At 37.8% G+C, this 57,671-nt stretch carries 51 protein-coding genes, 2 pseudogenes and 1 riboswitch (2 of these 54 cut by a window edge); of the genes and pseudogenes, 16 read left to right on the plus strand and 37 right to left on the minus strand.

Annotated elements, in window-relative coordinates:
* The 6 genes and pseudogenes from G5W_RS0114280 to G5W_RS0114305 all read right to left on the minus strand — a co-directional run.
* A protein-coding gene (locus G5W_RS0114280; protein ID WP_010097703.1) for an ABC transporter ATP-binding protein crosses the window boundary here: on the minus strand, positions 1 to 173 show its start. The gene continues 805 nt to the left of window position 1, outside the view; the window shows 173 of its 978 coding nt (coding positions 1-173); it begins with the start codon at positions 171 to 173; the stop codon falls past the left edge of the window.
* Positions 166 to 1,193: pseudogene (locus G5W_RS22350) on the minus strand (ABC transporter ATP-binding protein). The gene G5W_RS0114280 and the pseudogene G5W_RS22350 overlap by 8 nt, the downstream one beginning before the upstream one ends.
* 16 nt (positions 1,194 to 1,209) lie before the next feature.
* Positions 1,210 to 2,133, minus strand: coding sequence for an ABC transporter permease (locus G5W_RS0114290; RefSeq protein WP_010097704.1), 924 nt, complete (start codon positions 2,131 to 2,133; stop codon positions 1,210 to 1,212).
* Entirely contained in the window at positions 2,133 to 3,068 is a 936-nt protein-coding gene (locus tag G5W_RS0114295) for an ABC transporter permease (protein WP_010097705.1), read from the minus strand. The genes G5W_RS0114290 and G5W_RS0114295 overlap by 1 nt, the downstream gene beginning before the upstream one ends.
* 336 nt (positions 3,069 to 3,404) lie before the next feature.
* Positions 3,405 to 5,078, minus strand: coding sequence for a peptide ABC transporter substrate-binding protein (locus tag G5W_RS0114300; protein WP_010097706.1), 1,674 nt, complete (start codon positions 5,076 to 5,078; stop codon positions 3,405 to 3,407).
* 290 nt (positions 5,079 to 5,368) lie between these two features.
* Entirely contained in the window at positions 5,369 to 6,277 is a 909-nt protein-coding gene (locus G5W_RS0114305; RefSeq protein ID WP_010097708.1) for a DUF1002 domain-containing protein, read from the minus strand.
* Between the two features lie 229 nt (positions 6,278 to 6,506).
* On the opposite strand from G5W_RS0114305, the gene G5W_RS0114310 reads away from it, so the two are divergent.
* The 3 genes from G5W_RS0114310 (at position 6,507) to G5W_RS0114320 (ending at position 9,486) form a co-directional block, all read left to right on the plus strand.
* On the plus strand, positions 6,507 to 7,700 hold the full coding sequence (locus tag G5W_RS0114310) for an MFS transporter (protein ID WP_033445705.1): 1,194 nt from the start codon (positions 6,507 to 6,509) through the stop codon (positions 7,698 to 7,700).
* 102 nt (positions 7,701 to 7,802) lie between these two features.
* Positions 7,803 to 9,167 carry an MATE family efflux transporter gene (locus G5W_RS0114315; RefSeq protein WP_010097712.1) on the plus strand — a complete coding sequence of 455 codons (1,365 nt, stop codon included), beginning with the start codon at positions 7,803 to 7,805 and terminating at the stop codon, positions 9,165 to 9,167.
* Between the two features lie 73 nt (positions 9,168 to 9,240).
* Entirely contained in the window at positions 9,241 to 9,486 is a 246-nt protein-coding gene (locus tag G5W_RS0114320; RefSeq protein ID WP_010097714.1) for a YuzB family protein, read from the plus strand.
* 310 nt (positions 9,487 to 9,796) lie between these two features.
* Here G5W_RS0114320 and G5W_RS0114325 read toward each other — a convergent pair whose 3' ends face one another.
* The 7 genes from G5W_RS0114325 to G5W_RS0114355 form a co-directional block, all read right to left on the minus strand.
* Complete coding sequence (locus tag G5W_RS0114325) at positions 9,797 to 10,969, minus strand: iron-containing alcohol dehydrogenase (protein WP_010097716.1); 1,173 nt, start codon at positions 10,967 to 10,969, stop codon at positions 9,797 to 9,799.
* A gap of 12 nt (positions 10,970 to 10,981) precedes the next feature.
* A complete protein-coding gene (locus G5W_RS0114330; protein WP_010097718.1) occupies positions 10,982 to 11,359 on the minus strand; it encodes a RidA family protein in 378 nt (125 codons plus the stop codon).
* A gap of 64 nt (positions 11,360 to 11,423) precedes the next feature.
* Entirely contained in the window at positions 11,424 to 12,023 is a 600-nt protein-coding gene (locus G5W_RS0114335; protein ID WP_010097719.1) for a lysozyme family protein, read from the minus strand.
* 126 nt (positions 12,024 to 12,149) lie between these two features.
* Positions 12,150 to 13,499 carry an MATE family efflux transporter gene (locus G5W_RS0114340; protein WP_010097721.1) on the minus strand — a complete coding sequence of 450 codons (1,350 nt, stop codon included), beginning with the start codon at positions 13,497 to 13,499 and terminating at the stop codon, positions 12,150 to 12,152.
* 150 nt (positions 13,500 to 13,649) lie between these two features.
* Positions 13,650 to 15,659, minus strand: coding sequence for a TRAP transporter permease (locus G5W_RS0114345; protein WP_010097723.1), 2,010 nt, complete (start codon positions 15,657 to 15,659; stop codon positions 13,650 to 13,652).
* Positions 15,652 to 16,044 carry a DUF1850 domain-containing protein gene (locus G5W_RS0114350; protein ID WP_010097724.1) on the minus strand — a complete coding sequence of 131 codons (393 nt, stop codon included), beginning with the start codon at positions 16,042 to 16,044 and terminating at the stop codon, positions 15,652 to 15,654. The genes G5W_RS0114345 and G5W_RS0114350 overlap by 8 nt, the downstream gene beginning before the upstream one ends.
* A gap of 235 nt (positions 16,045 to 16,279) precedes the next feature.
* Complete coding sequence (locus G5W_RS0114355; protein WP_010097726.1) at positions 16,280 to 17,227, minus strand: TAXI family TRAP transporter solute-binding subunit; 948 nt, start codon at positions 17,225 to 17,227, stop codon at positions 16,280 to 16,282.
* 209 nt (positions 17,228 to 17,436) lie between these two features.
* Between G5W_RS0114355 and G5W_RS0114360 the strand changes: the two genes are divergently transcribed.
* Positions 17,437 to 19,056 carry a long-chain fatty acid--CoA ligase gene (locus G5W_RS0114360; protein ID WP_010097727.1) on the plus strand — a complete coding sequence of 540 codons (1,620 nt, stop codon included), beginning with the start codon at positions 17,437 to 17,439 and terminating at the stop codon, positions 19,054 to 19,056.
* A 218-nt stretch (positions 19,057 to 19,274) separates the two neighbouring features.
* Positions 19,275 to 20,567, plus strand: coding sequence for a hypothetical protein (locus tag G5W_RS0114365; protein WP_010097728.1), 1,293 nt, complete (start codon positions 19,275 to 19,277; stop codon positions 20,565 to 20,567).
* A gap of 82 nt (positions 20,568 to 20,649) precedes the next feature.
* Here the strand turns inward: G5W_RS0114365 and G5W_RS0114370 are convergent, their stop codons facing one another.
* From G5W_RS0114370 to G5W_RS0114405, 8 genes are all read right to left on the minus strand, one after another.
* Entirely contained in the window at positions 20,650 to 23,820 is a 3,171-nt protein-coding gene (locus G5W_RS0114370; protein WP_010097729.1) for a DEAD/DEAH box helicase, read from the minus strand.
* Between the two features lie 147 nt (positions 23,821 to 23,967).
* Positions 23,968 to 25,167 (minus strand): MFS transporter, encoded by a 1,200-nt coding sequence (locus G5W_RS0114375; protein ID WP_010097730.1) that lies wholly within the window; start codon positions 25,165 to 25,167, stop codon positions 23,968 to 23,970.
* A 240-nt stretch (positions 25,168 to 25,407) separates the two neighbouring features.
* Positions 25,408 to 25,509, minus strand: coding sequence for a putative holin-like toxin (locus G5W_RS24530; RefSeq protein ID WP_337445672.1), 102 nt, complete (start codon positions 25,507 to 25,509; stop codon positions 25,408 to 25,410).
* 237 nt (positions 25,510 to 25,746) lie between these two features.
* Positions 25,747 to 27,147 (minus strand): GntP family permease, encoded by a 1,401-nt coding sequence (locus G5W_RS0114385; RefSeq protein WP_010097734.1) that lies wholly within the window; start codon positions 27,145 to 27,147, stop codon positions 25,747 to 25,749.
* A gap of 93 nt (positions 27,148 to 27,240) precedes the next feature.
* The gene (gene pdxA / locus G5W_RS0114390; RefSeq protein WP_010097736.1) at positions 27,241 to 28,257 is read right to left on the minus strand and encodes a 4-hydroxythreonine-4-phosphate dehydrogenase PdxA; all 1,017 of its coding nucleotides are present in this window, start codon (positions 28,255 to 28,257) and stop codon (positions 27,241 to 27,243) included.
* Positions 28,254 to 29,552, minus strand: a complete 1,299-nt coding sequence (locus tag G5W_RS0114395; RefSeq protein WP_010097737.1) for a four-carbon acid sugar kinase family protein — start codon at positions 29,550 to 29,552, stop codon at positions 28,254 to 28,256. The genes pdxA and G5W_RS0114395 overlap by 4 nt, the downstream gene beginning before the upstream one ends.
* Before the next feature lie 18 nt (positions 29,553 to 29,570).
* On the minus strand, positions 29,571 to 30,320 hold the full coding sequence (locus G5W_RS0114400) for a DeoR/GlpR family DNA-binding transcription regulator (protein WP_010097738.1): 750 nt from the start codon (positions 30,318 to 30,320) through the stop codon (positions 29,571 to 29,573).
* Positions 30,321 to 30,501: 181 nt separating this feature from the next.
* A complete protein-coding gene (locus tag G5W_RS0114405; RefSeq protein ID WP_010097739.1) occupies positions 30,502 to 31,104 on the minus strand; it encodes a superoxide dismutase family protein in 603 nt (200 codons plus the stop codon).
* Positions 31,105 to 31,209: 105 nt separating this feature from the next.
* Here G5W_RS0114405 and G5W_RS22355 point away from each other — a divergent pair.
* A pseudogene (locus G5W_RS22355) lies at positions 31,210 to 31,592 on the plus strand (PH domain-containing protein).
* Between the two features lie 49 nt (positions 31,593 to 31,641).
* Here G5W_RS22355 and G5W_RS0114415 read toward each other — a convergent pair.
* A complete protein-coding gene (locus G5W_RS0114415) occupies positions 31,642 to 32,148 on the minus strand; it encodes a DoxX family protein (RefSeq protein ID WP_010097741.1) in 507 nt (168 codons plus the stop codon).
* A 286-nt stretch (positions 32,149 to 32,434) separates the two neighbouring features.
* Between G5W_RS0114415 and G5W_RS0114420 the strand changes: the two genes are divergently transcribed.
* From G5W_RS0114420 to G5W_RS0114445, 6 genes are read left to right on the plus strand one after another with little or no spacing between them, the layout of a single operon-like run.
* Positions 32,435 to 33,163, plus strand: a complete 729-nt coding sequence (locus G5W_RS0114420) for a hypothetical protein (RefSeq protein ID WP_010097743.1) — start codon at positions 32,435 to 32,437, stop codon at positions 33,161 to 33,163.
* A 12-nt stretch (positions 33,164 to 33,175) separates the two neighbouring features.
* Positions 33,176 to 33,901 (plus strand): hypothetical protein, encoded by a 726-nt coding sequence (locus tag G5W_RS0114425; protein WP_010097747.1) that lies wholly within the window; start codon positions 33,176 to 33,178, stop codon positions 33,899 to 33,901.
* 17 nt (positions 33,902 to 33,918) lie between these two features.
* Positions 33,919 to 34,320: a GntR family transcriptional regulator gene (locus G5W_RS0114430; protein WP_010097749.1), complete on the plus strand. Its 402-nt coding sequence runs from the start codon at positions 33,919 to 33,921 to the stop codon at positions 34,318 to 34,320.
* Between the two features lies 1 nt (position 34,321).
* Positions 34,322 to 35,215, plus strand: a complete 894-nt coding sequence (locus G5W_RS0114435; protein ID WP_010097750.1) for an ABC transporter ATP-binding protein — start codon at positions 34,322 to 34,324, stop codon at positions 35,213 to 35,215.
* Positions 35,193 to 36,125, plus strand: a complete 933-nt coding sequence (locus G5W_RS0114440; protein WP_010097753.1) for an ABC transporter ATP-binding protein — start codon at positions 35,193 to 35,195, stop codon at positions 36,123 to 36,125. The genes G5W_RS0114435 and G5W_RS0114440 overlap by 23 nt, the downstream gene beginning before the upstream one ends.
* A complete protein-coding gene (locus G5W_RS0114445; protein WP_010097754.1) occupies positions 36,118 to 37,344 on the plus strand; it encodes an ABC transporter permease in 1,227 nt (408 codons plus the stop codon). The genes G5W_RS0114440 and G5W_RS0114445 overlap by 8 nt, the downstream gene beginning before the upstream one ends.
* 62 nt (positions 37,345 to 37,406) lie before the next feature.
* On the opposite strand, the gene G5W_RS0114450 is transcribed toward G5W_RS0114445, so the two are convergent.
* Positions 37,407 to 38,183 (minus strand): 3-hydroxybutyrate dehydrogenase, encoded by a 777-nt coding sequence (locus G5W_RS0114450; RefSeq protein WP_010097755.1) that lies wholly within the window; start codon positions 38,181 to 38,183, stop codon positions 37,407 to 37,409.
* Positions 38,184 to 38,357: 174 nt separating this feature from the next.
* Here G5W_RS0114450 and G5W_RS22890 point away from each other — a divergent pair, with 174 nt between their 5' ends.
* From G5W_RS22890 to G5W_RS0114470, 3 genes are all read left to right on the plus strand, one after another.
* Positions 38,358 to 39,200: an N-acetylmuramoyl-L-alanine amidase family protein gene (locus G5W_RS22890; RefSeq protein WP_010097756.1), complete on the plus strand. Its 843-nt coding sequence runs from the start codon at positions 38,358 to 38,360 to the stop codon at positions 39,198 to 39,200.
* Between the two features lie 317 nt (positions 39,201 to 39,517).
* The gene (locus G5W_RS0114460) at positions 39,518 to 40,771 is read left to right on the plus strand and encodes a hypothetical protein (protein WP_010097757.1); all 1,254 of its coding nucleotides are present in this window, start codon (positions 39,518 to 39,520) and stop codon (positions 40,769 to 40,771) included.
* A 375-nt stretch (positions 40,772 to 41,146) separates the two neighbouring features.
* Entirely contained in the window at positions 41,147 to 41,926 is a 780-nt protein-coding gene (locus G5W_RS0114470; RefSeq protein WP_010097761.1) for a TerC family protein, read from the plus strand.
* 52 nt (positions 41,927 to 41,978) lie between these two features.
* Here the strand turns inward: G5W_RS0114470 and G5W_RS0114475 are convergent, their stop codons facing one another.
* Genes G5W_RS0114475 through G5W_RS0114485 form a run of 3 tightly spaced genes read right to left on the minus strand, consistent with a single transcriptional unit; the run spans position 41,979 to position 45,644 of the window.
* Entirely contained in the window at positions 41,979 to 43,022 is a 1,044-nt protein-coding gene (locus tag G5W_RS0114475; RefSeq protein ID WP_010097763.1) for a ribonucleotide-diphosphate reductase subunit beta, read from the minus strand.
* Complete coding sequence (locus G5W_RS0114480) at positions 43,003 to 43,440, minus strand: flavodoxin (RefSeq protein ID WP_029191144.1); 438 nt, start codon at positions 43,438 to 43,440, stop codon at positions 43,003 to 43,005. The genes G5W_RS0114475 and G5W_RS0114480 overlap by 20 nt, the downstream gene beginning before the upstream one ends.
* Positions 43,425 to 45,644: a ribonucleoside-diphosphate reductase subunit alpha gene (locus G5W_RS0114485; protein WP_010097767.1), complete on the minus strand. Its 2,220-nt coding sequence runs from the start codon at positions 45,642 to 45,644 to the stop codon at positions 43,425 to 43,427. The genes G5W_RS0114480 and G5W_RS0114485 overlap by 16 nt, the downstream gene beginning before the upstream one ends.
* Positions 45,645 to 45,847: 203 nt before the next feature.
* A riboswitch (cobalamin riboswitch) is annotated at positions 45,848 to 46,032 on the minus strand.
* Between the two features lie 147 nt (positions 46,033 to 46,179).
* Between G5W_RS0114485 and G5W_RS0114490 the strand changes: the two genes are divergently transcribed.
* Complete coding sequence (locus G5W_RS0114490) at positions 46,180 to 46,911, plus strand: NAD-dependent protein deacylase (protein WP_010097769.1); 732 nt, start codon at positions 46,180 to 46,182, stop codon at positions 46,909 to 46,911.
* Positions 46,912 to 46,958: 47 nt separating this feature from the next.
* Here G5W_RS0114490 and G5W_RS0114495 read toward each other — a convergent pair whose 3' ends face one another.
* The 11 genes from G5W_RS0114495 to G5W_RS0114545 all read right to left on the minus strand — a co-directional run.
* Positions 46,959 to 48,272: an FtsW/RodA/SpoVE family cell cycle protein gene (locus G5W_RS0114495; RefSeq protein ID WP_010097771.1), complete on the minus strand. Its 1,314-nt coding sequence runs from the start codon at positions 48,270 to 48,272 to the stop codon at positions 46,959 to 46,961.
* Complete coding sequence (locus G5W_RS0114500; protein WP_010097773.1) at positions 48,269 to 48,697, minus strand: PadR family transcriptional regulator; 429 nt, start codon at positions 48,695 to 48,697, stop codon at positions 48,269 to 48,271. The genes G5W_RS0114495 and G5W_RS0114500 overlap by 4 nt, the downstream gene beginning before the upstream one ends.
* Before the next feature lie 3 nt (positions 48,698 to 48,700).
* Complete coding sequence (locus tag G5W_RS0114505) at positions 48,701 to 49,249, minus strand: sigma-70 family RNA polymerase sigma factor (RefSeq protein ID WP_010097775.1); 549 nt, start codon at positions 49,247 to 49,249, stop codon at positions 48,701 to 48,703.
* 288 nt (positions 49,250 to 49,537) lie between these two features.
* The gene (locus G5W_RS0114510) at positions 49,538 to 50,332 is read right to left on the minus strand and encodes an ABC transporter ATP-binding protein (RefSeq protein WP_010097777.1); all 795 of its coding nucleotides are present in this window, start codon (positions 50,330 to 50,332) and stop codon (positions 49,538 to 49,540) included.
* 1 nt (position 50,333) lies between these two features.
* A complete protein-coding gene (locus G5W_RS0114515; RefSeq protein WP_010097779.1) occupies positions 50,334 to 51,311 on the minus strand; it encodes an ABC transporter permease in 978 nt (325 codons plus the stop codon).
* A 111-nt stretch (positions 51,312 to 51,422) separates the two neighbouring features.
* Positions 51,423 to 52,430, minus strand: coding sequence for an ABC transporter substrate-binding protein (locus tag G5W_RS0114520; protein ID WP_010097780.1), 1,008 nt, complete (start codon positions 52,428 to 52,430; stop codon positions 51,423 to 51,425).
* 174 nt (positions 52,431 to 52,604) lie between these two features.
* Entirely contained in the window at positions 52,605 to 53,624 is a 1,020-nt protein-coding gene (locus G5W_RS0114525) for an alpha-ketoacid dehydrogenase subunit beta (protein WP_010097781.1), read from the minus strand.
* Between the two features lies 1 nt (position 53,625).
* Positions 53,626 to 54,681: a pyruvate dehydrogenase (acetyl-transferring) E1 component subunit alpha gene (gene pdhA, locus G5W_RS0114530; RefSeq protein ID WP_010097782.1), complete on the minus strand. Its 1,056-nt coding sequence runs from the start codon at positions 54,679 to 54,681 to the stop codon at positions 53,626 to 53,628.
* A 151-nt stretch (positions 54,682 to 54,832) separates the two neighbouring features.
* Entirely contained in the window at positions 54,833 to 55,801 is a 969-nt protein-coding gene (locus G5W_RS0114535; RefSeq protein WP_010097783.1) for an NAD(P)H-dependent flavin oxidoreductase, read from the minus strand.
* A gap of 15 nt (positions 55,802 to 55,816) precedes the next feature.
* Entirely contained in the window at positions 55,817 to 56,593 is a 777-nt protein-coding gene (locus G5W_RS0114540; RefSeq protein WP_010097784.1) for an enoyl-CoA hydratase-related protein, read from the minus strand.
* 51 nt (positions 56,594 to 56,644) lie between these two features.
* Positions 56,645 to 57,671 carry the 3' portion of an acetyl-CoA C-acyltransferase gene (locus G5W_RS0114545; protein ID WP_010097785.1) on the minus strand. It continues 173 nt past the right edge of the window, so the window shows 1,027 of its 1,200 coding nt (coding positions 174-1,200); its start codon lies off the right edge, out of view — the gene reads right to left on this strand; the stop codon is at positions 56,645 to 56,647.

Consider the following 57,671-nt stretch of genomic DNA (forward strand, 5'->3'; position numbering starts at 1 on the left):
GTCCTTCCTGCAGTTGATTTACCACAACCGGACTCACCTACAAGACCAAAGGTTTCTCCCTTATATATATCAAATGTCAGACCATCCACGGCTTTTAATACATTTTTTCGGTCAATCCTAAAATGCCTCTTTAAATCTTTAATTTCAAGTAATTTTTCTTTCGGTTTAGCCATTTACTTTCGAACCTCCTACATTAACAAATTCTGGTGGTTCTACTTTTGGTGCACGTTCATCTAATAACCAGCAAGCAGTTTTTTGCGTACTCGATAGTTCATAGTACTCAGGCATATGCGTTCCACATGCTTTCATTGCGTACGGGCAGCGAGCAGCAAAAGGACAGCCTTTTGGTGGATCTGCTAAATCTGGTGGTGAACCAGGGATAGCTTTTAACTCCTCATCATGACTATCAAGTTTTGGCATCGAACCTAATAACCCCCATGTGTATGGGTGTTTTGGATTATAGAAAATCTCATCAACTGAACCAGTTTCTACTATTTTACCACCATACATAACAGCAACTCGGTGTGCCGTATTTGCTACAACACCAAGGTCATGTGTAATCAAAATGATTGCAGTACCTGTTTCATGTTGTAATTCTTTCATTAGATCTAGAATTTGCGCTTGTATCGTTACATCAAGTGCCGTTGTCGGTTCATCGGCTATTAATATCTTCGGATTACACGCTAAGGCAATCGCGATCATCGCACGTTGCCGCATTCCTCCTGAGAACTCATGCGGATATTGATTGATCCGCTTTTCTGGATTTGGAATACCTACTTGCTTTAACAACTCCACTCCAAGTAGATGGGCTTCTTTTTATTCATATTTTGGTGCTTAATTAAACCTTCTGTAATCTGTTTACCAATCGTCATTGTCGGATTCAGGGACGTCATTGGGTCCTGGAATATCATTCCAATTTCCTTCCCGCGGATACTTTCCATTTGCTTCTCAGATTTCTGTATTAAATCTTCCTCATTGAAGATAATATTTCCACTAACAAATTTTCCAGGAGGCATTGGAATAAGTCGCATAATAGATTGGGCAGTTACACTTTTTCCAGATCCTGACTCCCCAACAATCGCTAATGTTTCTCTCTCATGTAAATCAAAGGAAACATCTCGTACAGCTTTTACTTCTGATTTATACGTATCAAAAGAAACAGAAAGGTTTTGAACACTAAGTATTTTTTTCATTTTGTATCTCCCCTCCCTATTTACGGTCTTTCGGATCTAATGCATCTCTTAGACCGTCACCAATAACGTTGAACGCCAGCATGGTTAAGCAGATAAAGAATGCTGGGAAGAATAATTGATACGGGAAGTACTGGAATGAACCTAGTGCTTCACTTGTCATAACTCCCCAACTAGAATCTGGCATTGGAACACCAAGTCCAAGGAAACTTAAAAATGCCTCTGTAAAGATAGCATTAGGTACTGTAAGCGTTAAGGTTACAAGAATTGGTCCAAGTGTATTGGGCACTAAATGCTTAAATAGCAATCTTGAATTACCCGCGCCTAATGATTTAGAGGCTAATACATATTCTTCCGACCGAAGTTGCATGACCTGTCCACGTACAATTCTGGCCATGTTTATCCAGCCGGTTATGACCATCGCGATAATCATTGTCCATATCCCTTGTCCCATGACAACCATTAACAGAATAACTACTAATAAATAAGGAAGACTGGATAAAATATCAGCGATCCGCATCATATATTCGTCGACTTTCCCTCCGAAGTAACCCGAAATCGCACCCCAAATTATCCCAATGATAAGATCTAAAAATGCTGCCGTTAATCCAATAAATAAGGATATTCTCGCACCATCCCATGTTCTAGCAAAAATATCTCTTCCTAAGTTATCAGTTCCAAACCAATGATCACTCGATGGAGCCTGGTTTGTTGACATCAGGTCATTATCACGGAAGTTCTCTCCAGAAATATCCGCTCCAAATGCCGCCATAAAACCAAGAAAAAGCAGTACTACAATACCTGTTAATGCTAACTTGTTTTTACGAAATCGTCTCCATGCATCTTTCCAATAGGAAGTACTCTTACCTACTATCTTCTCCGATTCTGCATGGTCAATATGAAGTGGTTCGAAATCTACATTTGTAAGCTGTTGTTGTGACATTACTTCCCACCACCTTTTGAATCTAGCTTAATTCTTGGATCAACTATTCCATAAATTAGGTCGACTATTAATACACAGAAAAGTAGAATGACACTATAGAAAACAGTAGTACCCATAATAACGGTATAATCCCGGTTTGTGATACTTGTTACGAATTCACTTCCAAGACCTGGAATACCAAATATCTTCTCAATGACAAAACTACCGGTTAAAATACCTGCAACTAATGGTCCCATATAGGAAATTACCGGTAGCAAAGCATTTCGTAAGCCATGTTTATACGTAACAATCCGCTGGCTCATCCCTTTTGATTTGGCTGTTTTGATGTAATCAGAGTTCAAGACATCTAGCATACTCGACCTCATCAAACGCGCAATAAAGGCGAGAGGGGTAGTAGCAAGGGCTAGGGCCGGTAAAATTGTGTCCGCGAACGATTCCATCCTCGCAACTGAGAAAATATCAAATTTTATAGCAAGGATATATTGTAATATTGTGGCCATAATAAAACTCGGCACAGAGATACCTAATACAGCGATAATCATCGCAGAGTAATCACCGAACTTATTGTGTTTTAAAGCAGCAAATACCCCCAATAAAACACCTAATCCAATTGCAATGAACACAGCCTCTAATCCAATTACTAATGAGTAAGGAAAACTTCGTAATATGATATCCATAACATCTTGTCCAACATATTTAAAAGATGGCCCAAAATCGAACGTTATCGCATTAACTAAATAATCGACATATTGTTCGTGGATTGGGTCATTTAACCCATAAGCCTCTTCCATTTGCGCTTCCATAGCAGGTGTCATTTTACGCTCTGAAGCAAACGGACTACCTGGAGCAGCCTGCATTAGGAAGAATGTTGCCGTGATAATTAATAGAAGTGAAACTAGTATATAAGCAATCCTTTTCATTACATACTTTGCCAATTTATACACCTCCAAGTTAAGTGGCACCTGTAAAAGTTCTTAACGTAAAAAAAGAGGTGAAACTTCCACCCCTTAAATCATCCCTTTTCCTCTCAAGAAAAAGAAATAATAATCTTGTAATATGCAAAGAAATACTCATAATCTGTATTTCTAAGAAGGCGTCAATTGTTTCTTTTTGCATGTTAATTTCTATTAAATTGTATTTTTTCAATTTCTTGAAAAGCCTTGTTTACACAAGTAACAAAAGGTATAAAATAATGGAAGCAACCAAGACGAAAAACATATTATACTATTTTTCATCTTGGTTATTGCTTCATCTCTTAATTTATCAAACTATTACTTTTCAATATAACCCCACTTGTATTGAACTCCACCAAGTCCTGATACATTGATATTCTTCACATAATCTTTAGCAACCCATGCGTTCGTATAGAAGTAAACCGGTGCAATTGGCATAGCATCCATGAAGATTGCTTCCGCTTCTCTAAGGATTTCCTTACGAGCTGCTGGGTCTGTTTCAGTTCTTGATTGTTTTAAAAGTTCTTGGTATTCAGCATCTTCCCAGTTCGTGTAGTTATTACCACCCACAGAATTGAAGATTTCAAGGAAGTTGATCGCATCGTTAAAGTCAGCAAGCCAACCCATACGACCTGTTTGGAAATTACCTGATCCCATTGAATCTAAGTATACATTCCACTCTTCATTATTAAGTGTAACCTCGACACCTAAGTTTTTCACCCACATATCTTGTACTGCCTGCGCAATTACAGCATGTGCTTCACTTGTGTTATAAGAAAGTTCGATCGGAGGTAGTTCCTCTAATCCAAGTTCCTCTAATCCAGCCTCTAAGTATTCTTTTGCCTTTTCAACATCATTATCAGCGAAGTAGCCTTCATTATTTTCTTCCCAAATTGAAGGTGGTACTAAAGCCATTGCAGGTAATTCTTCACGTTGTGTAACGTTTTCTACAATACCTTGACGGTTAATTGCATGTGCAAATGCTTTACGAATATTAGCATTATTAAACGGTTCTACTTCTGTGTTAAATGCATAGTAGTATACACCCGCAAGAGGAGTAATATTTAATGAACCCTCTTGTTTCAATGATGGAATAGCGGCTAATGGTACAGAGTCAGTTGGATCCCCTACCCAGTCAAGCTCTCCAGCATTGAACATTTCCAGTGCAGTATTTTCATCATCTACCATGAACATATTAATTGTTTCAAGTTTTACAGTTTCTGCATCCCAGTAGTCTGCATTTTTCTTCAGTACAACTTTATTTTTATGCTCCCATGTGTCCAGTACGAATGGACCATTTGTTACATAGTCTTCACCCTGGTTTAGTGCCCACTCAGGATTTGCCTCAGCAACAGCTTTGTTCACAGGGTAGTAAGTATAGAAAGCAGTTAGGTCTAAGAAGTACGGAGTAGGTTGTTCAAGTGTAACCTCTAGTGTCTTATCATCTAGAGCTTTCACGCCAACATCATCTAAAGAGCCACCTTCTTCTTTAGCTGCTTGTGCTCCTTTGATTATATATAATTGATACGCATAGTCCGTATCTGCATTTGCTGGGTCTAGTACCCACTTCCATGCAAATTCAAAATCGTGTGCCGTAACGGGGTCACCATTTGACCAAACCGCATCGTCACGAATTGTAAATGTATACGTTAACAAATCATCAGAAACCTCAGGCTCACTAGCTGCCATTGCAGGCTCAACAACGCCCTCTTGATTAATACGCATTAATCCTTCAAATACTTGGTCAAGTACAGCACCTGAAGTAGTATCTGATGCCGTACCAGGGTGTAATGATGGTGGTTCTGTTTTAATGTTTACATTTAATACTTGTTCAGCATCACTAGATTCGCCACCAGCGTTATCTCCTGATCCCTCTGATTGTTCCGATCCTGTATCTTTACCATTAGCTTCTTCATCATCGCCACAAGCAGCTAGAAATAAGCCCATAGCCAGTACAAGAACAAGTAGTAATGACCACTTCTTAAAATTCATGTCTTAAGACCCTCCTATTTAATAATTCTAACAATTCAAGACAGTCAAAATCTTGAGCTTGTTTTTCCATTATACAACCTATCCAAAAAAATTTCACCTAATTTTTTATAATTTTTATTTTATTGTTACTAATTTACTAATTCTAATATACTAGAATTATCTATTTAATCGTATAATCTGAAAATTCTCTTTGATTCTTATTAGTCTGTATTATATAGAAGAAAAAGGTTCTAAGGATACATTACACGAAAGTAATTTTTCCTTAGAACCTTAATTTTTACGTCATTATATTAGCCAAATAAATTCTTAAAAAAGTTTCCGATTGCTTCAAACAACTGCTTAAAAAAGTTCCCGATATTATCCCAGAATCCCTCATCGGCTAATAAATCTTCAATCTTATCTTGAACCTTTGTTGCGATATCATTTAATTGTTCCTTAACTTGACCAAAATCAATATCGAGATTTCTCATCTTATCAAATAAGTCGATTAATAGCTGACGATCTTCTTCACTTAAAGTTATTTCTAGTTTATCAAGTTGCTCTTTCACAATCTTTTCAATATCTTCTATAGATGCTGGATTTTGCTCTGCTATAGCCTGCTTAATTTGTGTAATGAGTTCACTAACCTGTTCAGATGTTAGTCCCGAATCCTTCACTAAATCAGTTGCTAATGTAAGTTCCTCATTTGCAAGCTCCATCCGCTCTTTATCAAGCTCTACCCCTTCAGCATCATATGCCTTGTAAATCCCCGTTAAGGCAGAGTGTCCAGTAACTTTCACAGGGGAAGCGACAATAACGGTTGCATTTTCAACTCCAGCAGTTAATAATGCATTTGCATACATCTCACTAGTTACTTCCGTGATATTTTCTGGTGTTACAATGGAGACATTTAATCCTTTCCCTTCCTCTTCCATTGTAATCTTTGCGGAAGAGAACATTCTTGATTTTGGATTCCCCCCAATATATTTATCTAAGTCCTCACCAGTTACGACGTATTCTTCTACCATGTCCGAATCTTTTACTTCCAATAATTCCTTTGTTTTTGCTTTTTGATCTTCTGTTAAGTTACCTCCATACACAACGATGGGTACACCTAATTTTTCATTTATTGCTTCATTAGCGCTGACTGGCATAACAAAAGCTACTAGTACACTAATAACCAACATGATATACACTGTCAATTTACTTAATCGATTCATTTAGAAGCCCCTTTTCTTCATTTTTCCAGAATACTTGTCTATTAAAATATTAGCTTATTAATTAGATTATAACCAATCTCGTAAAAATAACACTATTTAACTAGATAAAGATAAACACTTTCCATTTATTTCGGTTTCCGTTATATTTTGAGTATCGAAATAATTTTATAGAAAGTAGGTTAGAACAATTTGTAATGACGACTCCTTAGTTAAGCGTAATTTAGTGATTATGTGGTTTGCTAACTTCTTTATAGCCGGAAGTACAACCATGGTTATTCCGTTCCTATCATTATATATAGGATCGTTTGGAAACTATTCCGATGTCTATGTTCAAAATTGGGCTGGATGGGTGTTTCTCGTCACCTTCATTGCAGCTTTTATTTTTTCACCCATATGGGGAAGAGTTGGGGATAAATACGGAAGAAAAAAGCTATTGATCTTCTTTGCACTTGGAATTGGCGTGTCTGTTTTTTTAATGGGATTCGCCACCAACGTTTGGCAATTATTTATCCTACGACTTTTGATGGGCGTATTCACAGGCTTTATCCCGATGTCTCAGGCCCTCATCGCAACACAAACACCAAAAAATGTTGCTGGGAAAGTACTAGGTACACTTCAAACTGGTAGTATAACAGGGTCACTTATGGGACCTCTCCTCGGAGGAGCGCTTGCAGATATATTTGGTTTCTCAACTACATTTAAATGGGTTTCCATAACGATTATTCTTTCTGCACTTATTGTATTATTTGGTGTTCATGAGAGACGGTTTGAGTATGCTACAGACCAAGAACACAAAGCTTATACTCGTAAAGAAGTTCTAATGCATATTGTCAAACACCCTATTCTTCTCGTAGTCATGTTAGTATCTGCCCTTGTGCAAATAGCACATTTCAGTGTTCAGCCAATACTATCTTTATATGTTGGAGAAATTCACGGTACAGCGAATATTGCATTTTTCTCTGGTATCGCCTTTTCAGCAGCTGGTGTGGGAAATCTGCTCATGTCTCGAAAATGGGGAAAACTCGGGGATCAATATGGATACATCAAATTTCTAATCGTTTTATTATTTATGGCTGGTATTGTTTACTTGCCAGGAGCATTTGTTAACTCTATATGGCAGCTTGTTATCGTACGATTCCTTCTAGGAGTATCTATTGGAGGTATCATACCCTTACGTATCGCTTATATCCGACATGAGGCTCCATTATCCATGCAGGGAGAAGTACTAGGCTATAATACTAGTCTAAGATTTTTAGGGAATATCATTGGCCCAGCATTAGGTGGTTTAATTGCTGGTTTTTACGGAATTTCCACTGTCTTCTACTTTACTAGTGGTTTATTAATCCTTAGTGGGGCATTCTTATTACTTGCTTGGTATAAACATGAATATGCAGGAAACAAGGAACATACTTTGTCCTCTTGATAATCTTATAAAAATACTTAAATAATTTGAAAAAATGCTTTTTATTTTTGCTTTACCGTTGTAAACTATTCCTATTGCGTGACTAAAAAGGAAGTGTGCAGCTTGGGGAAAAACACGACAAAAGAATTAACGTTGTTTGCTATTACATGGCCGATATTTATTGAGTTATTACTCCATATGCTTATGGGTAACGCCGACACACTAATGCTAAGCCAGTATTCGGATAATGCTGTAGCCGCTGTTGGGGTTGCTAACCAAATCTTATCAGTTGTCATTGTAATGTTTGGTTTTGTTGCACAGGGTGCAGCAGTTTTAATAGCCCAAAATATCGGTGCAGATAATCAAAAGACAGCTGGTCAAATAGCATTAAATGCTTTAAGCATGAACCTTATTTTTTCAATTATACTTAGTTTAGTTTTATGGTTGTGGGCCGAACCAATCTTGAAGATGATGGATCTACCGAATGAGTTGATGCAAGAAGGTTTAGCATATATGCAAATCGTTGGTGGACTAATCTTTATTCAGGCTCTAATTATGACAATTGGTGCCATTCTTAGAAGTTATGGCCATACAAAAGATACGATGGTTGTAACAATTGGTATGAACATTCTGAATGTGATAGGAAACTACTTCGTAATCTTTGGTCCATTCGGATTTCCAGTTTTAGGAGTCGAAGGGGTTGCATTATCTACCGCTATCAGTAGATTAATTGGATTTATTGCACTCGTATTTTTACTCATAAAACGAAGTGAAGGAGAACTAGTATTTAAGAATCTCGTTTCATTTAATACGGACCATATAAAGAGTTTATTAAAGATTGGTATTCCATCTGCTGGTGAACAATTATCCTATAACGCCAGCCAAATGGTCATCACCTATTTTGTCGCTCAGCTCGGAACCGTAGCGATTACAACGAAAGTTTACACACAGAATATTATGATGTTTATCTTCCTATTTTCTGTTGCAATCGGGCAAGGGACTCAAATTTTAATTGGGCATATGATTGGTGCTGGAAAAATTGAAGATGCCTATGAACGCGCATTAAAGAGCTTGAAGATATCTATCCTATTATCCTTATCAACTGCAGGCATAGTCTATCTAGCAGCTAAACCGTTTTTAGGTATATTTACCGACAACCCATCAATTATTGAAGCTGGAACATTCCTATTATTATTAACCATTGTTCTAGAACCAGGACGCGCATTTAACCTAGTCATGATTAGCTCATTACGTGCAGCTGGTGATGTGAAATTCCCAGTTTATATTGGTATCATGGTTATGTGGGGTGTAAGTGTTACGTTTAGTTGGTTCTTTGGTATTTTCCTAGAACTAGGCTTAATTGGAATCTGGATTGGATTTATCGCAGACGAATGGTTACGAGGAGTTCTCATGTTAAGACGCTGGAAACAACGTAATTGGGTCTCCATGAGTTTTGTTCAAAAGAAAGAAGAAAAGTTAGAAGCATGAATATTGAACTAGCTAACTGGCAATGATATCATTCAATCATTCCCTATTCTTTATGGAAAGAAAGTGATATTAGATGGGTATCGTCGTGGTGGAAGTATGTGACGGTAATACAATCACTACTATAGATATAGAAGCGATTCTAGAAGAGGAATTCCCTGAAGTCGCTGTCTTAACAAGTGACTGTCTGTCTTTTTGCGGGTTGTGTAGAGTAAAGCCTTATGCAATTGTAAATAACAGACGGATTTTCGGAAAGTCTCCCGAAGAATGCTTGGATAAAATCCGAGAAGCAATAAGAGAAGAACTAGCTATTTACCAATAAGCTAGTTCTTCTTTTTTTCGACATAAATATTGCCTAGGAAATAATTTTGTCGGGAAATGCGATTGGGGGAGGTACAAAGGTCGTGCATACATGTGAAATTCACGACAATAACGCTTCGTATCATGACTTTTCACATTCTCTCGTTACTCGTATTTTATCGAGTCAGTTTTCGATATTGCGCGTAGATCATATTATTTATCGCGGAACTCTATGCTTTTCCTTCGTACTGTCTTCTCCCCATAGTCACTACCACTTCCAAATATTAAGTGGCACGATAATATTATCGTGCCACCACTTTTAAACATCTTCTTTATAAACTTGCTCTAAATATCTCTACAGAGTCAGCTTTATTTAATTTCTTAAAGTTCCCATATTCCGGTCTTGCTACTACGGTTTTTTCAGCCATTAATTCTACCGAACTTTCATCTATCCCGTAATCTGCTAGTTTAGACGGTGCACCAATGCTGTTCCAAAACTCACGAAGTTTTTCAATTCCCTCTAGAGCAACTTCACGATCCGTTTTCCCTTCTGTTTTCACACCAAATACACGTACAGCAAGTTGTGTAAATCGGGATACATTTTGATCATCTAGTACATGTTTCATCCAATTTGGGAACAGGATAGCGAGTCCCCCACCATGTGGTATATCATGAACAGCACTAACAGCATGCTCTAGGTTATGTGTAGCCCAGTCACCTTGATAGCCCATGTTTAACATATTATTTAATGCTAAGGTTCCACATAACATGATTGTCTCTCTCAATTCATAATTCTCCAGGTCATCTAAAAGCTTAGGAGCTGTTTCCATAACAGTAATCAAGACTGATTCACAAAAACGGTCCTGAACTGGAGTGTTAGAAGTCTGATGGAAGTAGTGCTCCAGTACATGAGACATCATATCAACAATTCCGTATATTGTTTGGTCCTTCGGCACTGTGAAAGTATGTACCGGATCTAATATAGAGAACTTAGGGTATGTATACGGAGCTGCACCCCAGCCGTGTTTTTCATTTGTCTCCCAGTTTGTGATAACCGATCCACTGTTCATTTCAGAACCTGTTGCAGAAAGAGTCAGCACCGTTCCAAATGGAAGTGCTTCTGTTGCGGTTACTTTTTTCGTAACGATATCCCACATATCGACATCGGTTTTAGCTCCGACAGCTATTGCTTTCGTACAATCAATTGTACTACCGCCACCAACCGCAAGAAGAAAGTCTATTCCTTCTGTTTTACATATCTCTACTCCCTTTCGAACGGTTGAGATTCTGGGATTTGGTTCCACTCCAGATAGTTCAAAAATTTCCGCATCTATTTCCTTTAATTTCGCTTTAACATTGTCATAGATGCCGTTACGTTTAATGCTACCTCCGCCATAAATCATCAATACCTTTGTCCCATATTGCTTCACTTCTTCTGGAAGAGCATCTAATTGACCTTTACCGAAAATCAATTTTGTTGGATTAAAGTATGTAAAATTATTCATATGTTTGCCTCCCTATTCTTTTACAACAATTGCATCAATTTCTACTAGAACATCTTTGGGTAATCGACTAACCTCGATAGTCGCTCGTGCGGGGTAAGGTTTCGTTAAATAGCCCCCGTATATCTCATTAATCGTTGCGAAATCATCCATAGAAGATAAATAGATAGTAAATTTAGCTACCTGACTGAAATCGGCACCTGCCTGATCGATAATATGCTTTAAGTTTTCCATTACCTGCTTCGTTTGTGCTTCTATTCCAGTTACTACTTCACCTGTTTCAGGATTAATCCCGATTTGGCCTGAAACAAATAGTAAATTTCCTACTTCAATTGCTTGTGAGTATGGACCGATTGCTGCTGGTGCTTTTTCTGTAAACACTTCTTTTACCATGAAAAATTCCTCCTTCTATAATGTTTCTTAATAAATCATACCTTTATTATACCCGGATATACAATTATTGAGGCTCTTCCAATCGTTCTGCATAACCCATAACAGATTGAACATAGTAGATATCGCCATAACACGCATTATACTGCTTTGCTTCTTTTCTCAAACAACTATAAATTGACTGATCTGGTGCATTTTCATACATTTCTCTAGAAAATGCTATTGCCGTTTCAAGAGAATACTGTCCGCTATGCGTCTTTACGTATGAAATAAACCCTTTTCCAAAGTTATAAGATTGAATTGCCAACTCGATATCATAATCCGAAGCTTTTAACGTTTCGGCGAAATAAGAAACCCCTTGTTTGATAGAGAGCTCTGGATTATCGATACAACCTATACTTCCACACAAGCTTTCTGATGCCTGCATCGGATCATTCCCTCTACCACCCGATTCTTGCATCATGATTGCAAGTAAGATATCCACATACCCTGCAATCTCATTTTCCTCTGCATATTTCTCCACGAGTGGTTGATATTGTAATACAGATTCGCTCCAATCCTGTTCCTCTGTTGGCGACGCTACGTATGAGATTACGACAAATAAGATGATTAAACCAAATACGACATATAATGCTTGTTTCCAAGCTTGTCTTGTTTGTTTTTTCATACCAATTCACTCTTTAACAAGTTATCCACAGAACTCACAAGAATTTTGTCAACATATTGTATTCATTGTCAAAAACAAATACTGAATATTGAGGTTATCCTCAAACAATCCACAATCTGTGTATAACTATTCATTTTTTTGTTGTCTAAATAATACCTTTTCGCGCCATTTGCCAAATTTGAAGTATGCAAATGCAAAAACACTGCTGATGATGAAGCTTACTCCCATACCAATCGCAATTCCCATGTCCCCAAACAAACTCGAGAATAGGAATGTTAATGGGTATCGAAGTACCCAAAACGATATGACATTTAAGATTAAAACCGCATACATCGCTCCTGCCGCCCGTACTACTCCATTTAAAATAAAGTTAATCCCCAAGAATGGGTAACATAAAGCGATAATTCGTAAGTAAGTTGCCCCAAACTCAACTGCTTCTTCCTCTTGAATAAATAAGCGGACTGCATGCTCTGCAAATAACACGACTAGAAGTCCAATCAGTGTCATAACAGCAAAATTATAGAGAACTCCATATTTCGCAATTTTGCCTACTCGCTCCCAATTTTTAATACCAATGTTCTGACCAGCCATACTTCCAACAGCTGTAGCAAGTGCATGTGCAGGTATCATGATGATGCTATCTAAACGTTGGGCTGCACCATATCCTCCAACAACTAAAGGACCAAACGATGTAACAACACTCATGATGGCTGCAGAACCCGCTGAAATCACTGACATTTGTAAACCAGAAGGAATTCCTAAATGAAGAATTAATCTAATCTCCTGCCAACTCGGTAATGTAGGAATTGTAAATGGTGCTAGCTTTTTTCTTAATACATAGACAATCCCATAAACAAAGGCAAAGCCTTGAGAAATAATGGTTGCATATGCTGCACCTTCTACTCCCATATCAAAAGTTGAGATGAAGATGGGGTCCAAGACCAAGTTTAACAGCACCGCGATTGTTACGAATCGAAGAGGTGTTTTGCTATCCCCTAATGATCGCAGCACTGTACTTATGAAGTTATAGCCAAATAGAAATAGCATCCCTAAAAAATTGATCTGTAGATAAGATGTGGATAAGTGGAGTATTTCCTCTGGTGTTCCTAGCAGGCGAAGAAAACTTTCTGCAAATATAAAACCTATTAACCCTAAGCTTATGGCCATAACGGAAAGGAGAACGACAAAAGCATTTAAATACCTTTTCAACCCATCCTTATTCTTCTGACCCTTTTGCTGAGAAAGAATTGTCAAGGCTGCATTATTAAGCCCGATAATAAATGATAGCACAGTAAATATGATGGTTCCTGAAACTGCTACAGCACCTAATGCATCTGCCCCAAGAAGGTTTCCAACCCATAGGCTATCGACTAATTGATATGATGTTTGAAGTAAATTCGCAAGCATGATCGGTCCGGAGAAAACCATTAAATGCCGCCATATATTCCCTTGCGTAAAGTCATGCTGACTCCTCATGAAAAAGACACCCTTCGTAGAATATAATATTTCTGTCATTATTTTAACACGAAAGGTAGAAAAATTCGCATTCCTTAATCGTAGGGCATTTCTTACAAAACAAATAAAAAAGGGTAGGCCTCCAATTTTTGAAAGCCCACTCCTTATTTATTATGCCCCTTCTACCTGAACCTTTTTCCCTTCATTTTTACCTTTTTTAATGAAAAACTGATAGGTAATCATCAATACAAACATGACTAAACCAATCATATCGGAGTATCCCTCTGGATACATGAGTAACAGTCCCGTGATAACCGATAGTACTCGTTCAAATTTATTTAACCCTTTATACCAATATCCTATTAAGCCCGCACTTACTGCTATCATCCCTGTAAACGCTGTGATTAATATCCAAATAATATTTAACCACGTTGCATCAATCATTAACATTTGCGGATTCAGTACGAACATATACGGGATAATAAATGCTGCTATGGCGAGCTTAGAGGCATTAATACCCGTTTTAATTGGTTCTCCACCGGAGATTCCCGAAGCAGCAAAGGCAGCTAGAGCAACTGGTGGCGTAATATCTGCTACAATACCAAAGTAAAATACAAACATATGAGCAGCTAATACCGGTATCGCAACATCCAACTGTGAGTTCAATGCTAAAATCGCCGGTAATGCGATGGTTGATGTAATGATATAATTAGCGGTTGTTGGTGAACCCATTCCTAAGATGATAGAAGCAATCATCGTAAAGAATAAAGTTAACAACAACTGAACATTAATAGAATCTGTTAATGCACCAGCGATATCTACTAATCCATTTCCAAGCTTAAGTCCTAATCCAGTCTTCGTTACAACCCCAACAATGATACCCGCACACGCAGTTGCTGCCGCTACACCTAATGCTGTTTTGGCACCTGATGTTAACGCGTCAACAAACTTTCTTGGAGTAATCCTTGTTTCTTTTAAGAATAAGCTTACAATAATCGCAGATAAGATACCAAGAAGTGCTGTTCTTTCGATACTATACCCTAAGAATAATAGGATAATAATAACAAATATAGGAATTAATAGATGAATCTTTTTTAATACTTCCTTTTTAGAAGGAATCTCTTCCTTTGGTAGACCATGTAATCCAGTCTTTTTCGCCTCTAAATGCGTCATAATCCAAATTCCGGAAAAATACAAGATTGCTGGAATGATAGCAGCTTTTGCGATTTCCCAATATGGTACACCCGCAAATTCAATCATTAAGAATGCAGCAGCCCCCATAATCGGTGGCATTATTTGACCACCGGTTGATGCAGCTGCTTCTACCGCACCAGCGAATTCTTTTTTATATCCTAATCGTTTCATTAAGGGAATGGTGTACGCACCAGTTGTTACTGTATTCGCAACCGAACTTCCAGATATCGTTCCATTTAAAGCACTAGAGAAAATTGCTACTTTTGCAGGTCCACCAGTTCTTCTACCTGCAATTGCAATTGCTAGATCATTAAAGTATGTTCCGACACCTGTTTTTACCAAGAAGGCACCGAATAATAGAAATAGGAAAATAAAGGTTGATGATACCTTTAGTGGTGTACCTAAAATACCTTCTGTTGTAAAGAACATCGAATTTGCTAATTGGTTAAGACTCAATCCTCTATGCGCTAGCATCCCCGGCATATACTGTCCAAACAAAGCATAAAGTAATGCCAAACCAGCTATGATTGTAATTGGTAATCCTACCGCACGTCTAGTTGCCTCTAAAACTAGTAGAATGGCAAGTATACCGATGACAACTTGAATCGTGCTTAACGCACCAATCTCTTGCACTATGGAGTCATAGAATACTGGCCAATATAAACAAACTACTAATGCTAATAGTGCTAGCCCGTAATCATACCAGGCAATTTTATTTCTATTATTGCCTCCCTTTTTTCTAGCAGGGAACAAAAGGAAAATTAATACTAAGGCAAATCCTAAGTGGATGGTACGTTGTAAATATGCCGTCAAAACTCCAAATGCACCTGTATAAAGCTGAAATACTGAGAAGGCAATTAAAAGAACAAATACAATAATCGCCGCAATTCCAGTGACATTACGATGATTAGATTCCACATCATATTTCTGCATTAATGCCTCTTGTTCTTCTAGTGATAGCTGCTCAGTTCTTTTATTTTCACTCATGAATCTTCACTCCTTTCAATAATTGCCATAGAGAGAGTTTATCCATCTTGATTGTTAAGCGAGCGCCTGGTTCAAAGTAATCCTTAAACCAGACCATATACTCATTATGGCCTCCCCAAATTAAACGATGTCTAGGGACCACCTTACCATTCCTCAAATTGATATACGGGAAGACCCGGTTCATATTTTTGATATGTTTTTTTCCATCTTTGATTACTAGATTTTCACCTTCCAAAGCATCGGAAGGCATTCCGATTCCATACTCTTCAAAGACTATTTCAGTTTGTCTAATGGATCCATCCGATAAGATATCATATACTTCGACTACGTCGGTTAGGTGAATAGAATGTGTAAATATAATTTGAAATGAGTTTCCTTCTTGCATAGGAAGGTAAGCCTCTATATGATTAGTATTTTGTTTATAAAATACTAAGGCCGTTCGGAAAGGAAAAAACAGTACGATTGATAGGGTTAATAATAAGAGAGAAACAATTGTGTATCGTTTCGATAAGGACTTCAGCAAAAAATCACAACCTAGAAATGGATAAGCCGGCTATATAGCCTGTAAGGCAGTAAGCCGGCGTTTTCCACCATACTCTATTCTATATTCACGTAGTAAATTATTCTAATAAACCTTGTTCTTTGAAATATTTTTCTGCTCCTGGATGTAAGTCAATTCCTATACCGTCAAGAGCTTTTTCTTTTGAAATTAGTTTACCCTTTGCATGTGAAATGTCACCAGTATTTTCATAGATTGCTTTTGTCATTTCATAGACATCATCTTCCGATAGACTATCAGTAACCGCTAACATTGCAAGTACAGCAACTGTTGTTACATCTTCATCAATACCAGTATAAGTACCCGCAGTGATTGTATCAGCTGCATAATAAGGGAATTCCGCTATAAGTGCATCTATTTTATCTTGAGCAATTGGAACAATCGTAATATCAGTTGTTGCACTTAGTCCTTCCACACTACCAGTTGGAGTCCCAGCAGTGATGAATGCAGCGTCAATATTACCATCTTGAATTCCACCAGTGGATTCATCAAAGTCTAAGTTTTGAGCTTGAATATCAGCTTCAATATCCAGTCCATGTGCTTCTAAGATTTGTTGTGCATTTACATACGTACCAGAACCTGGCGCTCCTACAGATACCTTTTTACCTGCAAGGTCCTCAACAGAGGTAATACCAGAATCAACTGACGTAACAATTTGAATAGTTTCCGGATATAAAGAACCGATTGCTAATACATTATCTACAGGCTCTTTGAAAGAATTAATTCCTTCTACAGCATTTGCCATAACATCGGTTTGCGTGAATGCAATATCAGCTTCATCAGCTGCAAGATCAGCAATATTGTCTGCAGAGGCGTTAGAAGCAGACGCAGAAACTTCCATTTCTGTGTTATCTGAAATAATAGTGGCTAATTCCCCACCTAATGGGTAGTAAGTACCACCGGTACCACCAGTTAGCATTGTTAATTGCTTCCCTCCGCCACAAGCTGCTAGTGCTAATGAAAGTACTAGAAGGATTGCGGATGTAAGAAATAACTTTTTCTTTTTCATTATAATCTCCCCTTTTTATAGATTCCTAGATTTAATTCTACTGAAAGTTGCCCATTATTGTCAAACTATTGTTTAAACTGAAAGCGCTACACACCCTGTAATCCCTGGTATTGCAGGGATTTATCGTGAATATTAATTTTATTACAAATAATCAAAATAATGTGATATTATAAGATTAAATCTTGAATCATATTAAAGGAGGAGATATTATGATGCAGGTACCATTATCGGTTGGTTCCCTCTTGGAACACGCTGAAAAGTTTTTTCCAAAGAAAGAAATAATCTCACAGACTCATGACATTCTTCATAGGTTGAATTACAAGGAAATAGGACAACGCACGAGAAGGCTCATGAGTGCCATGGATGAACTCGGCATCAGAAATGGAGACCGGGTTGGAACACTTGCTTGGAACCATCACCGTCATTTAGAAATTTACTTTGCCGCTCCAGGTATGGGTTCTGTTCTACATACGATTAATATTCGACTGTCACCAGAAGATATTATTTATATCATCAATCATGCAGAAGACAAGATACTATTTATTGATGAAGATATCCTACCTCTAATCGAACATATTCACACACATTTAACCACCGTAGAAGCTTTTGTTGTAATGACAGATAAGGCTGAACTTCCCGAAACAACCATTCAACCACTCTACTCTTACGAAGAATTGCTCTCAGCAGGTGACCCAGCTTATGAGTTCGCGAAAGATATTGATGAAAATCAACCCGCGGGGATGTGTTATACATCTGCAACTACAGGCAAACCGAAGGGGGTTGTCTATACACATCGTGCGATTGTACTACACAGCTTTGCCCTCGGACTAGCTGATACAGCTGCTATTTCTGAATCTGACGTATCCATGCCAGTTGTACCACAATTTCATGTAAATGCATGGGGAACACCATTTGCATGCACTTGGTTTGGATCGACACAAGTTATGCCAGGGCCGCGTTTCACACCGAAGCGCTTAGCAGAATTTATTGAAAAGTTTAACGTAACCATTACCGCCGGAGTACCGACCATCTGGCTTGGACTGTTACGTGAATTAGACCAAGGAAATTATGATACATCTAGTTTAAGAGCGGTATTATGTGGCGGTTCTGCTGCACCATTAGGACTCATTAAAGCATTTGAAGAAAAATATAATATTCCATTTTATCATGCATATGGCGCAACCGAAACAACACCATTAGCAACTATTTCACGATTAAAGAGCTATCAACAGGATTTATCTAAAGAAGAAAGGTTCCAAGAACGGTCACGACAAGGTATTCTTGTACCCGGACTACAGATGAAGGTCGTTGGTGAAAAAGGAGAAGTAGAATGGAATGGCAAAGAAATGGGGGAATTATTACTAAAAGGTCCTTGGATTGCAGATGAGTACTATAGGGATACTCGTAGTAATGACGCTTTTATAGATGGATGGTTTCATACAGGTGATGTTGTCACAGTTGATGAAGAAGGTACAATAAAAATTGTAGATCGGACTAAGGACTTAATTAAAAGTGGTGGTGAATGGATCTCATCCGTCGAAATTGAAAACGCTATCATGGCGCATGATGCAGTTTTTGAAGCGTGTGTCGTAGCAATTCCGGATGACAAATGGCAAGAAAGACCAATTGCTTGTGTTGTATTACACGAAGGGATTGATACAACCATTACAAAAGAGACTATCTTAGAGTTTCTCTCCCCTCAATTTCCAAAGTGGTGGTTACCAGACGATATCCTATTCTTTGAAGATATTCCAAAATCTTCTGTTGGTAAGTTTTTAAAAAGAGAACTACGCGAACAAGTGAAAGCAAGGTATAGTCCACAGGAATAGAATATGCTGGCAGGAGTTGTGTTCAGCCCCAATTCCTGCTGGAAAGTTACCATAGCGCTTAAAATCATACAGTAACTTGACAATATTAAGAAAATTCATTAGACTGAGATAAATTTAACGTTGCCGTAATCGGTCGTTAAATATACATAAACTCTACTATTAATTATCGGAATTTTCCATAATTTATTTTATACATTGTTATTATAGGGGGGATATCGGTGAAAATCAAAATTGCCGTCTTTGGCAGGGATACCTTAGTCGAGCGATTTGAGCGATACATGAGACATCACCATGACATTGAGACAATTCCATTCATTTATCATAAAGCAAGTGAGGTAAATGAATTGATTGATAAAGCATTTATGTGTGATGTCTATTTATTTTTAGAGAGCCTATCTTATTTACATGCAAAAAGTAAAATCAAGAAAAAGCGTCTGCCTATTGTTCAGGTTGCGGTTGATGAATATATGATCCTAACTTCCTTTTACCATCTAAAGAATAAACATCAGAAACAATTAGATCGTCTATCCATCGATGCTCTAGACGATAACCATGTAAGTGAGGTTCTTGCGGAATTAGGCTTATCTGGTGACTGTATTTATACATACAGCTATAAGTCTGATAATGAAATCGATATAGAGAGGATAACAGCATATCATTATCAGTTATGGAATGAGGGGAAGATAGATTATGTCTTAACTTCATTACATGAAGTGGAGCGTAGCCTCATTACGAAAGGAGTTCCGACCTATAAAATGGTAACTCCAAAACGAAATCTAGACAAAGCTATTGAAGAATGTAGGTCTATTGCCGTTCTAAACATGAGTAAAAGTGCACAAATTGTTGCTGGATATGTTCGAATCAAGGATTTTGATGAACTACAGGCAAAAGAAGGCGAGAACAATACAAAGGAATTACAGACTAAGCTATACCAGATTTTACTTAAGTTCGGTCATAAAACCTACGCTTCCGTTTTAACAAATAATGAGAATCAATATGTTATTTTTGGTACAAGGGGAGTATTAGATCACATTACAAATCATTATAGAGACTTCCCTCTTATCAAGGAAATAGAAAATGCTTTGGAAAGCCCAATTGATATCGGATTTGGTTTAGGATTAACCGCTAAGCAAGCTGAAGATCATGCAAAACTTGCTTTAGATGCTTGTCAGCAGAATGATTATAGTAGTTGCTATATTGTAAATGATCGTCAGGAAACGATTGGTCCATTAGGTGTTAAAAAGCATTTCGATACATCTCGTCTATACCAAGCCCTTATTCACAAAGCAAAGTTAAATAATGAATTATCATACAACTTCATTGATTTTGTGCAGCTAAGAAATAATGAGCCCTTTTCATCAAACGATATCGCCAATTATTATCGGGTTACCAAAAGAAGTGCCGAGCGTACGGTCAATAAATTATTAACTGGTAATGTTATTAAAGTAGTTGGTGAAGAAAAACCTTATGTAAAAGGAAGACCGCGAAAGCTGTTTCAAATTAATATCTAATAAAGTTCAGAGTCATAAAAAGGTGCCACAGGGATGAGTCCATTATCGCTAGATAGCGGTCCTTCCGTTGGCACCTTTCTTCCTATATACTTAACAGTTCTCGAACATCTTCTTCACTGAGACTAGACAGCATTGTCTCACCTGGTTGTATTACTTTATCGATTAGTTCTCGTTTCTTCTGCTGTAATTCAAATATCTTCTCTTCGATTGTTCCTTCAGTGATTAGTCGAATCACCTGTACCACATTTTTTTGCCCAAAACGATGAGCACGGCCAGTTGCCTGATCTTCAACCGCTGGATTCCACCATAGGTCATACAATATGACTGTGTCAGCTCCAGTTAAATTCAAACCTGTTCCACCAGCTTTTAACGAGATGAGGAATACACTTTTTTCTCCATTGTTAAAGCGTTCACTCATTTCCACTCTTTCACTTGAAGGTGTTTGACCACTTAAGTAAAAGTAGTCTATACCAGCCTCCGCTAATTTTCCGATAATTAATTCATGCATGCTAGTAAACTGTGAAAAAATCAACATTCTCTTTCCATTTACCATTGCATTTTCAATGGTTTCCATCAGTAAATCTAGCTTTCCGGACTTACCTTCGTAGTTTTCAATAAACAAAGATGGATGACAACAGATTTGTCTTAACCTTGTTAAGCCAGCTAAGATTTTCATACGATTTTGCTGAAAGCCACTTTCCTTAATGGATTGTGCTGCTTCCTGTTGTAGTTGTCTTAAGTAACCGATATATAATTCTTTTTGGTGATTCGTTAGCTCTGCAACACTTACAGATTCAATCTTTTCTGGCAGCTCTTTTAGTACGTCCTTTTTTAGACGTCTTAAAATAAAGGGCTTGGTAATAGATGCAATCTTTTCATAAGACATCTGCTTAAATGTTTTTTGATTCGGCATTAACCCAGGTAATACCACCTGAAAAATAGCCCACAGCTCATCAATAGAATTTTCGATTGGTGTACCACTTAAAGCAAAGCGTCTACTAGCTCTAATTTCACGAATTGCTCTCGAAGTTTTTGTTGCGTAATTTTTAATGAATTGCGCTTCATCCAAGATTAACGTTTGAAAAGATAATTCACGATAAAGCTCGATATCTTGCCTTAAAGTCGCATAGGATGTAATCCATACATTCGCGTCCTTTTGAGTCGCAATTCTTTCTTGTCGTTCTTGAGGTGCTCCCGTCATAATGGCAACCTTTAGGAACGGAGTGAACTTCTCCAATTCATTTTTCCAGTTATAAACTACTGATGATGGGACAACAATTAAATGTGGATGCACCCCAAGTTCGGAGGCTAAGTAGGCAATGCTCTGTAATGTTTTACCTAGTCCCATATCATCTGCAAGAATACCGCCAAGATGATAATGGCTCAATGATTTAAACCATTGATAGCCCGTCATTTGATAAGACCTTAATGTCGCATTTAAATTTTCAGGAAGCTCGAAATGTTGTTCTTCTGGCTCCTTTAACCGATGTAATAATTCCTTAAATGCAGGGTCATAGCTTTTCTTCGTGTCTATCAATTCATCTATTTGTGATCCACGATAAACAGGCATTTGGATTTTACCATCTTGAACATCACTTTTTCTTATGTCCATATCTCGGAAGAAGTTTTGGATGGAAATGAACTCATCCCCCTCAAGGGAAAGCATTTCTCCACTTTGTAACCGATAATAACGCTTCTTCTCAATTACCGCATCCAGTATCTTAGCAACTTCCGTATCATCTACGCCTTCCATATCAAACCCGATTTCAAGTAAATTAGTAGAGTTCTCCATTCTAACACTAGTTCTCGGAATAGGTTCATTCTCTATAATGAAGCTACGGACTTCAGATGTTAAGAACAATTCGACATATTCATCAAGGATTGGTAATACTTTGTAAAGGAACTCATACAATTCATCCTCATCAGCATCAATAAATAAATCTCTTCCATTATAGTGGAAGTTAGCATGCTCGATGAGTTGCATAATTTGCTTCTCTTTATCAACATCCCTAATGATGATAACGTCATGTTCCTCTCGACCGCTAAATGGATTAATTTTATGCTCCCCGTAATGATACTCTAATCGGCCCGTTATCCAATCCTCTTTTGCTTCAAGATATAACTTCGCTCTTAATGGAAACTGGATAATCTCTGATGAAACCTTTTCAGAAATTTCTACTTCCCCAACCTTCTTCAGTGAAGGTAAAACTTCCGACAAAAATGCATCTGCTTGTTTTTTTGAAATAGGAAGCTCTTTTTCTAGCTTTCCAAATTGGCTAACAAGCTCTAATACTGGAATCTGTTCTTTGCGGGGAAAATAAAATATTCCATTATGAAATAGAATTTCATAGTTTTTAAAGTAAACACTATCTTCCACCTCATGCATGGTTAACAATAAATCATTCCGGTCATTCTTATTAAGTGCAAAGTGAAATGGTAGGTTCCCTTTTTCCATCACCGGATTGGAATAGGATTTGGAATTCCCTTCTACAGAAGTATCCCTGAGTATTAACTTTTCAATCAAGTTTTCTGCAACTAATGGTGGAATAATAATGGATCTTTTTTCATGAACATTTCCTCGATAATGGTATACGTGATATCCATCATAGATTTTCTCATTTTTTTGTATGGTTCCCAATATCTCAATGATTTCTTCATCCTCTGGCAATATATAATGCTGACTTGGCGAGTAAGAGAACAACTTCGTAAAAAAGTGTTCATTCCCTTCTATTACATCCTTCACAAACTGATGCGCATCTTTCACCACATAGTCTCGTTTGGTACCAGCTTTTAATTCAATTAGCAGATTCTTATCGTAAGACCATTTTATAATATATTCCACGTGTAATTGTTCTTTTTCTGGGAGAATGTCGGTAATATCTGACGGTTGTCCTATATTGCTAACTGCTCTGATAAACCGACTTGTCATCTCATAATCGTAATTAGCTACCGGCTTTGAGTCTGGTTTCTCTCGATTTACAATTCCGATAAGTGTAGCGACGATATGTTTACAGGAACTATAAGACGCAAAAGCTGGACAATCACAATACGTGTCAATTGATCCCTTTTCTAAATCTTTCATATTAATTTCAACAAAGTAATCTTCTGAACCTTGAACGGTTGCAGTCCACACATTGTAGTTTATGTCATATCCTAAATCTTTCACTTGCCCACGGTTATAATATTCCAAACCACGTTTATAAATTAAGGATGGGAAGAGCCTTTGGATATTTATATCACTTAATTTTTTCAAATCCTATTAACCTACCTTTAACAAAACACTTTTTCTTTATTGTATAAGAGATTCACTTAATTTTAAACCTTCGTGTCTACTAGGATTGGAAAATAATTGCTAGAATATACCTATTAAAAAAGAAGCAATCTAAATCGATTGCTTCTTTTAGCTTACAGCCGCCATCTTCTTTGCTCTAATGACTAAAAAGACGTAAATAATCATCGAAACCAAAATAGATGCAGCACCAACAGCATAAATCGTTCCATAATTAAATAGAAATGCAATTTGACCAAATAGTAGTGCACCGATACCAATACCTAAATCAAAAAAGGAAAAGAAGGTTGCGTTTGCCATTCCCTTTCGATTGGCAGCAGCACTTTCAACCGCCCATGCTTGTAATGCCGGCTGAACACTACCAAACCCAAATCCATACAAGCCTGCCGCAACTAGTAATATGGATGTACTAGGTAACCAAGCTAATAGAATCATCGCGATAAGGATCATAACGGTTCCTGGTAAAAATACAAATAAGTGCCCTTTTTTATCATAAATTTTCCCTGCAAACGTTCTAGAGATAAATAGAAATGCCGCATAAATTAGAAAATAGGCTTCTATCCCCTCTACTCCACGTTCTATGGCATGTAATGGTAAAAATGTTGCAATACCTCCAAACGTAAAGGTAATAAACAATAATAGAATAGACGGTGGGATAGCTGTTTTTTCAAAAATATCAAATCTAGGTGCCACTACTTTTTCTGTTGTCTGTTCCACCTTTTTATACCGAACCTTAGAAGAAAGAAGGAAAGCGACAAATCCAAGCGCTGCACAAATCAAAAATAAAGTAGTAAAGGAAATTTTCCCAACTAAAGCTAAACCTAGCCCTGGTCCAAATGCAAGTGCGATATTACCTGATAGTCCAAAGTAACCTAAGCCTTCCCCGCGACGATTGGCTGGAATGATATCTGTTGCAATGGTTCCAGTAGCTGTTGTTGATAGCCCCCAACCTACACCTTGGACAACCCTCATAATTAAAAGAAAAGCGATGCTTGCAGCAAAAGCAAAAGAACCAATTGAAACAACAAATATACCTAATCCGACCATATACACGAACTGTCTACCTCTAGTTTCCAGTGCATGGCCAGCATATGGCCTAAAGATTAGAGCGGAAAAAGTAAATATCCCCACAATAACTCCGATTAATTGATCACTTCCCCCTAACTCCTTTACAAATAGCGGAAGTGTAGGTAGAGTCATTTGAAATCCAAAAAATATAAAAAAATTAGCCAGACATATTAAAATAAAGTCTCGCGTCCAAATTTTTTCTTGTGTTTCTTCATAATGTTTTACTTCAGCATGTGCGCCCATTGTAGTTCCCCTTTCTTTCGATACTCGAAACATATTATACAGGAGTCCCCAACGAATTGGAATGGGGTATAGGGATTAATTTCCATGAAGTTTGTCCTATAACCCTTTAAACAGGGATGACTTATGGTATACTGTAAAGAGAAAAAAGAGCCCAGCTGCAACTGGACTCTTGATAAGCGGTTCCCTCTTGGGTTCTGCATTCAACGAATCAAATGGACCCTCCTTTTAGGTTGGGTCTATTTAATTTTTATTAATCATTGAGATGACTAGCGCAAGTAGCGATAACAGTAACGTACCAAAATTCCCAAGCACCATCATGACTTCGTAAATCCTCAGTGGCATCACCCCCAACTTATTTTTTCACTACCACCCATCGGGAACTTTATCTTGTCCTTGATTATAGCATAGTCTAACCAAAAACACGAACGTACATTCGTGTTTTTGGTTATTTCCCTTTGGTTGACATAATCTTTAGCTAGGATTGGGGAAACTTTAGCGAAATTCTTCAAACTATAGCTATTCATCCTTCAAACCATTTCAAACAAAAAATCTCCCGAGTATAAAACTCGGGAGATTCATTTAAAACATTCCGATTACAAAGTCTGCAAGAACTAACATTACAAGAGAAACTGCCCATGCAATTGTTGTTGGTACAGACCATACTAATATCTGTTCTTTTACATTCTTAATTCCAAGCATTCTATTTACTACCCAGAACAAGCTGTCATTGAAGTAAGAGAATATCATTGCTCCTAATGCAGCAGCTTGTGCAGCTAGTACTAGGTTTACATCTAATGTTGCAATAATTGGCGCCGAGATAGATGCAGCTGTGATCATGGCAACTGTTCCACTTCCTTGTACAAGTCGAACTAGTGTCGCAATCAAGAACGGTACTAGTATAGCCGGGATTGACCATGTTGCTATTTGCTCAGCGATAAAATCACCTGTACCACTTACTCGAAGTACGTTTCCTAATGCTCCACCGGCACCTGTAACTAATAGGATTATTCCTGCAGTTTGAATGCCCTCTTCCATACGATCTAGCGCTTCAGATTGGCGTAAGTGATTTGCCAATGTGTAAATAGCTACGATTAATCCTATTGAAACTGAAATAATCGGATTACCGAAGAATGTGATATAGGATAAAACTGTCTCATTTATTGATATTACACCTGAACTATCCAATGCACCTAAAGTTGTATTTAAGAAAATTAGTAGTATTGGAATGATGATTGGTAAAATTGACTTCGCAAATGAAGGTAAGTTCTTCTCTCTCTCATCTACTGCATCTAAGAATTCTTTATAAACTTGCGCTTCATCTAGACGAACAAATCCGTCGCCATTCTCTTCTGGAACTTGGTTAATCTTCTTCCCGATCCATTTTGCATACAATACTCCTACAATGATGATTGGAATAGAGAATATTAATCCCGCAATCACCATAAGACCGACATCTGCGCCAAAGATTCCCGCTACTCCAAGTGGTCCTGGAGTTGGTGGTACTGCATGGTGTGTGGCAGCTAAACCAACAGCTAACGCAACACCCAATCCAACAACAGATTTTCCAGTTTTTCTTGATAGCGCTTTAACTAATGGTTGTAAGATAACAAAAGCAGAGTCTACGAATATTGGAATCGCTACAATATAACCTGCTACTGCCATTGCCCATTCTTCTTTTTTCTTTCCTAATTTTTTCACTAGTGTATAGGCGAGTTTTTCGGCAGCACCTGATACTTCCAGTATACGCCCCATCATAACGCCTAATCCTATGATGATACCTATTGATCCTAAAGTACTTCCAAATCCGCCAGTAATGGCACCAACAACATCTGTTGGATTCATTCCCCCGACGATACCTGTAATAGATGCCGCTATTAGTAGAGCAACAAATGCATGGATCTTTGTTTTTAATACGAAGAATATTAATAGTGCAATACCTAAGACTAACCCGATAATCATTTGTGTTCCTGATGCTTCCATGTTTTCTCCCCCTTTAAATGTAAACACTTTCATTAAATCTATTTATTAACTGGGAATGACTACATTCCCAGTTAGAAAATCGTTCAGTACACTTTACTCCATTGTTTCTGAAGTAAATCTTGGTGCATACTGTGCCGCAAGCTTAATGCACTCTTCCATACTTATACTAGCCGCAATATTCTTACCGGCAATATCAAAAGCAGTACCGTGGTCAACAGATGTTCTTAAGAACGGAAGTCCATTTGTAATCGAAATCGTTCTATGGAAGTCTGTCATTTTCGCTGCAATATGACCTTGATCATGATATAGCGATAGCACGGCATCAAATTTCCCATTTAATGCGTGGTAGAAGACAGAGTCAGCCGGCACTGGTCCTACAGCATCAATTCCATCTTGAATCGCAGCTTCGATACCTGGACGAATTTCCTCCACTTCTTCCATTCCAAATAATCCACCCTCACCACTATGCGGGTTTAAACCTGCAACTGCGATTTTACGGTTTTCCAAGCCTAGTCTCTGCATTGCTTTATCAACACGGTTTAAATAATCACGCACACGTTCTTTCGTCATTTCCGCAATTGCATCCTTTAAGGATAAATGGCGTGTTAAGAAGAAGATGCGCATGTTACGTACTTCAAACATCGTTAATGGATCTTTCGTATTCGTTAGTGATTCGAGCATCTCAGTATGTCCGATATACGGAACCCCTGCTGCCTTTAGTGATTCTTTATTAATTGGTGTGGTAGCTAATGCCTTTACTTTACCTTCTTTCGCAAGGTTTACAGATGTTTCAATATATTCAAATGCAGCTTTACCACATTGAGCCTGTACGACACCGTACTCCAATTTATCCATATCAATGTTGCCTAGATCGATTAAGTCAACCGTACCAAACTCATATTTACCTTCTTCTGGTGTTGCGATTACGTTAACTTTTAAATCCTTCTCCACAATCTCAATTGCTTTTGTGAATACATTGGCATCGCCTACTACAACAGGCTTACACATAGCATAAATTTCCTTATTAGCTAATGCCTTTGCTGTAATCTCTGGACCTATTCCTGCTGGATCTCCCATTGGAATTGCAATAATTTCTCTTACTTGTGTCATCGTGCTGCACTCCTTTTTGTTTTTAGATATTTTACACTTGCATATATCGACTTTTTATCCCCTACCATACCGCCTTTTGTTACAATCGGTAAACCTGGGAAATAGCCACCTATTAACGTTCCATATGCCGCTAGTGGCAACACTTCATCTTCTAATTTGATACCAGAAGCCATACTTAGTGCACAAAGGGATGCCGTCACATCACCACCACTTGTAAAACAGCCTTGAATCTTATAGTCAGTCTGTTCCATTACTAGTCTAGTAATCTTCGCTAATCCATCCGTGATTCGCTTAGCTAAAGCATCTTGTGTAGTTTTTTCTTCCTCTGCTTTATTCTTCAAGTCGACCCGTTCATTACTATCCTTATGTGTAGTAATGATAAGAACGTCGTCTTTTTGAATACGCTCTAAAGCCACTCTTACTGCTCGTTCAACTTCTTCCTCCCAGCTATCCTCCATGGTTGCTAATTTCTCTGCAGAAACATAAACTGGTGTGGAATTTGTTTTATCTCGCAAATATCTAAGCTGATGCCCTGAAAGATTTGTCACACTTCCAACGGTTACGATGACTTTACTTTGTTCCTTTAGCTGATGTGAATAGGCTCTCGAGTAAGCAGCTGTTAATGGACCTGGGTCAGTAGGTATCAAGCGGGTGCCTTGAATTAATGCCATTGCAGCTGCAATTTCTTCAATATCTTCATCTGTTACTGCATCTACAACAATTACTCTTTTCCCTCCGTTGATATGCTCTTCAAATGTAGTTTTAAGCTTATTAACACCAGTCAGTACCACATCTAGCCCAACATGTACAACATCATACTTGCTCTGTTCAGCAATTATTGCAGGCACGTAGGATTGCGTGATCGGCATAACTGGATCCTGTGCTACATCTGTTTCTTGTACAGGGACTCCTTCGACTAGCAAGTACCCTCCAGAGCATACTCTTCCGGAATCAGGAAATGAAGCTACCACAACCGCTACGCTTCCCTCTCCGAATTCATCCAATACCGTGTCAATTTCCAGACCAATCTTACCTCGAACTGTGCTATCTATTCGTTTGCAAATTATTTCAGCTCCCCAATTTCGGAACTTTTCAGATGCACTTTTAAGCCTATTGACTACGACGGAATCTGATGCATATCTGGAGTCCGTATCGATACAAATAGCACTCAATTCCTTCATATCGGGAATATTGTCGTTAAACACAACAGTAGCTGATGTAAAACCTTGCTTGCTTAAACGGACTCCCGTAGCATTAGCACCTGTTAAATCATCTGCAAATACCCCAACTTTCATGATGTTTCACCTCAGTAGTTATAGTATTTCAATACTCTCTGCTAGCTTCATTCTGTCTTCTGCAGGAATATCTTCATCTGTTATAAAACCAGAAAGATCACTTAGATCACATACCTTGGAAAAAGCGCGTTCACCTATTTTACTCGAATCAGCAAGTAACAGTGTTCTTTCTGCAGCATCCATCATAAGTTGTTTAACTAAAGACTTCTCAAAGGTTGGTGACGTTATACCTGTTTCATGATGGATTGCATGTGCACCTAAGAAAAAGATGTCCACATGGATATTTTTTAGGAAGTGATGGGTTTGCGGACCAAAAAGAGCACCAACATCATTTTGTAATTCTCCACCCGTAATGATCACCTTTAACTTACTATCCACTAATTCGGCAGCAATTTTAATGTCATTCGTAATAATAGTTAGGTTACTATGAGACTTTAGTAATCTGGCAAGCTCTAGAGTCGTTGTTCCAGAATCAAGCAGTATCGTCTGCCCATCTTTTACATAGGACAATGCCTTTTTGGCTATGAATCTTTTCTGATCGGTATTGCGACTTTCCTTCGCAAAGAAAGGAGTTTCCGTTATGAGCGGTTTTGTTCCTACTGCCCCACCATGTACTCGTATAACCTTTCCTTCTTCTTCTAAAAGATCCAAGTCTCGTCTAATCGTCATAGGAGAGACATCCAATTCAGCTGATAACTGATCAATCTCCACCTTTCCCTCAACCTGTATCTTCTGTAATACCCAACTTCTTCTTTCTGACGGTTGCATATTTAACAGTCCTTTATCTAAATGTTAACTTTGAACAGTTTGTGTTATTTATATTCTTATTATGTTCATTTATAACAGAAATGTCAACAGTATTTTGTTATTTTTTATCATTTTATGTAATAAAGTAACAAAAAATAAGACTCTCTGAGTTCTCTACCCAAAGAGTCTAGATTTTCAACTATTATTCAGCAATAACTCCACAAGCAATTCGTTCACCTGCATTTCCTGCAGGCTGTGATTTATAATCATCAGCTTTTGAATGGATGATTAGTGCTGTCCCACCTTCTTTTAGTAAGGAATTATCCTTTCCTTTTTCCAATGTTACCATTTCAGCCAATACAGATGTTGACACATTCCCATACGCTTTCACTTGGATATTTGGTAAATCACCCGCATGCGGTCCACCCGGCACATCAAATCCATGTTTCGCATTTGTTGGATTAAAATGTCCACCAGCTGACTCGAAGGTCGGGATATCACATGAACCATTTTCATGGATATGGAAGCCGTGGATTCCTTGAGGTAGTTTTGATGCATCCAGATTAATTTCTACCCCATCAGGTTTTTGTTCTAATCTCGCCTCGCCTATGGTCTCCCCTTTGGTATTAATCATTGTGACTAATAGTGATTTACCTCCTTCTTCCATTGATGCGTTTACCGGAACACTAGAATCCTCTTTCTCTACTGTACTTTCCTTTTTTGAATCTCCCCCAGGTAATCCAAATAAAGCAAGTAGTGCAATCGCAGAAATCGCAACCACTGCAGTTAGCCATTCTTTTTTCATGTTCATTCCTCCTGATGAATGTTAATCATTTACATTCTTTACATGAACAGGTTGCCTTAAACATAGAATATAGGAAGAAAATCACCGCTTCAGGAGGGAATAATTGTGGGATTTTTAGATAATATGATGGGAAATGCATCAGAGATAAAAAGCAGCGAAGCAGAGAAGGAAGTAAAGGATTTACTATCGGATAATGAAAGAGTTGAACATGCTTATAAGTTAATACGTGATTTAATCATTTTCTCCAATAAAAGGTTACTATTAGTGAATAAGCAAGGTATGACTGGAAAGAAAATCGATTATCATTCTATCCCTTATAAAAACATTACCCATTTTTCGGTTGAGACTGCAGGAACATTTGACCTAGAGGCTGAGCTTAAAATTTGGATTTCTGGTTCAAATCAACCAATCCAAAAAACTTTACAAAACAATTAAATATCTATAAGGTTCAACGTGTGTTAGCAGATTATGTATGTAGTGAAACTTAATTAAATATTAGAGCTGGTCACCAGAAGGTTGACCAGCTCTTTATTTGATTTAAGCTACAGCAACTTTTTTATTCTGCTTACCGATTGGTGTATGATTTTTAAGGAATGGGATTACCCATCTATCTAATCCAAATCGACCTGCATTGTAACCTGCAACTACTAAGAACACTGTTAGTAATACCATTTGAGCATTTGTGCTTACTGTTCCACTGAATAGGAAGGCAAAATTCATCGTCATACCCATTAATGCTGCAAAGTTAGTAAAGATACCTAGGATAAGGGCTAATCCTACTAATACTTCCCCCCACATTACCATAAAGCTAAATAGTTCAGCATTTGGTAGTGCAACTGTTTCGAGAAATGTTGCCCACCAGCCTTGTACTGCTGGATGATCTCCTCCTGCACTTGCTATTGCACCTTGAATAAATCCACTTGCATCGAAACCGCCACCAGTAATCTTACCAATACCTGCTGTAATCCAAGCATAACCAATATAAATACGAATGACTGCTAGAAATCCTGCAACTACTTTATTTTCACGAATGAAGTTCAACATAGAAATCCATCTCCTTATATACTATTTTCACTTGATCATTGTTTCACAATATATTGTGTGTTTGTTTCTTACTACACTTTGATAATAGCATGTGAATCGAAATATGTAAATACTATCATGTGCATTATTTCACAATATCTATTACGAAATTGTGAACAGCGTTTAAAAGGCTAATCTATCACGACTGGTAACCATTTTTATTTTCCATCTTGACAGACAAAATATCCACCGTTATACTGTGCATATATACATACACACTATAACACCAACAAAAAGGAGGTACATCATGAAGAACTGGTTAATAGCTTACCAACTAAATAAATGGGAAATAAAAGAATCCATGGTTTCAATTTTATTTACCTATTTGGCTACCATTGTTTTTTTTGCATTTTTTATAAAAGAAATGCCTTCTTACTTAGACAACGGAACGATATTGTTTGACCTATTATTCCTATTAGTTTTCGGTGCTTCTCCTTTATTCCCGAAACCTAAACGCTTTGAAACACAGCATTTACAGGGGAACTTCTTAGTTTCACCGATAGTCCTTTTACAAAAACAACTTCCAATTCAACACGATGTTATCACTAAAGGAAGAATATTGATACATAGCGTTTATACATTACCTATCCTTCTAATATGTTTATCTGGTTTATATGTTATGACACCACTTCAAGATATCTTGACCATTGGATCCTATATTTCTTTTGCAACCATGTGGTTATCCTTTTCATTTTATATGGGGTATATCATTCCGAGATTATCGATTGGAGCGAGAGGATTTTGGACCACTAATTCAGGATTTAGCATTGTAATAACGGTAATAGTAGCCCTTGTGTTTTTAGGACTATCGTTTGAGTATGTGTTATTTGAAAATGGAATTGTCTATTGGACCATTATGTTTGCGAAAGAATCTCCCCTATTCTCTGCGACTGTTTCTATTATGTTAGCTTTTATAGGCTATCGATATTGGAAGTATAAGATGCTTAAGACACTTCGAACAATTATGTATAGTTAGGAGGATAACAACATGCAAAAAGATATTAAACGTGCATTACAAATCATGAAGCCAGAATTAAAAATCTTAAGGATAAGTTACTTTTGGATTTTTCTATTCTACACGTTATATACCATCTTGTTTATTTTTGGAATAGATGCTCAAAAAAACCGCTTTGCTGGTTTGGATATATTTTTCGTTATGCTGTTTATCTTTGGCCCTCTTTGGTTCAGACCTAAGGAGTTACAAATACAGAAGCCAAATGGTGATGTCTGGGCATCTCCTTTAACCATTATGAATTTGCAACTTCCTATCAAGAGAAATATTATCGTACTAAAATCTATTATCTTTTATTTCTTAGGATCATTTCCATTTCAACTGTATATGTTTGTGATTCTATATTCGTTCAGTCCAGAAATTCGGACTGAACTGGACCTTATTTCTTATCTATCATTTGCAATTATATGGCTTTCGTTTGGAATTTACTTTGGATTTAGCTCCTTACCAATAGAGGTTGGCTATAAAATGAAAAGCAGTGTGCTAAACACCATCCTCTCATTATTATTATTAGGTGCAATCGTTGTAATCATAATCGTATTCCCATTCTACTTTACCTATGGAATAGTCGAATGGACGATTATCTTTGCCATAAAATGGCCTATCATTTCAGCTGTTATTTCGATATTTGCAGCAATCATTGGATATTACTACTGGAAGAATAAAATGCTTAAACTAATTAAACAAGCAGATTTCCAATAGAGGAAGGAGTGTTAGCTTTGGAACTACCAATACGGATTTCAAAGGATTCAAGAGAGCCTATTTATCACCAAATTGTCAATCAATTTAAGGCTTTAATTGCCGGTGGACATTTAGCCGCAGGTACACCACTTCCTTCTATTCGAGTGCTATCTAAGGATCTCGAAATCAGTATCATTACAACAAGAAGAGCTTATCAGGACTTAGAAGTACAAGGATTTATTAAAACACTCCAAGGAAAAGGAACATTTGTAGCTGATGTTTCGGAGGATTTAAAACAAGATGTCAAGGTAACGTCTGTTCACAACATATTGGAAAACGCAGTGCAAACATCACTTAGCTTTGATTATAGCGTACAACAGGTAAAAGAAATATTCCTTGAAATATTAGAGAGTTATGAAAGTAAGAAAGGAGATAACTAAGATGAATCCAATTCTATATATCCGAGACTTAGAGAAAACAATTGATGACTTTCATCTAGGACCACTAGACCTATCTATTGAGCAAGGAACCATTACCGCATTAGTAGGAAATAACGGATCTGGAAAAAGTACGTTGTTAAAGTTAATCATGAACCTAGTTAAACCAGATAAAGGTAATATTAAAGTTCATAACACGTTAGTCCATGGTGATAATGAAAGTTGGAAAGAGCTTGTAGCCTACCAGCCCCAAAAAATAATTGGTTGGGATCCGTTTACTGGTTATACCTTAAAGAATCTCATCGCACCTCTTTACCCTAATTGGGACGACAAGCAATTTCAAAAGATAGTTGAGATTTTTGACATTCCGCTTCACAAAAAATTTGGGAAATTATCACAAGGTGTTCAACAAAAGCTAAACCTAGCTCTTACTATTCCTAGGAATGCTTCTCTATTAATCTTAGATGAGCCGACCTCCTATATGGATATACCTTCTAAAAAGCTATTAATTGATTTATTAGTCGATTGGATGGAGCCTGGTAATCGTTCCATTATCATTTCTAGTCATCAAATTGATGATATTAGGAAACTTTCCGATTACTTATACGTATTACATAACGGGAAAAAAATTGGTCACTTTGAAAAAGAAGAGCTGGTTGAAAACTATGCCCGTTATTGGTTGTCCAGTAAAGCGCCAAACAACATTCCTGGAGAAGTCTCTCGAGAAGATGGAGTTCTTATTTCTAGTAATCCTGAGGAGACGGAAGCATATTTAGTCGAACATAACATCAGGTGGACTAATCGAAGTTCTTTGGAAATAGAAGATGTCATCACCCTTTTATTATCCAAAAATAATACTATAGGAGGAAGTCAGCATGGAAGTCATGTTAACAGTTGATAATCTTGAAAAATCCTTTAAAGACAAAAAAGCATTAAAGGGAATATCCTTTGAAGTAAGAAAAGGGGAAATCATGGCCATATTAGGCCCTAACGGAGCAGGAAAATCTACTACCATCCGTAATATTATGGGAATCATGTATCCAGACTCAGGATCAATCAAATTCCATAATCATCAAGGGAAGGAAATACCTCGAAATAAGATTGGCTATTTACCCGAAGAACGCGGATTATACAAAAACGTAAAAGTTATGGATATCCTTCTTTATCTTGCAGACTTGAAAGATTATCCACAAGATAAGGCGAAGGAACGCATCCTGATGTACCTCAAGAAATTTGATTTAGAGGGAAAAGAAAAGGTCTCTATTGAAGAACTATCAAAGGGGATGGGACAGAAAGTACAGTTTATCGGCTCCATCCTTCATGAACCAGAGCTATTAATCTTAGATGAACCTTTTTCTGGTCTTGATCCGGTTAGTCAGGAATTATTTAAAGAAGAGATTCGTAGTTTAGCTGACAAAGGCACTGCCATTCTACTATCCTCTCACCAAATGAATCTAGTAGAAGAAATGTGTGATCGGTTATTTATGATTCAAAACGGACAAAAGGTTATCTATGGAACGTTAGACGAAGTAAAAACAAAGTATGCTAATTTTAAATGTACTATCCGAGGTAAGAATAACCTTGCTGATTTAGAAGCTATTCCAATGGTTCAACGAGTAGAGGAAAAAGACGAAACCACTGTCCTTTACTTAGACCAAGCTGTCAATCCTACCAGTTGGCTTAAGAGCTTACCTGATTCGATAAATGTTCAGGAATTAAAGATTAACCGTATATCTCTTCATGAAATATTTATCGATATCGCAACGAATAAAAACTTAATTCAAGAGGCAGGTGATTCAAATGCGTAATTCCATGAAAATAGCTAAATGGGAAATTAAGCGAAACTTGAAAAATAAATCATTTGTAATTGGGCTTTTCTTAACACCACTTCTGATCCTTGGATTTGGATTTTTAGGAAGTTTATTTGACTCTGATGATGAACCAGAAGAAACAACAGTCTTTGTAAATGATCAACTAGAGATTTATGATATGTTAGCGGAAACCGTTGCGCAATATGACCTCGAATGGGAAATCCACCAAACTAAATTGGCGGAAGATGCCATCCAAGATGAATTAGAAAATGGCGAGAACACAGCTTATATTTTCCTTAATGAAGAATCCATGGAAAATGGAGTCATTCCAGTTTATACAACAGATGAGATTGATTCTAGCTTTAGTACTAGTGTCCAACTTCTAGCAAACCCGTTACAACAGGTTAGAATCGCACAACTTAATCTAACAGATGAAGAAATAGCAATCATTTCAAGTGGTGTGGTATTTGAGGAAACAAGTGCTGAGGATTATCATGCGTCAGGTGAACAGTCTACCATCGAAGAAAATCCACTTGAGAAGCTTGTACCAGGACTATTTGCTGGAGTAATCTTATTTGCTATAGTCATTACAGGTATGATGATTTTCCAAAGTGCTTCCCAAGAGAAAAAAGATAAAATTGCAGAAATCATCCTATCTTCTGTGACGCCTGGAGAGTTAATGAATGGTAAAATCATTGGATATTTTGTTCTTGGAATCATCCAAGTAGTCGTTTTATTAGTATTTGTTATACCATTTGCAGTAACAAAAATTGATGAACCGATAATAGAGTACTTGCTTGTACCGGAAACATTATTACTAGTATTAATTGCCGTACTAGGGTACTTATTATTCGCTGCCATTTTCGTTGGTATCGGTGCTACAATGGCTGATATGTCTACTAGTGGTAACTTCCAAGGTTTAGTCATGATGCTACCATTCCTATCGTTTGCGTTAATTGGTCCTGTTTTAGGCGACCCGAGTGGAATCATTGCGAAAGTTGCATCTTATATTCCATTTACATCACCTGGGGTTCTCATTATGCGATTAACGGTATTAGAAGAGTGGCCATGGGTCGAGATTGCTATTGCAGTTGCTGTACTAATCGTTAGTATCTTGCTATTTATGAAGTTAGCAGGAAAAATATTTAAGGTCGGGATTTTAATGTATGGTAAGAATGCTACTCCAGGTGAAATCTGGAAGTGGATCCGTTCGTAAAGTTGATTAAACATGATGTGCCTAACCCCCCTTATGGCGGTTAGGCATATTTATATTGATTGCTACTGTGCTGTATACCCTCCGTCAAGTACCACTGCTTGTCCTGTTACACCTCTTGCTTGATCACTGGAAAGGAAAAGTACATAATTTGCTATTTCTTCTACATCTAACAATCTTTTTTGTGGTACAAGTGGGTAGATTACTTCTTCTAACACTCTTTCTAATGCAACACCTTTCGTTCTAGCAAGATCCTGTAGTTGATTCCGTACTAGTACTGTATCGACATAACCAGGACAAATCGCATTAACCGTTATTCCATGTTCAGCAGCTTCCAATGCTGAGACCTTTGTTAATCCAATCAACCCATGTTTGGCACTGTTATACGCAGCCTTGCCAGCAAAACCAATCAACCCATTAATAGAAGCCATATTGATTATTCTTCCTGATTTATGTTTCTTCATAGTAGGTAGAATATGTTTGGTTGTGATAAACGGGGCAACTAACATCATATTTATCATCTTCTCAAATACTTCTGTTGGGAACTCCTCTATTGGTGAAACGAATTGCATACCTGCATTATTTATTAACACATCTAGACGCCCATATCTTTCAACCGTTTGATTTAGAGCATTCACAATTTGTTCTTCACGTAGCACATCACACTCCATCCCTATCACATCATTGCCTTCTTCTTTTAGACTTGATACAGCTTCTGTTAACTTATCTGTATTGATATCTGTGAGGACCACTTTTGCTCCTTGTTTTGCAAATTCCTTTCCTATCGCAAACCCAATGCCACTTGCTGCACCTGTTATAAATATTATTTTGTCAAGAACCATTTTTCTCCCTCCATTTCCATACTCATTTATGTGTTATTTATGTAATAAATTCCTATCTTATTAATTCGACAACGGTTAGTACATCCCTGCTAAAATTACTTGATAATAGTTTGTTTAAAAAATTGTATTTTAGGAAAATCTTACATTGGAATACTTTCTTTTAAGGAGAAAAATATGAACTACCTTCGAATTAATACCCTTTTCCTTACTTTCTTACTCAGCTTTGTACTAACCGATTCCACTACCAACGCCAAATCTGGACAGACGTTTGAAGTAAACGCTGACTATTTAATTGTACGGAGCGCTCCATCTCCTGAGGCGGATATTATTGGTAAGCTCAATAGAGGAAGTAAAGTGAGAATATTCCAGGAAGATTCTGGTTGGGTTCAGACATACTTTAAAGGCAAGGCGGTATGGGTGTCCTCACAATACCTATCACCACTTCAAAAAGAAGAACAAGAAGTTTTCTTCCCAAATGGGTTATTAGCTGGTTACACCATTGTAATCGACCCCGGTCATGGTGGAAAGGATCCTGGCGCGATTGGCCAAAATGGGATAATGGAAAAGGAGCTAATATTAGAAACTTCCTTAATTATTGCCGAAAAAATCCGTGAATCTGGTGGTAATGTGATTCTAACGAGAGCTGACGACAGCTTCGTTTCGTTAAAGAATCGTGTATTAATCAGTAATCAACATGAAGTAGATGCCTTTATTAGTATTCATTTCAATGCCTATTCTGCTGACTATGTTGGAGGAATCAATACGTATTATTATAAAAATGGTCGTAGGCTAGCCAACATTGTCCAAAAGAGGCTCTCAGAAGAAGTTTCCCTGCGAAATCGCGGTGTCATTCAGGATAATTATCGTGTGTTACGTGATAACAAACACCCCGCTATCTTAATTGAACTAGGGTTTATCACCAACACAACAGAACTAGCAACCATACAATCCCAAACCTACCAAGACAATGTCGCACGAGGAATAACCATAGGACTAATCGAATACTTCATGAAATAAGCGGGGACAGGGGGACAGGTTTTGTCCCACCGCCCCCAAACTATATTTCGCTGATATATGATATGTTTTCGCTGATAAATCATGATATTCGCTGATATCTTATGGCCACCCGCTGATATATCTGAATAATAGCTGATATAGTAGATCTAACCGCCGATGCTTTGCAATCTTCTCGTTCAAGTCCAACGCTAACAACTACTTGCACCTCAACCACATTCTCTTCATATATAGATTATCCCGATTAACTAGTATTTTTTTATATTTCCTAAAGCTTTGTTATAATGATGGCAGAAAACACGTTAAAGAGAGGTAATCGAATGAGCCAAACTATTCAAGATATTGTTGATGACATCCAAAAAAAGTATGGATTAGACCATTATGTATTACATAATCACCACATTTATGCAGAAACAAATGTTTCGAATAAAACTGACTATATTTTATCCCTTGAATTCCTACCATCCGAACAGGAAATAAAAGAGGGAGAATATAACCCATCAGGCACAGCCATAATCGATATGAATCTACATACAAAAGATTTAAAACAAATTACATTCTTAAACAATGTTTCCAATGCAACAGAAGGCATATTCCCTCAACAAGACATGGACCAAATTATTGATTGGATTGAAGAAGAGACAGGAATGATGTTCGGGAAACAATTTAAACTAGTACATGAATATGAAAACGAGGTTAGCTTCCAAGCAACGATTGATAATATGGAGGTAGCCCCAACTGGTGCCATCGATTTAATATTTAACGAGCAAGGCCAGCTGACACAGTTTTCAATTGATGGTATTTTTCCAACTGAAGAAGAAGTCGATTGGGAGCCTTTTTCCTTAACAACAGAGGATATAATTGATACCATTATGGATCACCTAACATTGGTTGAAACACCAGATGAGGAGAATCAAACGTGGTTAAACCTTTGGCAGGTTAAAACGTTTTATATCAAGAATGATCGTACGAAATTAATATTACCTGAAAATCTATATCAATTAGATAAGTTCCATCAATTACATATAACCGTGGAATGGGATAAACCACACCTCGAGACATTTACAACAGAAGATTATGATTTCTCTACTGAGGTTAGTTATGAAGAAGCACTTGAAAACAGAGGCGAACCAGCCCCAATTACGGAGATAGAATTACAAAATTGCTTAGAGGAAGTTACCAAAGTAGTGAGTAATCTCTTTCCCGATGAATCAGGGAAATGGACCGTAACTGGTATGTATCCTGAGAAAAACTACATCATATGCGAGCTTATCGGAGAAAAATACCGTTCTATTCAGCGAAAATTAAAGCTCATTATTCAACGAGATAACTTTACTACCGTTAATTATTGGGATAACAAATTTATACTGGATATGTTTAGACCCTTTAAGGAACCCGAGCAGGCTAAAATTGCTAAGGTGGAAGCATTCGAAAAGTTACAGAGCAGCATAGAGCTCACCCCTGTTTATGTGAAGGAATCCCATTCAGACACCTATCAACTCTGTGGTAGAATCGTGTGTGATGATGTCGTCGATGCGGTTTCAGGAGAATTGATAAAAATCTTTGAATTGTAATACCATAAATTACTTTTAACACGTCTTCGTATAAAACAAGTAAATCGAATCAAACTATACTTAGGTAAGGGCACTCACCCGTTGCAAAGACAAACTATTGACATGAAAACAAAATAATGATTAAATTAATATATAATTTCAAAGGGGAGTAGCTTTAACAGTTATGTCGTCATTTCAGAGTATCTTGTATACTCTCGGCATATCTGGCAACTTTACGGTGTTGTTAGCAAGACCTTTGCCGATGTGGTAAAGGTCTATCTTTTTTTAGGGGCCTTTACCATGTCAAATGGGGAAAGCCTCTATTTTTTATGGCAAATTGCCTTATTTAATAGCCTGGCTAACGTCAATTTTTCAAATTTGAAGGGAGAAAAATGAATGGAATCAATTTGGTTAGAGTATGCCTGGACCCTATTAATCCTTATTGGGTTGGAAGGTATCTTGTCTGCTGACAACGCGCTTGTCCTAGCAGTTATTGCAAAGCACTTGCCTGAAGATCAGAAAAAGAGAGCAATAAATTACGGTATTTTAATGGCCTTTGCTTTCCGCTTCGCCGCACTATTTGCTATTTCGTTTATTGCTAATGTATGGCAGGTTCAAGCAATCGGTGCTGCATATTTAATTTATTTAGGATTGAAACATGTCATCCAAGACACCTTTGGCTCTAAGAAGGGCGATAAAGATGAGTTAGAGGAAGAATCTGCTGGTAAAGGGTTCTGGCCAACAGTTGCTAAGATTGGTTTAGCTGACTTAGCCTTTGCAATTGACTCTATCTTAGCTGCAGTTGCGCTTGCAATCGTATTACCTGAAACAGGTCTAGGTCACTTTGGTGGAATGGATACAGGTCAATTCTTCATTGTAGTTCTTGCTGGTATTGCCGGATTAGTTTTAATTAAATTCGCTGCTGGTTGGTTTGTTACATTATTAGATAAAAGACCTGGACTTGAAACCACAGCTTATTTAATTGTTGCTTGGGTTGGGGTTAAGCTTGCTGTTATTACCCTAAGTCATGATAAAGTAAATATCTTACCACATGACTTCCCACATAGTACTGGTTGGACAGTTGCATTCTGGGTAGTATTATTAGGAATTGCTGTAATCGGATGGTTTGCATCTGGTAAAACAGGAAACAAAGATCAAGAAGGTTCATCTTCTTAAATATTCACTAAAATATCCGAACTAGTTCTCTAGTTCGGATATTTTTATTTACCTATAAATCATCAAACCCATTCAAGTCACTAGTCTTCGTATATTGTCTTGATTTCTGTTCAAAGAAGTCTGTCTTCGTGCCATCTATATTATCCACATATGCTCGAATCCATTTCATTGGATTTTCCACATTTTCCGGATAAATTTCACTTAAACCGAGTAAGCGAAGCATTTTATTAGCACGGTACTTAATGTAGCCAGACATCTCCTCTAAATCTATTCCTTCCACATCTTCTAGAACGTAGCTAGACCATTCAATTTCCAAATCTACAGCCATGCTAAACTCGTTATAAACCCAGTCGATAAATGTTTCTGTATTATAATCAGGATATTCCGCTAACGTAGCACGAAAAAGTTCTGAAATAAATCGGCCATGTTCTAGCTCATCTCGATTAATATAACTAATCATGGTAGAGGTCCCAACCATCTTGTTATCTCTTGCTAGGTTATAGAAAAATGCAAATCCCGAATAAAAGAATAGCCCCTCTAGCAATGACGTATAAACTAATGTTTTCAAGATATTCTCGATGGATGGTTCCTCCACGAACTGATTATATCCTTCAATTAATCGCTTATTTCTCTTCAAAAGTATCGGGTCTGTTCTCCCTAATTGAAATGCTTCATTCTGCTCTTTTAAAGAAACAACTGAAGATAACACATAAGAATAGCTTTCATTATGTACAGCTTCCTGCTGCGCAATAACAGCCATAATGGATTGAACAGAAGAATCTGTTGCGTACAACGATAGTAGCAATGCCGTTCTAGTTTGTGGTGCATCAAGTGTTGATAATAAGCCTATAATTTTCAAATACGCATTCTGCTCTTCTTCTGTTAGCATATCAAACTGTTTCACATCGGATGACATGTTGATTTCATCTGCTTGCCAGTAATTACCCACTAGCCGCTTATACATCTTATACCAGTGAGGATACTTAATATCATTCCAATTTAATATCCCACTTGATTCGCCACCAAATATCTTTGTTGATTTATTTGGAAAACTAGGTTCCATTGTTTTTGCCTTTTTAAGCAATGTGACGGACACGTTCCATTACCCCTCTCAACCAATAATCAATAAGTTGTTCCTGTGAACCCCTCGGTGATTGCTCAATTTTCAACCCACTCCATTTACTATTGAAAAAGTTTACTAGTCTGTCTACCGCTCCACAATAATAGCCAAATTGTGTATCACCAGTACCAAATACGGCAATATTATTAGGCTTGTAGCCTATTTCCAAAATAAAGTCTTTTACCTCATCCGGCGTCCGGCCGTTTTCCCATGTAAAGGTACCGAGAAACACAATATCATAGCCTGATGGATCTATCGGCGCATCAATACCGATGCGGTGCATATCAACTGAACACCCTCTTGAAATAAGCCTTTCCTGAATGAACTCCGCAACTTCCTGTGTATTTCCACTATATGATAAATAAGCAATAGCTACCTTCAACTCTGACACCACTCACATTCTTCCACGTCATTCGAGGTGGAACGAACGTAGTAAGTAGTTTTCAAGCCTTCCTTCCAAGCTTGAAGATGTAAATCCAGTAAAACAGAGGCACGAATCGTGTTTGGAACATAAAAATTAAAGGAAATACTTTGATCGATGTGCTTTTGTCGAACAGCATTTTGCTTAACGGACCATCGTTGATCAACAATATAAGCAGACCTACGGTATATATCATACGTATGATGATCTAGGTCTGGTGCTGTTGTCGGGATTTTAAAGTCTTTTTTCTCTTCATGATAAAAAGGTTTAAAAACTGGATCGACACTAGCAGAAGAACCAGCGATCATGGCCGTTGTAGAGTTCGGTGCGACCGCCATGAGATAACCGTTACGAATCCCATTTTCCATCACAGCTTCCTTTAACTCCTTCCAGCTCTCACCCGTATACTCCTTCTCTTCAAAATATTTCCCTGTACTCCACTTACTTCCTTCAAAAACCGGATAATATCCCTTTTCCTTACTTAATTCCATGCTGCTTTTAATTGTGAAATAGGCTATTTTCTCATAAAGCTCATCTGCATACTGTACGGCTTCCTCAGATTCCCAATGAATGTTTTTCGTAGCCAACAAATGATGCCATCCAAACGTTCCGAGTCCTATTGCACGATATTTTTGATTGGTAATTTGTGTTTGAATCAGTGGTAATGTATTAATATCGATAACATTATCTAGCATCCGTACTTGAATTTTTATCAATCGTTCTAATACATTATCTGGTACAGCCTTCCCTAGATTGATAGAGCTTAGGTTACATACGACAAAATCACCTGGTTTATACTTCTTCATCATCACTCCGTTTTCATCCATGTACTCTTCTAGAAACTCAGTTGGTGATTGGTTTTGCGTAATCTCCGTACATAAATTCGAGCAATAGATGACTCCTGCATGGTGATTACTATTTTGTCTATTCACTTCATCACGATAAAACATAAAAGGGGTACCTGATTCCAGCTGAGACTTCATAATGCGCTTCATAATTTCAATTGCAGGGACTTTCTTTTTCGATAGTCGTTCACAGCCGACACATTCAACATATTTTTCCCGCCATGAGCCACTTCCCTTTTTTTCGTCATAATAGTCTTCTAAAGAATATCCCATCACTTCTCGAACCTCATGTGGATCAAACAGATACCAATCTCCTCTAGACTCTACTTGCTCCATGAATAAGTCTGGTAAACAAACCCCTGTGAAAATATCATGGGCACGCATCCGGTCATCTCCATTATTAAGTTTTAAGTCTAAAAAGGACTCAATGTCTTTATGCCAAACATCAAGATAAACCGCAATTGCACCTTTTCGAGTTCCAAGCTGGTCAACACTTACAGCCGTATTATTTAGCTGCTTAATCCATGGAACTACCCCACTAGACATCCCTTTAAAGCCCTTAATAGCGCTCCCTCTCGCTCGAACCTTCCCCATATAGACTCCGATACCGCCTCCATTTTTTGATAGCTTCGCAATATCCGTGTTGCTATCGTAAATGGATTGTAAGCTATCGTCTACCGTGTCAATAAAGCAACTCGATAGCTGTCCATGAGTTTTCCCTGCATTGGTCAGTGTAGGAGTAGCAACCGTCATATATAGATTACTTAATGCCCAGTAAGCTTCCAACACCAAATCTAATCTCTCCATCGGGTTCTCATCCTGCATTAGATACATCGCAATAATCATCCATCGTTCCTGCGGTAATTCATAAACACTTTTTTCATGATCTGTTGCTAAATATCGGTTGGCTAACGTATATAATCCTAAATATGTAAAGTAAAAGTCCTTCTTTGGGTCAATCTTTTCGGCAAGGAATGCTATTTCCTCTTTGTTGTACTTTTCAAGTATGGCCGGGGTATAAATCCCTTCCTCTGTTAAATGCTCGATTAAGTGATAAAAGTCACCATATCTCTTTGATAAATGATACTTACGATTATTTGCTGCTTGATAATACAGACTATGCAATAAAAAACGACTAGCAGCGAACGTCCAGTCAGGATTGGCCTCATCTATATTTTCCAATGCTCTTTTAGCTAGTAGATCCAATGCTCTTATAGTAGATATACCTGCTGGGAGCTCCACATGTAGGTCATTAGAATCTACATGCAGACCATCCAGAGCCTCCTCAATTATCTGAGTGATGCCTTCTTTTGTTGTTATTTCAGTTACCATATGTAATTCCTCCTATATTGTTTATCAGAAAAACTTTGATTCAGCCACCCTTTTGCGAATGTTTCTTCTTCCTATCTATCAAGAATGCTAAAATAATAAAAAACGCCCATCCTAGGGATGAGCGGGCATGTGAAAACGATAGAAATTATTCAATAATGTATGTAATAACTCCATCGTTTCATGCTCTTTCAACCCGAAGAATTATGAAACTTTAAGTAATGGCAGGTCTCCTGGCTTGTGCTTCAATCTACTAGAGTCCTTCCCATATCAGTTACTTGACACAGTGGATTTCTCGTTCGTCTACACTTACAGTTGCGGGGACAGCTTCAGAACTTCACTGAATTCCCTTTTCAGACAAATACATGTCACCATTACTCGCGGCACTATATATAGTATTTAGTTTTAATTCAATCACAATATATTGTATTAATAGACTATCATAGATTACTAGACTTTGCAATCGAAATTAAAATTAGTCATCTAAAATCCTGCTAATTCGGGTAAAATAGGATTAATAATATAAGGGGTGACACTCGTGCAGGAAATTATGAAGATGATTCAATCATCCGCATATACTACTATCTTTACAGGGGCAGGTATGTCTACGGAGAGTGGACTACCAGATTTCCGTTCGAAAAATAGAGGTTTGTGGACGAAGTTTAATCCAGATGAACTAGCAAATGTAGTTGCCTTGGAAAATAACTTTGAAGAGTTTTCCGAGTTCTATCAGTACCGTCTAAGGGAAATAGATAAGTATCAACCACACGAAGGCCATCTCATCCTTGGTCAATGGGAAAAACGTGGCATTATTCGAGGTATCATCACGCAAAATGTTGATGGTTTTCATCATGATGCAGGAAATCAAAATGTAATGGAGCTCCACGGTACATTTCGAAAGTTTTATTGCAATCGTTGTAAAAGAGAACACGATCGAGAAGCTTATCTGAGTGGTAATAACAAATGTGAGTATTGCGATGGACCAGTTCGACCGGGAATCGTCCTTTTCGGTGAGATGTTACCGGAGGATGTATTTTACAAAGCTGAAATTGAGACCCGCAGGTCCGATTTATTAATCGTCCTAGGATCATCCTTAACCGTAACTCCTGCCAATATGTTTCCAATGATTGCAAAGGAGCAAGGTGCGAAACTTATCATTGTTAACCGTGAGGATACACCAATGGATATTTATGCGGATTATATTGTGCAGGATAAAAGTATAAGAGAGTTTTTGATTGAAGTTGATCAAGAATTAAAGGGCAGATGTTGAGAAATACAAAAGCGTGTTCTGTGAAGAAACACGCTTTTGTATTTACATTATTTCACTACTATTGTTGGTTCTATAATGTCTTTTCGACGATAAACGTTTAATACAAGCCCCAGTACAATAGAATAGATTACCAGATAACTAGTACCATAACTAATAATTGGAATAGGAACTCCTACTATTGGGATTATTCCTAAGCCCATTAATATATTCCAAAGTGTAGGAACAATAAATAGAGCAGCTCCACCTATTACTATCAGTCTCCCGAACAAATCCTTTGTTTTAAATGCGTTAGCCGAAATACGGAAAATAAACATCAAAAGTAATATACATAACGCTATACCGAATGCCCAACCTAACGTATAAATCAGATAAGGGAATACTAAATCAGTATGAGTAGCGGGGAGCGTCATAAGCTGTGATTCAAATCCATTACCGAACCACCCTGCATTAGAAAGGACATCCTTAAGTGCAATATAAATATACCCACCATCTGGGTCACTTTCGGGACTTAAGAAGTAGGCCAATCTTGAATGGAATACATTTCGAAATAGCGGCAAAACAACTGTCACTAATAGTAAAACTCCACCTATTACATTCCATAAAAACATCTTAAGTGCTAGCTGTTTTTGAACACTACTAAATGCAAACATTGTGAGAATACAGATAAAATAAATCAAAGCAGACATCATACTTGGAACAACCATATAAATAATAATTGGTACCCAAAATAGGAAAACGAGTGCCAATTGTTTTATCCAATGATCATATTTATTAATATTTCTCAATAACCCAGCCCAAGCAAGGAAAAATAGACATAATGTTATAATGGTTACATCCGAAAATATTCCAAAGACCGAAATCCACCTTTGTGTACCGTTCACATTATAACCAAAAAATGCCGTATAAAGATGTAGTAATATAGCTAACCCATAAAAACCAAAGCTATAACGGTTTAGTTTACGATAATCAAAGAACAATATGCCAATCACTACTAAAATAGCAAGTATGTTGCCAATTATTTTATTATGGATAAAATGAGTTCCCGCACCGGGGAACCCAGGGATTTCATTAATTAGAGGTAGAAAACCAATTCCAGCAATGATAACAAACATCACAATCAGTAGCCAATCCATTTTTGGTTTATGGATACGATTTAAATTATCTCCTAGAGCATATGGATTACCCATTTCTTTCAAAACTTTTTCTTCCATATCCTCTCCAGTTAATCCATCATTTTGATAAGTTTTACTCAATTCTTGCAGGTGATGATTAAGCTCTTTTCTAATCATACTATGGGCCTCTTTAGATCTTACCCTTGAAGTTACCTTGTTTAAAAAATCCTCAAATTTATTTGGTGTCACCATCTTGCCTCCTCGACTGTATGGCTTAGTTCTACTGATTTTCGATATTCACCTTGTTCACAACTAGCTAAGTACTTCAACCCCTTTTTATGTATAAGATAATATTTCTTTTCATCTATCCAATTGGAACGGATTAAATCTTGAGCTTCAAGTGTATGTAACAGTGTATATAGCTCGCCCTCCCTTTTGTGGAAACTAATTTCCCTTTTGCGATATAAATCAGTAGAAATATCATACCCATGTTTAGATTGATACCTAATGGACTCCAACACAGCAAGTATAGTATCTTCCTTCCATATAGTAGTATGGCTTTGTTTTTTCCTAATGGTTTCTAATACGGCACTTTTCCGCTCGTCAGAAAATGAAACACCTTTAAAGACCGTTTTCTTCATTTCACTTCTCAGGTTTTTCATAGGTTCATTCATTCTTCAAACCTCCTTCTTCATTTTGTTCTTAAGTAATTCTTTGGCACGTTTTAATCTCGTTTTCAATGTATTAACATTTACCTTTGTTACAGAACTAATCTCTGTTAAGGTCATTTCCTCATAATAGTGAAGAACAACAACTTCCCTATACTTTACAGGTAATGACATGACAGCATAAGATAAACTTTTCTCTTGTTTATTTGCAATAACTTCTTCCTCTACTTGCTTGGAATTGGAAGGAGTCTCATTACCAATCTTTTCATTCAAAACTATTTTTCGATACTGCCAGCTTCTTAGATAGTCCTTACAATGATTACTAGCAATTCTGTATAGCCATGTTTTTATGGAAGATTGGTGGTTAAACTGCTCCAGCTTCTCATAGCATTTAATAAATATTTCTTGTGTTAAATCTTCTGCCGTTGCCAAATTCTTTACATATGTAAATACAAGATGGAGGGTATCATCACCATAATCTTGCATTATTTCACTAATTATCTCTTCCTTACTAACCGTACTCTCTTCTGTAATGGTCAATGGTTCCGGTCTATTCATTAAGTATCACCCCTTCCACTATGTTAGACGATACGAATCACTAATTGGTTTGAATATATTAGAGATTTAAATTCACTTTTTCTTGAATATCACTTTTTTTGCTACCATTATAGCGACTCTATAAACATAAGAAAAACTAGCAATTCGCTAATTCTATTGCGAAAGTGCTAGCTTTTCTTATGCAGGCTAGAGAAATTTTATATCTACCTTTCTGCCAAAAAAATACCACTTGGATAGACCAAGCGGTTTTTTTCTTGAATGGAGCTAAAGAAAGATAACAACTAACAGCTACCCCAACACTGCTCGATCGCTCTCAAACTGCTCTCCACGTATACGCTGAAATTCTTTTAATAGATCTTCAATGGTTAACTCCTGTTTCCTTTCACCACGAATATCCAAAATAATTTGACCCTTATCCATCATTATGAGTCGATTACCTAAATCCAATGCTTGTTGCATATTATGCGTAACCATTAAAGTCGTTAACCCATGTTCTGCGACGACTTCCTTTGTCAGGTTGGTAATCAATGCCGCTCTCGATGGATCAAGCGCCGCAGTATGCTCATCCAGCAGAAGGATATTAGGATTGGTGAAAGTCGCCATTAGTAACGATAGTGCTTGGCGTTCTCCACCCGATAAAAGACCAACCTTTGCATTTAGACGGTCATCTAAACCTAAATTTAAGGTCTTTAAATGTTCTCTAAATTCTGCCTTACGAGATTTTGTAACCCCTGGCTTTAGCTTTCTTTTTCTTATTCTTGAAAATGCCATAGCGAGGTTTTCCTCAATCGTCATGGATGGTGCCGTACCAGCCATTGGATCTTGGAAAACCCGTCCAATGTATGCTGAACGTTTGAATTCTGGAAGATTGGTTACATCCTTATCAGCAATAATAACTCCACCCACATCTGGTACTAGATTACCAGATATGACATTCATCAAAGTGGATTTACCAGCTCCATTACTACCGATTACCGTCACAAAGTCACCTTCATGTAATTCAAGATTAATCCCTTGTAATGCTTTCTTTTCATCAGGAGTACCTTCATTAAATGTAATCGATACATCTTTTATTTGTAACATACTAGGCACCCTCCCTTACCTGTCCAAGTGCTTGACGCTTTTGTATCCTACGTTTTTTCTCTTTACGTGCTTGTAGAAGCTTAGGCGCAACTAGAGCAACAATAACGATAAAGGCTGTTATCATTTTCATATCTCCAGTCTCTAAGAAATCCACACGAAGCGCTAACGTTACAACTATACGGTAAACGATAGCACCACCAATTACTGCGATAGTTGCAATCGCAATGGTCTTCTTACCAAATAAAGCTTCCCCGATAATAACCGATGCAAGACCGATAACAATCATACCTATCCCCATGGACACGTCAGCAAATCCACCTATTTGGGCAATAAGCGCCCCACTAAGTGCAACCATCGCATTTGAAATACCTACACCTAATACAATTAGATTGTCGGTATTCGCTGAGAAACTGCGAATCATTCGTTGATTATCCCCTGTTGCTCGTAGTGCTAATCCAATTTCTGTTTTCAAGAAATAATCCGTTAAGAATTTGATGGCTAAGACGACAACGAACATGAATATGACAATAACCCATGTTGCCGGTGCCCTAGATCCAACGGCTTCGAAAATACCATTAAAGAAACTATCGATTCCAGCAGGCCAAATATCACGGAGCTGGGAAAAAATAGTTGGTTGACTGTGTAAAGAGACAGTCGGCGAATCCATGATACGTAGATTAATAGAATATAAGGCAATCATCATTAAAATACCTGATAACAACGCGTTAATTTTACCCTTTGTATGTAAAAGGCCGGTAATACATCCTGCTATAAATCCTGCTACGATTGCTAATAGTGTAGCTACTATCGGTGATACACCATTTACTATAGATATAGCCGCTACTCCTGCACCTGTTACAAAGCTACCATCTACCGTTAAATCAGGAAAATCTAATACTCGGAAGGTTAAGTATACCCCTAAGGCCATAATTGCATATATAATTCCAGATTCAACAGCACCAAATAATGATAAAAGCACGTTTACTTACCTCCTTTTCCACACCCAATATGTGGAAGTTACTCAAGTAGAATAGAGAAGCAGGCCATAGCCTGCTTCATGTTTGGACTTATAGGGTTCCTATCGATACTATTAATTCGTTGCAGTTTCTACAAACTGAGCGTCTTTATCCCAATCAGCATTCCATTCAATACCTTGCTCTTCGGCAGCGCCCTTATTAATGAACAATTGAATTTCTGGTGGATATTCCACATTAATATCCTGTGGTGATTTACCATTCTTTAAAATTTCTACTGCCATTTCACCGGTACGCTTACCGATTGTGAAGTAGTCAATACCAAACGTCACAAAACCACCCTTAGCTAATGAGTCTGGCTCACCAACCACTAACGGAATATCTTGTTCATTGGCAACAGCTACAACACTTTCAAGTGCAGATACGACCATGTTATCTGTCACAATATAGAATACATCGACATCACTAACTAAGGATGTCGCAGCTTGTTGAACTTCTGAAGAGTTAGCAACCGTACGTTCCTCAAACGTTAAAGAGGTCCCCTCTCCAGCCTCACGAACTGCTTCGATTTGTGTCACAGAGTTAGACTCCCCTGCATTATAAATTAATCCTACAGTTGCATCCGGGAAATACTGGTCAATGAATTTAACTGTTTCCTGAATCGCATCTGGGTGCAGATCCACTACACCAGTAATATTTTCTCCTGGTTTATCCATTGCCTCTACAATACCTGATTCAACTGCATCTGTAACAGAAGTAAATAAAACAGGTATATCCGTAGCATCCTTTGTTGCTTCTAGTGCAGATAGCGCTGCAGGTGTAGAGTTAGCAAATATCAGGTCAACATTATCCGCAACAAATCCATCTGAGATCGGTTTTAAGTTATTTTGATCCCCTTGTGCACTTTGAAAGTCATACTCTACATCAAGTCCCGCTTCCTCTAACGCTGCTTTAAAACCTTCATAAGCTTTATCTAAGGATGGATGCTCTACAATTTGAGAAGCTCCGATTTTAAATTTTTCACCACCATCGCTACTACTACCATCCTCTTTCTCACTAGTACCACATGCAACAAGTAATACTAAACTTGTCAAAATGGAAACTAATATCAGAAGCTTTTTCATTTGAGTACTCCCCCTCACTCTTCATAACTTTAAGTATAATTTGAGAAATTATAACATACTGAAAAAAGCAGTCAAGCTCGTTTTTTGATAATTCGAACATATTGTAACCGCTTACTCTTATGCCCTCAACATAGTTGGCGACTAGCAGAAAATTTTGTTTTCCCCCCTTAAAAATTAGAAATGAACAACCTTTTCAATCGCCTTCTTCATGCGTTCTGGTGTCGGTAGGTAATGATTTTCCAAACTAAAAAATGGTACTGGCACATCAAATCCTGTTACCCTTTCTACAGGAGCTTTCAAATAAAGAAAAGCAGTATCATTAATGATGGAAACAACGTCATTTCCCAATCCACCAGTTCTCGGCGCTTCATGTATTACAACTGCACGACCTGTCTTTTTAACAGATTCGGCAATGATGTCTTGATCAATAGGATATAGCGTTCGAAGATCAATTACTTCACAGCTAATACCTTTTTCTTTTAATTGGTTAGCAACCTTTTCAACTAATGGAACCATTGCTCCCCAAGTTATTAATGTAACATCCTCACCATCTATTCGCTTTTTACCTTTTCCAATTTCGACGGTATAATATTCTGTCGGTACATCTTCACGGAAAGAGCGGTAATTATGCATTGGTTCCATAAATAACACTGGATCTGGGTCCTCAAATGCAGCTATAAATAACCCCTTTGCATCATAAGGTGTCGCAGGACAGACTACTTTTATTCCAGGCATATGTGTAAATAGTGCTTCAGCACTGTCTGAATGTATTTCAGGGGCTCTAACACCAGCACCAAAAGGCGCACGAATTACTAATGGAACAGAAAACCTCCCCATGGTCCGTGCTCGAATTCGAGAAACATGTGTCATGATTTGATCATAAGCCGGATAGATAAACCCCATAAATTGGATTTCTGCGATTGGCTTCATGCCGTTTACTGCTAAACCAACCGATGTTCCGATAATTCCTGATTCCGATAGAGGAGTGTCTATTACACGATCTGGTCCATGTTTTTCTTGTAAACCATCTGTAGCACGAAACACACCACCGTTTTTCCCAACGTCCTCACCCAGTATTAAAGCATTCTCATCTCTTTCTAGAACCATATCCATTCCTTCATTAATCGCTTGTATTAATGTCAGTTTCTTCGTGGCAACATTTGATTTGGTTTTTTGGTCCATTTCTGTAGTCATCTTACTCCCCCCCTAAAAGTTGAAGATAGGAATTTTTTTGTTCCATTAGCTGTTCTGGCGGGTTAGCATAAACATGGTCAAATAAATCCTCCACATTCGCTTTCGGATAAGCTTCCATCTCTTTTACAGCTGCTTCAATCTCTTCTTCTACTTTACTCTGGGTCGTTGCAATAAACTCATCCTCATAGTAGCCTTGATTCTTCATAAACCTCTCTAATCGAACGATCGGGTCTACAACATCCTGACCAAGTCCTTCTGGTCTATATTTAGTGGGGTCGTCAGCTGTTGTGTGTGCACCTGTACGCCATGTTACCGCTTCAATCAGTGTTGGTCCATTACCAGAACGAGCACGTTTAATAGCCTCTTGCATTTCAAAATACACCGCAAAGAAGTCATTCCCATCTACCCGTACACTCGGTATATCATAGGCAACACCTTTTTGGGCAATAGTCCTAGAATTCATTTGCCTTTCAAATGGGACTGAAATGGCATAACCATTATTTTGGTTAAAAAATATGGTTGGGGTTTGAAATACACTTGCAAAATTTAACCCCTCATGGAAATCCCCTTCAGAAGTAGCGCCGTCTCCAAAATAGGCGATTGCAATATTGTCCGTTCCTTTTCGCTTTTCAGCCCACGAAGCTCCAACTGCATGCAATAGTTGTGTAGCAATTGGAACTGCTGCAGGAAATATATTCTTTCCTTCTGGGGGGACACAACCTTCCAGACGCCCATTCCAATAAAGAAATGTTCTCGTCATGTTTGAACCAAATGTTAACATTGCCCCGTGATCTCGGTATGTAGGAAATAGCCAATCATTCTCTCTTAATGCAAGTGCACTACCAACCTGTGATGCTTCTTGCCCCTCAAATGGTGGATAGGTTCCAATTCTCCCTTGCCTTTGCAAGCTCTTTGCTTTCTTATCAAAAGTTCGAATTCGATACATATGATAGTATGCATTCTGTGCTAGTTCTTTGCTAATCTGTGACGAAGAACTAGTATCTACTAAGTTACCCTGATCGTCTATTACCTGTTTCATTGGGTATGCCTTATTCATTTAATAACCTCCAACCAAAAGTCTAGTCTAGTAAACACTTTTATTAACGCTTACACATTATAGATTTTTAATATGACGTTATTTTAACGTTATTTTATCATTATGTAATAATGTGGTCAATTAATTTTTAGAAAACTTATTATTTTTAGACTTATCTAGAGGAGGATAGAGAATTTAATTGCTCTAAACCTGCACTCACTTGCTGCCTAGCAGTTTTCATCATATCTTCTAACAACTCACTAACGAATGGGATATCTTGAATCAAACCAGTTACCTGACCTCCATTAAGGAAACCATTTTCTAAGTCTCCTTTTATAGCACCTAATACATGATGCTTTTCTGAAGTTATTCTATTAAACTCTTGTGCTGAAACCCCATGTTTCTCTTTATCTAGTAGTTCCATTACATAACTCGTTTGGAGCACTCTCCTTATTCTCCCCAAGCTTCTCCCTATAATGATGGCATCTGTGCCACTTGCTTGAATTAGTTGCTCCTTATAACGCTCATGAAATGGTGCCTCTTGAGTTGCAATAAATCGAGTTCCAATTTGAACACCTTCCGCTCCTAGCATTAGGGCTGCTGCTAGTCCTTTCCCATCACCAATACCGCCAGCAGCAACTACTGGTTTACGTACACTTCGGACGATCTGGGGGATTAACGTAAATGTTGTAAGCTCTAAAGCAGAATTAATCCCTGCCGCTTCATACCCTTCCGCTACAATGATATCTGCACCGGCAGCTTCTGCTTTGATTGCATGCTTCTCAGAAGCAACAATCGCCATGACTATCTTTCCGTATTCATGAAGCTTCGGAATATATGGAGCAGGATTACCTGCTGATAAAGATACAATTGGTATATCATACGCAATACTTAGCTCTAACAAACTTTCTACATATGGGGTCACCGTAATAGCGATATTTAATGCAAATGGCTTATCCGTTATGGTCTTTAACTCCCGGATGATCACTTCGACTTCTTCTGGGGTCATTGTTCCACACCCAATAGTCCCTAATCCACCTGCCTCCGAAACAGCAGCAGCAAGTTTTGCATTAGAGATATTTCCCATTCCCCCTTGAATAATGGGGTATTTAATATTTAGTAGATTGGTTACTCGATTCATGTTATCCCCCCTTCATTATTCACCTTTAAAAACCGGTACCCTCTTTTCACTAAAAGCTTGTAAAGCTTCTAATCTATCTGCAGTTGGTATAGTTAATTCATAGGCTTTTGCTTCGATATCAAGACCCGTTTTAATATCTGTGTTCATCCCTAGCGAAATAGCGTACTTTGCTTGTGTTACTGCAATTGGACCATTTTGTAGGATTTGTTTAGCTAGAATCTCGCATTCCTCCATAAGTGTAATCTGATCGACAACCTTTAGAACTGCACCAAGTTCACAAGCCTCTTCTGCGGTTATCTTCTTTGCTGTTAAAATTAACTCCTTTGCTTTCATCTCACCAACCAATCTTGGTAATCGCTGTGTACCACCTGCACCGGGAATAATAGCCCAACTAGTTTCAGTAAGACCCATTTTGGCACCTGTTACCGCGATAACAAAATCACACGCAATCATGAGCTCAAAGCCTCCCCCAAAGCAGTACCCGTTCACCGCAGCAATGGTTGGCTGTGGAAGATTTGCTATCGCATCGAAACAATCCCGAATTGCCTTCACATTCCTTCTAACTTCGGATTCCGTTAATGTTTTTCTTTCTTTTAAGTCGGCACCAGCACTAAACGCCTTTTTACCTGATCCAGTAATAATTACCGCTCTAACTTCTCTATCAACATGTATTTGGCTAGTAATCTTCTGCAATTCTAATAACATTTGATAATTAAAAGCGTTCAATGCTTCTTCTCGATTTAATGTGATATAGGCAATATTACTTTTCTTCTCATATAAAACAGTTTGCATCATTATCTCCTTTCACGATGTGTTGGTATAGAATCTCGAAAACTATTCCAATCAAACTCCTTCTACAATTACCGATACTCCTTGACCAACCCCTACACACATCGTTGCTAAGCCATACCTAACATTTCTTCTCTTCATCTCAAATATCAAGGAAGTTAGAATGCGTGCGCCACTCGCTCCCAAAGGATGACCGAAAGCTATCGCCCCACCATTCACATTCACAATGTCTTTATCTAATTCTAATTCTTGCATACACGCGATAGACTGTGATGCAAATGCTTCATTCAACTCTACTAAACCTATGTCAGATATGGATAAGCCAGCTCGTGTTAATGCCTTCCTGGAGGAATAGATTGGACCTAGTCCCATTACAGCAGGTTCAAGTCCTGCAGTAGCACTAGTAATGTAACGGGCTATAGGCTTTACACCTAATTCTTCAGCAGTTTCCGCACTCATCAACAACAGTGCAGATGCACCATCATTCACCCCAGAGGCATTACCTGCTGTGACTGTACCACCTTCAAATAATGGCCTTAATTTTTCTAACTTCTCCAAAGTTGTCCCCGGTCGTGGGTGCTCGTCTTTCTCTACTCGCAATTCATTCCCCTTCTTGTCCTGATATACGACTGAAACTAATTCTTCAGCGAAAACATTGTTCTCTACAGCTTTTTGTGCACGTATTTGACTTTGTAAAGCGAACTGATCCTGTCTTTCACGACTAATCCCGTAACGTTTAGCCACATTCTCCGCTGTTTGCGGCATGGAATCTGTTCCGTATTTACGTTCAAGAGCCGAATTGATAAACCGCCAGCCTATCGTTGTATCATATAGTTCCATGTTTCCCCTCGGGAATTCGCTATCAGGCTTTGCCATAACAAATGGTGCTCTTGTCATACTTTCTGTCCCACCTGCAATGTAAATATCCCCTTCACCTATAGCTATAGCTCGGGCTGCGTACATGACTGCATCAAGTCCCGAACCACATAGACGGTTTATCGTGGTACCAGCAACTTCAACCGGTAATCCCGCAAGTAGCGCTGACATTCTAGCAACATTTCGATTATCTTCACCTGCTTGA

Origin of the sequence: Ornithinibacillus scapharcae TW25, assembly GCF_000190475.1 — a bacterium.
Classification (GTDB): Bacteria; Bacillota; Bacilli; order Bacillales; family Amphibacillaceae; genus Ornithinibacillus; species Ornithinibacillus scapharcae.

Bases quoted from the DNA above. Each gene is read 5' to 3' on its own strand.
- G5W_RS0114395 (WP_010097737.1), bottom strand. From the start codon at position 29,552: ATGAAAGTTGGGGTATTTGCAGATGATTTAACAGGTGCTAATGCTACG.
- G5W_RS0114525 (WP_010097781.1), bottom strand. From the start codon at position 53,624: ATGACTACAGAAATGGACCAAAAAACCAAATCAAATGTTGCCACGAAG.
- G5W_RS0114415 (WP_010097741.1), bottom strand. From the start codon at position 32,148: ATGTTGAACTTCATTCGTGAAAATAAAGTAGTTGCAGGATTTCTAGCA.
- G5W_RS24530 (WP_337445672.1), bottom strand. From the start codon at position 25,509: ATGCCACTGAGGATTTACGAAGTCATGATGGTGCTTGGGAATTTTGGT.
- G5W_RS0114450 (WP_010097755.1), bottom strand. From the start codon at position 38,183: ATGGTTCTTGACAAAATAATATTTATAACAGGTGCAGCAAGTGGCATT.
- G5W_RS0114500 (WP_010097773.1), bottom strand. From the start codon at position 48,697: ATGAATGAACCTATGAAAAACCTGAGAAGTGAAATGAAGAAAACGGTC.
- G5W_RS0114305 (WP_010097708.1), bottom strand. From the start codon at position 6,277: ATGAATCGATTAAGTAAATTGACAGTGTATATCATGTTGGTTATTAGT.
- G5W_RS0114470 (WP_010097761.1), top strand. From the start codon at position 41,147: ATGGAATCAATTTGGTTAGAGTATGCCTGGACCCTATTAATCCTTATT.
- G5W_RS0114420 (WP_010097743.1), top strand. From the start codon at position 32,435: ATGAAGAACTGGTTAATAGCTTACCAACTAAATAAATGGGAAATAAAA.
- G5W_RS0114310 (WP_033445705.1), top strand. From the start codon at position 6,507: ATGTGGTTTGCTAACTTCTTTATAGCCGGAAGTACAACCATGGTTATT.
- G5W_RS0114385 (WP_010097734.1), bottom strand. From the start codon at position 27,147: ATGGAAGCATCAGGAACACAAATGATTATCGGGTTAGTCTTAGGTATT.
- G5W_RS0114355 (WP_010097726.1), bottom strand. From the start codon at position 17,227: ATGAAAAAGAAAAAGTTATTTCTTACATCCGCAATCCTTCTAGTACTT.
- G5W_RS0114400 (WP_010097738.1), bottom strand. From the start codon at position 30,320: ATGCAACCGTCAGAAAGAAGAAGTTGGGTATTACAGAAGATACAGGTT.
- pdxA (WP_010097736.1), bottom strand. From the start codon at position 28,257: ATGACACAAGTAAGAGAAATTATTGCAATTCCAATGGGAGATCCAGCA.
- G5W_RS0114375 (WP_010097730.1), bottom strand. From the start codon at position 25,167: ATGGGCGCACATGCTGAAGTAAAACATTATGAAGAAACACAAGAAAAA.
- G5W_RS0114540 (WP_010097784.1), bottom strand. From the start codon at position 56,593: ATGCAAACTGTTTTATATGAGAAGAAAAGTAATATTGCCTATATCACA.
- G5W_RS0114535 (WP_010097783.1), bottom strand. From the start codon at position 55,801: ATGAATCGAGTAACCAATCTACTAAATATTAAATACCCCATTATTCAA.
- G5W_RS0114320 (WP_010097714.1), top strand. From the start codon at position 9,241: ATGGGTATCGTCGTGGTGGAAGTATGTGACGGTAATACAATCACTACT.
- G5W_RS0114435 (WP_010097750.1), top strand. From the start codon at position 34,322: ATGAATCCAATTCTATATATCCGAGACTTAGAGAAAACAATTGATGAC.
- G5W_RS0114425 (WP_010097747.1), top strand. From the start codon at position 33,176: ATGCAAAAAGATATTAAACGTGCATTACAAATCATGAAGCCAGAATTA.
- G5W_RS0114445 (WP_010097754.1), top strand. From the start codon at position 36,118: ATGCGTAATTCCATGAAAATAGCTAAATGGGAAATTAAGCGAAACTTG.
- G5W_RS0114440 (WP_010097753.1), top strand. From the start codon at position 35,193: ATGGAAGTCATGTTAACAGTTGATAATCTTGAAAAATCCTTTAAAGAC.
- G5W_RS0114290 (WP_010097704.1), bottom strand. From the start codon at position 2,133: ATGTCACAACAACAGCTTACAAATGTAGATTTCGAACCACTTCATATT.
- G5W_RS0114520 (WP_010097780.1), bottom strand. From the start codon at position 52,430: ATGAAAAAGCTTCTGATATTAGTTTCCATTTTGACAAGTTTAGTATTA.
- G5W_RS0114345 (WP_010097723.1), bottom strand. From the start codon at position 15,659: ATGAGTGAAAATAAAAGAACTGAGCAGCTATCACTAGAAGAACAAGAG.
- G5W_RS0114300 (WP_010097706.1), bottom strand. From the start codon at position 5,078: ATGAATTTTAAGAAGTGGTCATTACTACTTGTTCTTGTACTGGCTATG.
- G5W_RS0114360 (WP_010097727.1), top strand. From the start codon at position 17,437: ATGATGCAGGTACCATTATCGGTTGGTTCCCTCTTGGAACACGCTGAA.
- G5W_RS0114510 (WP_010097777.1), bottom strand. From the start codon at position 50,332: ATGTTACAAATAAAAGATGTATCGATTACATTTAATGAAGGTACTCCT.
- G5W_RS0114460 (WP_010097757.1), top strand. From the start codon at position 39,518: ATGAGCCAAACTATTCAAGATATTGTTGATGACATCCAAAAAAAGTAT.
- G5W_RS0114505 (WP_010097775.1), bottom strand. From the start codon at position 49,249: ATGAATAGACCGGAACCATTGACCATTACAGAAGAGAGTACGGTTAGT.
- G5W_RS0114350 (WP_010097724.1), bottom strand. From the start codon at position 16,044: ATGCAAGAAGGAAACTCATTTCAAATTATATTTACACATTCTATTCAC.
- G5W_RS0114330 (WP_010097718.1), bottom strand. From the start codon at position 11,359: ATGGTAAAAGAAGTGTTTACAGAAAAAGCACCAGCAGCAATCGGTCCA.
- G5W_RS0114335 (WP_010097719.1), bottom strand. From the start codon at position 12,023: ATGAAAAAACAAACAAGACAAGCTTGGAAACAAGCATTATATGTCGTA.
- G5W_RS0114405 (WP_010097739.1), bottom strand. From the start codon at position 31,104: ATGAAAAAAGAATGGCTAACTGCAGTGGTTGCGATTTCTGCGATTGCA.
- pdhA (WP_010097782.1), bottom strand. From the start codon at position 54,681: ATGAATAAGGCATACCCAATGAAACAGGTAATAGACGATCAGGGTAAC.
- G5W_RS0114325 (WP_010097716.1), bottom strand. From the start codon at position 10,969: ATGAATAATTTTACATACTTTAATCCAACAAAATTGATTTTCGGTAAA.
- G5W_RS22890 (WP_010097756.1), top strand. From the start codon at position 38,358: ATGAACTACCTTCGAATTAATACCCTTTTCCTTACTTTCTTACTCAGC.
- G5W_RS0114485 (WP_010097767.1), bottom strand. From the start codon at position 45,644: ATGGTAACTGAAATAACAACAAAAGAAGGCATCACTCAGATAATTGAG.
- G5W_RS0114340 (WP_010097721.1), bottom strand. From the start codon at position 13,499: ATGAGGAGTCAGCATGACTTTACGCAAGGGAATATATGGCGGCATTTA.